General features: G+C 48.0%; 59 protein-coding genes, 5 tRNA genes, 1 pseudogene, 1 riboswitch and 1 other annotated feature (1 of these 67 cut by a window edge). Of the genes and pseudogenes, 30 read left to right on the top strand and 35 right to left on the bottom strand.

Translation table 11 applies throughout. From position 1 onward, the window contains the following. The 7 genes and pseudogenes from C3D30_RS11535 to wzzB form a co-directional block, all read left to right on the top strand. The coding region (locus C3D30_RS11535; protein WP_105286896.1) for a glycosyltransferase family 4 protein at window positions 1–914 on the top strand (914 nt) is incomplete at its 5' end. A gap of 251 nt (window positions 915–1,165) precedes the next feature. Continuing rightward, complete coding sequence (locus tag C3D30_RS11540) at window positions 1,166–1,726, top strand: acyltransferase (RefSeq protein WP_000009082.1); 561 nt, start codon at window positions 1,166–1,168, stop codon at window positions 1,724–1,726. A 270-nt stretch (window positions 1,727–1,996) separates the two neighbouring features. Beyond that, window positions 1,997–3,103, top strand: a pseudogene (locus C3D30_RS11545) (ISAs1 family transposase). Window positions 3,104–3,180: 77 nt separating this feature from the next. Next, window positions 3,181–4,800 (top strand): LTA synthase family protein, encoded by a 1,620-nt coding sequence (locus C3D30_RS11550; RefSeq protein WP_238145709.1) that lies wholly within the window; start codon window positions 3,181–3,183, stop codon window positions 4,798–4,800. 134 nt (window positions 4,801–4,934) lie between these two features. Beyond that, entirely contained in the window at window positions 4,935–6,341 is a 1,407-nt protein-coding gene (gene gnd, locus C3D30_RS11555) for an NADP-dependent phosphogluconate dehydrogenase (RefSeq protein WP_000043468.1), read from the top strand. A 245-nt stretch (window positions 6,342–6,586) separates the two neighbouring features. Beyond that, a complete protein-coding gene (gene ugd, locus C3D30_RS11560) occupies window positions 6,587–7,753 on the top strand; it encodes a UDP-glucose 6-dehydrogenase (RefSeq protein ID WP_000704899.1) in 1,167 nt (388 codons plus the stop codon). Window positions 7,754–7,898: 145 nt separating this feature from the next. Then, complete coding sequence (wzzB, locus tag C3D30_RS11565) at window positions 7,899–8,876, top strand: LPS O-antigen chain length determinant protein WzzB (protein ID WP_105286973.1); 978 nt, start codon at window positions 7,899–7,901, stop codon at window positions 8,874–8,876. A 96-nt stretch (window positions 8,877–8,972) separates the two neighbouring features. On the opposite strand, the gene hisIE is transcribed toward wzzB, so the two are convergent. The 9 genes from hisIE to hisL all read right to left on the bottom strand — a co-directional run bounded on the left by hisIE (window position 8,973) and on the right by hisL (window position 16,202). Continuing rightward, a complete protein-coding gene (gene hisIE, locus C3D30_RS11570) occupies window positions 8,973–9,584 on the bottom strand; it encodes a bifunctional phosphoribosyl-AMP cyclohydrolase/phosphoribosyl-ATP diphosphatase HisIE (RefSeq protein WP_000954893.1) in 612 nt (203 codons plus the stop codon). Next, complete coding sequence (gene hisF / locus C3D30_RS11575) at window positions 9,578–10,354, bottom strand: imidazole glycerol phosphate synthase subunit HisF (protein ID WP_016158497.1); 777 nt, start codon at window positions 10,352–10,354, stop codon at window positions 9,578–9,580. The genes hisIE and hisF overlap by 7 nt, the downstream gene beginning before the upstream one ends. Continuing rightward, window positions 10,336–11,073: a 1-(5-phosphoribosyl)-5-[(5-phosphoribosylamino)methylideneamino]imidazole-4-carboxamide isomerase gene (hisA, locus tag C3D30_RS11580; RefSeq protein WP_105286898.1), complete on the bottom strand. Its 738-nt coding sequence runs from the start codon at window positions 11,071–11,073 to the stop codon at window positions 10,336–10,338. The genes hisF and hisA overlap by 19 nt, the downstream gene beginning before the upstream one ends. Then, complete coding sequence (gene hisH / locus C3D30_RS11585; RefSeq protein WP_001103560.1) at window positions 11,073–11,663, bottom strand: imidazole glycerol phosphate synthase subunit HisH; 591 nt, start codon at window positions 11,661–11,663, stop codon at window positions 11,073–11,075. Before hisH ends, hisA begins: the two co-directional genes overlap by 1 nt. Then, window positions 11,663–12,730, bottom strand: a complete 1,068-nt coding sequence (hisB, locus tag C3D30_RS11590) for a bifunctional histidinol-phosphatase/imidazoleglycerol-phosphate dehydratase HisB (protein ID WP_000080096.1) — start codon at window positions 12,728–12,730, stop codon at window positions 11,663–11,665. The genes hisH and hisB overlap by 1 nt, the downstream gene beginning before the upstream one ends. Further along, window positions 12,730–13,800 (bottom strand): histidinol-phosphate transaminase, encoded by a 1,071-nt coding sequence (gene hisC / locus C3D30_RS11595; protein WP_105286899.1) that lies wholly within the window; start codon window positions 13,798–13,800, stop codon window positions 12,730–12,732. Before hisC ends, hisB begins: the two co-directional genes overlap by 1 nt. After that, entirely contained in the window at window positions 13,797–15,101 is a 1,305-nt protein-coding gene (hisD, locus tag C3D30_RS11600) for a histidinol dehydrogenase (RefSeq protein ID WP_105286900.1), read from the bottom strand. Before hisD ends, hisC begins: the two co-directional genes overlap by 4 nt. 5 nt (window positions 15,102–15,106) lie before the next feature. Next, window positions 15,107–16,006 (bottom strand): ATP phosphoribosyltransferase, encoded by a 900-nt coding sequence (gene hisG / locus C3D30_RS11605; RefSeq protein WP_000131781.1) that lies wholly within the window; start codon window positions 16,004–16,006, stop codon window positions 15,107–15,109. A 46-nt stretch (window positions 16,007–16,052) separates the two neighbouring features. Further along, window positions 16,053–16,176, bottom strand: a sequence feature (His leader region). Beyond that, the gene (hisL, locus tag C3D30_RS11615; RefSeq protein ID WP_001364200.1) at window positions 16,152–16,202 is read right to left on the bottom strand and encodes a his operon leader peptide; all 51 of its coding nucleotides are present in this window, start codon (window positions 16,200–16,202) and stop codon (window positions 16,152–16,154) included. (Overlaps the previous feature by 25 nt.) Window positions 16,203–16,487: 285 nt before the next feature. On the opposite strand from hisL, the gene yefM reads away from it, so the two are divergent. The 6 genes from yefM (at window position 16,488) to plaP (ending at window position 20,497) form a co-directional block, all read left to right on the top strand. Beyond that, window positions 16,488–16,739: a YoeB-YefM toxin-antitoxin system antitoxin YefM gene (gene yefM, locus C3D30_RS11620; protein ID WP_001259255.1), complete on the top strand. Its 252-nt coding sequence runs from the start codon at window positions 16,488–16,490 to the stop codon at window positions 16,737–16,739. After that, entirely contained in the window at window positions 16,736–16,990 is a 255-nt protein-coding gene (gene yoeB / locus C3D30_RS11625) for a type II toxin-antitoxin system mRNA interferase toxin YoeB (protein WP_105286901.1), read from the top strand. Before yefM ends, yoeB begins: the two co-directional genes overlap by 4 nt. 82 nt (window positions 16,991–17,072) lie before the next feature. After that, window positions 17,073–17,897: an SDR family oxidoreductase gene (locus C3D30_RS11630; protein ID WP_105286902.1), complete on the top strand. Its 825-nt coding sequence runs from the start codon at window positions 17,073–17,075 to the stop codon at window positions 17,895–17,897. A 45-nt stretch (window positions 17,898–17,942) separates the two neighbouring features. Continuing rightward, a complete protein-coding gene (locus C3D30_RS11635; protein WP_105285094.1) occupies window positions 17,943–18,872 on the top strand; it encodes a LysR substrate-binding domain-containing protein in 930 nt (309 codons plus the stop codon). Between the two features lie 214 nt (window positions 18,873–19,086). Then, on the top strand, window positions 19,087–19,149 hold the full coding sequence (gene yoeI / locus C3D30_RS11640; RefSeq protein ID WP_010723108.1) for a membrane protein YoeI: 63 nt from the start codon (window positions 19,087–19,089) through the stop codon (window positions 19,147–19,149). Then, complete coding sequence (gene plaP, locus C3D30_RS11645; RefSeq protein WP_000019197.1) at window positions 19,139–20,497, top strand: putrescine/proton symporter PlaP; 1,359 nt, start codon at window positions 19,139–19,141, stop codon at window positions 20,495–20,497. Before yoeI ends, plaP begins: the two co-directional genes overlap by 11 nt. 73 nt (window positions 20,498–20,570) lie before the next feature. Here the strand turns inward: plaP and sbcB are convergent, their stop codons facing one another. Beyond that, window positions 20,571–21,998, bottom strand: a complete 1,428-nt coding sequence (gene sbcB, locus C3D30_RS11650) for an exodeoxyribonuclease I (protein ID WP_105286903.1) — start codon at window positions 21,996–21,998, stop codon at window positions 20,571–20,573. 209 nt (window positions 21,999–22,207) lie between these two features. Here sbcB and dacD point away from each other — a divergent pair, with 209 nt between their 5' ends. From dacD to C3D30_RS11670, 4 genes are all read left to right on the top strand, one after another. After that, window positions 22,208–23,374, top strand: a complete 1,167-nt coding sequence (dacD, locus tag C3D30_RS11655; protein ID WP_010348818.1) for a serine-type D-Ala-D-Ala carboxypeptidase DacD — start codon at window positions 22,208–22,210, stop codon at window positions 23,372–23,374. Between the two features lie 119 nt (window positions 23,375–23,493). Beyond that, window positions 23,494–23,967, top strand: coding sequence for a DNA gyrase inhibitor SbmC (gene sbmC / locus C3D30_RS11660; protein WP_001105400.1), 474 nt, complete (start codon window positions 23,494–23,496; stop codon window positions 23,965–23,967). A 207-nt stretch (window positions 23,968–24,174) separates the two neighbouring features. Next, entirely contained in the window at window positions 24,175–25,233 is a 1,059-nt protein-coding gene (locus C3D30_RS11665; RefSeq protein ID WP_001200846.1) for an FUSC family protein, read from the top strand. Window positions 25,234–25,404: 171 nt separating this feature from the next. Then, window positions 25,405–25,734, top strand: a complete 330-nt coding sequence (locus C3D30_RS11670; protein ID WP_000450409.1) for a DUF496 family protein — start codon at window positions 25,405–25,407, stop codon at window positions 25,732–25,734. Between the two features lie 101 nt (window positions 25,735–25,835). Here the strand turns inward: C3D30_RS11670 and pduV are convergent, their stop codons facing one another. From pduV to pduA, 19 genes are read right to left on the bottom strand one after another with little or no spacing between them, the layout of a single operon-like run. Next, entirely contained in the window at window positions 25,836–26,279 is a 444-nt protein-coding gene (gene pduV / locus C3D30_RS11675; RefSeq protein WP_105286904.1) for a EutP/PduV family microcompartment system protein, read from the bottom strand. 4 nt (window positions 26,280–26,283) lie between these two features. Beyond that, complete coding sequence (gene pduU / locus C3D30_RS11680; protein WP_000209216.1) at window positions 26,284–26,634, bottom strand: propanediol utilization microcompartment protein PduU; 351 nt, start codon at window positions 26,632–26,634, stop codon at window positions 26,284–26,286. Continuing rightward, entirely contained in the window at window positions 26,634–27,188 is a 555-nt protein-coding gene (gene pduT, locus C3D30_RS11685) for a propanediol utilization microcompartment protein PduT (RefSeq protein WP_105286905.1), read from the bottom strand. The genes pduU and pduT overlap by 1 nt, the downstream gene beginning before the upstream one ends. Window positions 27,189–27,190: 2 nt before the next feature. Continuing rightward, window positions 27,191–28,534 carry a 4Fe-4S dicluster domain-containing protein gene (locus tag C3D30_RS11690; protein ID WP_021550975.1) on the bottom strand — a complete coding sequence of 448 codons (1,344 nt, stop codon included), beginning with the start codon at window positions 28,532–28,534 and terminating at the stop codon, window positions 27,191–27,193. Beyond that, window positions 28,531–29,643 carry a 1-propanol dehydrogenase PduQ gene (locus C3D30_RS11695; RefSeq protein WP_105286906.1) on the bottom strand — a complete coding sequence of 371 codons (1,113 nt, stop codon included), beginning with the start codon at window positions 29,641–29,643 and terminating at the stop codon, window positions 28,531–28,533. The genes C3D30_RS11690 and C3D30_RS11695 overlap by 4 nt, the downstream gene beginning before the upstream one ends. Before the next feature lie 10 nt (window positions 29,644–29,653). Beyond that, window positions 29,654–31,039: a CoA-acylating propionaldehyde dehydrogenase PduP gene (pduP, locus tag C3D30_RS11700; protein ID WP_105286907.1), complete on the bottom strand. Its 1,386-nt coding sequence runs from the start codon at window positions 31,037–31,039 to the stop codon at window positions 29,654–29,656. Further along, window positions 31,036–32,043, bottom strand: a complete 1,008-nt coding sequence (gene pduO, locus C3D30_RS11705; protein ID WP_105286908.1) for a two-domain cob(I)yrinic acid a,c-diamide adenosyltransferase PduO — start codon at window positions 32,041–32,043, stop codon at window positions 31,036–31,038. The genes pduP and pduO overlap by 4 nt, the downstream gene beginning before the upstream one ends. An 11-nt stretch (window positions 32,044–32,054) precedes the next feature. Next, window positions 32,055–32,330 (bottom strand): EutN/CcmL family microcompartment protein, encoded by a 276-nt coding sequence (locus C3D30_RS11710; RefSeq protein WP_000549832.1) that lies wholly within the window; start codon window positions 32,328–32,330, stop codon window positions 32,055–32,057. Window positions 32,331–32,333: 3 nt separating this feature from the next. Then, entirely contained in the window at window positions 32,334–32,825 is a 492-nt protein-coding gene (gene pduM, locus C3D30_RS11715; protein WP_001017045.1) for a microcompartment protein PduM, read from the bottom strand. Beyond that, entirely contained in the window at window positions 32,822–33,454 is a 633-nt protein-coding gene (locus C3D30_RS11720; RefSeq protein ID WP_000361048.1) for a phosphate propanoyltransferase, read from the bottom strand. Before C3D30_RS11720 ends, pduM begins: the two co-directional genes overlap by 4 nt. 2 nt (window positions 33,455–33,456) lie before the next feature. Beyond that, a complete protein-coding gene (locus tag C3D30_RS11725) occupies window positions 33,457–33,906 on the bottom strand; it encodes a BMC domain-containing protein (RefSeq protein ID WP_123058223.1) in 450 nt (149 codons plus the stop codon). Next, window positions 33,903–34,178, bottom strand: a complete 276-nt coding sequence (gene pduJ / locus C3D30_RS11730; protein WP_001057752.1) for a propanediol utilization microcompartment protein PduJ — start codon at window positions 34,176–34,178, stop codon at window positions 33,903–33,905. The genes C3D30_RS11725 and pduJ overlap by 4 nt, the downstream gene beginning before the upstream one ends. Before the next feature lie 19 nt (window positions 34,179–34,197). Continuing rightward, window positions 34,198–34,548 (bottom strand): glycerol dehydratase reactivase beta/small subunit family protein, encoded by a 351-nt coding sequence (locus C3D30_RS11735; RefSeq protein ID WP_000444011.1) that lies wholly within the window; start codon window positions 34,546–34,548, stop codon window positions 34,198–34,200. Beyond that, window positions 34,538–36,370, bottom strand: coding sequence for a diol dehydratase reactivase subunit alpha (locus tag C3D30_RS11740; protein WP_105286909.1), 1,833 nt, complete (start codon window positions 36,368–36,370; stop codon window positions 34,538–34,540). Before C3D30_RS11740 ends, C3D30_RS11735 begins: the two co-directional genes overlap by 11 nt. 9 nt (window positions 36,371–36,379) lie before the next feature. Continuing rightward, entirely contained in the window at window positions 36,380–36,898 is a 519-nt protein-coding gene (pduE, locus tag C3D30_RS11745) for a propanediol dehydratase small subunit PduE (RefSeq protein WP_001090589.1), read from the bottom strand. Between the two features lie 14 nt (window positions 36,899–36,912). Continuing rightward, the gene (locus tag C3D30_RS11750; RefSeq protein ID WP_000405042.1) at window positions 36,913–37,569 is read right to left on the bottom strand and encodes a propanediol/glycerol family dehydratase medium subunit; all 657 of its coding nucleotides are present in this window, start codon (window positions 37,567–37,569) and stop codon (window positions 36,913–36,915) included. Between the two features lie 9 nt (window positions 37,570–37,578). Beyond that, complete coding sequence (gene pduC, locus C3D30_RS11755; protein ID WP_001256908.1) at window positions 37,579–39,243, bottom strand: propanediol dehydratase large subunit PduC; 1,665 nt, start codon at window positions 39,241–39,243, stop codon at window positions 37,579–37,581. Window positions 39,244–39,261: 18 nt separating this feature from the next. Next, on the bottom strand, window positions 39,262–40,074 hold the full coding sequence (gene pduB, locus C3D30_RS11760; RefSeq protein ID WP_000097476.1) for a propanediol utilization microcompartment protein PduB: 813 nt from the start codon (window positions 40,072–40,074) through the stop codon (window positions 39,262–39,264). Further along, the gene (gene pduA / locus C3D30_RS11765; RefSeq protein ID WP_001183614.1) at window positions 40,071–40,355 is read right to left on the bottom strand and encodes a propanediol utilization microcompartment protein PduA; all 285 of its coding nucleotides are present in this window, start codon (window positions 40,353–40,355) and stop codon (window positions 40,071–40,073) included. The genes pduB and pduA overlap by 4 nt, the downstream gene beginning before the upstream one ends. A 510-nt stretch (window positions 40,356–40,865) precedes the next feature. Here pduA and pduF point away from each other — a divergent pair. From pduF to ldtA, 7 genes are all read left to right on the top strand, one after another. Then, a complete protein-coding gene (gene pduF / locus C3D30_RS11770; RefSeq protein WP_105286910.1) occupies window positions 40,866–41,675 on the top strand; it encodes a propanediol diffusion facilitator PduF in 810 nt (269 codons plus the stop codon). 202 nt (window positions 41,676–41,877) lie between these two features. Further along, a complete protein-coding gene (gene pocR / locus C3D30_RS11775; protein ID WP_000622041.1) occupies window positions 41,878–42,792 on the top strand; it encodes a transcriptional regulator PocR in 915 nt (304 codons plus the stop codon). An 88-nt stretch (window positions 42,793–42,880) separates the two neighbouring features. Then, window positions 42,881–43,055, top strand: a riboswitch (cobalamin riboswitch). Between the two features lie 218 nt (window positions 43,056–43,273). Then, window positions 43,274–43,708 (top strand): cobalamin biosynthesis protein, encoded by a 435-nt coding sequence (locus tag C3D30_RS11780; RefSeq protein WP_105286911.1) that lies wholly within the window; start codon window positions 43,274–43,276, stop codon window positions 43,706–43,708. Between the two features lie 134 nt (window positions 43,709–43,842). Further along, window positions 43,843–44,388, top strand: a complete 546-nt coding sequence (gene cobU / locus C3D30_RS11785) for a bifunctional adenosylcobinamide kinase/adenosylcobinamide-phosphate guanylyltransferase (protein ID WP_105286912.1) — start codon at window positions 43,843–43,845, stop codon at window positions 44,386–44,388. After that, the gene (gene cobS / locus C3D30_RS11790) at window positions 44,385–45,128 is read left to right on the top strand and encodes an adenosylcobinamide-GDP ribazoletransferase (RefSeq protein WP_010348811.1); all 744 of its coding nucleotides are present in this window, start codon (window positions 44,385–44,387) and stop codon (window positions 45,126–45,128) included. The genes cobU and cobS overlap by 4 nt, the downstream gene beginning before the upstream one ends. Before the next feature lie 11 nt (window positions 45,129–45,139). Then, entirely contained in the window at window positions 45,140–46,219 is a 1,080-nt protein-coding gene (gene cobT, locus C3D30_RS11795) for a nicotinate-nucleotide--dimethylbenzimidazole phosphoribosyltransferase (protein ID WP_105286913.1), read from the top strand. A 61-nt stretch (window positions 46,220–46,280) separates the two neighbouring features. Further along, a complete protein-coding gene (gene ldtA, locus C3D30_RS11800; protein WP_123058525.1) occupies window positions 46,281–47,216 on the top strand; it encodes a L,D-transpeptidase in 936 nt (311 codons plus the stop codon). A gap of 55 nt (window positions 47,217–47,271) precedes the next feature. Here the strand turns inward: ldtA and C3D30_RS11805 are convergent. Further along, a tRNA-Asn gene (locus C3D30_RS11805) sits at window positions 47,272–47,347 on the bottom strand. A gap of 326 nt (window positions 47,348–47,673) precedes the next feature. Here C3D30_RS11805 and nac point away from each other — a divergent pair. Both nac and cbl read left to right on the top strand, forming a co-directional pair. After that, window positions 47,674–48,591, top strand: a complete 918-nt coding sequence (gene nac / locus C3D30_RS11810) for a nitrogen assimilation transcriptional regulator NAC (RefSeq protein WP_016231794.1) — start codon at window positions 47,674–47,676, stop codon at window positions 48,589–48,591. 100 nt (window positions 48,592–48,691) lie between these two features. Next, window positions 48,692–49,642, top strand: coding sequence for an HTH-type transcriptional regulator Cbl (gene cbl, locus C3D30_RS11815; RefSeq protein ID WP_105285081.1), 951 nt, complete (start codon window positions 48,692–48,694; stop codon window positions 49,640–49,642). Between the two features lie 36 nt (window positions 49,643–49,678). Here the strand turns inward: cbl and C3D30_RS11820 are convergent. Further along, a tRNA-Asn gene (locus C3D30_RS11820) sits at window positions 49,679–49,754 on the bottom strand. Between the two features lie 160 nt (window positions 49,755–49,914). Between C3D30_RS11820 and yeeO the strand changes: the two genes are divergently transcribed. Together yeeO and C3D30_RS11830 are read left to right on the top strand one after the other, a co-directional pair. Next, window positions 49,915–51,402 (top strand): toxic metabolite efflux MATE transporter YeeO, encoded by a 1,488-nt coding sequence (yeeO, locus tag C3D30_RS11825; protein WP_077630371.1) that lies wholly within the window; start codon window positions 49,915–49,917, stop codon window positions 51,400–51,402. A 100-nt stretch (window positions 51,403–51,502) separates the two neighbouring features. Then, window positions 51,503–51,578 (top strand) — tRNA-Asn (locus C3D30_RS11830). A gap of 84 nt (window positions 51,579–51,662) precedes the next feature. On the opposite strand, the gene amn is transcribed toward C3D30_RS11830, so the two are convergent. The 3 genes from amn to C3D30_RS11845 all read right to left on the bottom strand — a co-directional run bounded on the left by amn (window position 51,663) and on the right by C3D30_RS11845 (window position 54,968). Continuing rightward, the gene (gene amn, locus C3D30_RS11835; RefSeq protein WP_001060211.1) at window positions 51,663–53,117 is read right to left on the bottom strand and encodes an AMP nucleosidase; all 1,455 of its coding nucleotides are present in this window, start codon (window positions 53,115–53,117) and stop codon (window positions 51,663–51,665) included. A 102-nt stretch (window positions 53,118–53,219) separates the two neighbouring features. Further along, complete coding sequence (shiA, locus tag C3D30_RS11840; RefSeq protein WP_105286915.1) at window positions 53,220–54,536, bottom strand: shikimate transporter; 1,317 nt, start codon at window positions 54,534–54,536, stop codon at window positions 53,220–53,222. Window positions 54,537–54,878: 342 nt separating this feature from the next. Then, window positions 54,879–54,968 (bottom strand) — tRNA-Ser (locus C3D30_RS11845). A gap of 93 nt (window positions 54,969–55,061) precedes the next feature. Here C3D30_RS11845 and mtfA point away from each other — a divergent pair. Together mtfA and C3D30_RS11855 are read left to right on the top strand one after the other, a co-directional pair. Further along, window positions 55,062–55,859, top strand: a complete 798-nt coding sequence (gene mtfA / locus C3D30_RS11850; protein WP_016231792.1) for a DgsA anti-repressor MtfA — start codon at window positions 55,062–55,064, stop codon at window positions 55,857–55,859. Window positions 55,860–55,959: 100 nt separating this feature from the next. Further along, window positions 55,960–56,035 (top strand) — tRNA-Asn (locus C3D30_RS11855). A 95-nt stretch (window positions 56,036–56,130) separates the two neighbouring features. Here the strand turns inward: C3D30_RS11855 and C3D30_RS11860 are convergent. Next, a protein-coding gene (locus C3D30_RS11860) for a glycosyltransferase family 9 protein (RefSeq protein WP_105286916.1) crosses the window boundary here: on the bottom strand, window positions 56,131–57,151 show its 3' portion. Its footprint extends 38 nt past the window's final position; 1,021 of the gene's 1,059 nt are visible here — the last part of the coding sequence; its start codon lies beyond the right edge, outside the window; the stop codon is at window positions 56,131–56,133.

Genomic DNA, 57,151 nt, shown 5'->3' on the forward strand with positions numbered 1-57,151 from the left:
TATTAAAGCTAATAAAAATATATAAGAAAATAAAACCTCATTTTATTTTTCATTACACAATTAAACTAAATATCTATGGATCTATAGCTGCTGGTATTACGAATTGTAAATCTATAGCGGTAACTACAGGATTAGGGTTTGTATTTAATAAAGAAACACTTCTGACTAAATTCATAACTCAATTGTATGCTTTTTCTTTTCGCTTTGCAAAAGAGGTTTGGTTTCTGAATGAGGATGATAGAAATGTATTTCTGAGAAAAAGAATAATCAATGAGAGTAAATCATTTATTCTGGCAAGTGAAGGCGTTGATACCAGTTATTTCACCCCCAGCCAGGTTTCGTGCAAGACTAAATATAATGATAATATTACATTTCTTCTTATAGCTCGGATGCTATGGGAAAAGGGAATTGGTGTATATATTGATGCTGCTAATATTCTGAAGTCTGAGTTTCCTGGCATTAGATTCCAGCTGCTGGGTGCTTGCGATAGTCAAAACCCCGGAGCGATTACAAGACAGGAAATTGAAAATTGGCAAATTAAAGGTATTATCGAGTATTTAGGTGTTGAAAGTGATGTTAGACCGCACATAATTAGCGCAGATTGTATTGTTTTGCCTTCATTCTATAGAGAGGGGGTACCTCGTGTGTTGATGGAAGCTTCATCAATGTGTAAGCCAATAATTACCACAAACAATGTAGGTTGCAAGGATGTTGTAGTCGATGGTGAAACGGGATACCTTTGCAATGTACGTGATTATATTGGGTTAGCTAATGTAATGCGTAAACTTATTGAACTCACTCCACAAGAAAGAGAAACTATGGGAAAAAAAGGGCGGGACTATATCATTAAAAATTTTGATGAAAGGAAAATAATAAAAATATACCATGATACATTAACAAAATATATGTCTTAAAGTGTGTTGAAAGTTTTATTTAAAAAATCCACTAGATAGAAATGTATCCTTGATCTGTTGGATATATGTTAAATTTTTTGCTTAAAAAATTTACCTCATGTCATGTGTATCTATAGCTTAAAAAGATGTGCTTTGGGTTAAAGTGAAATTTTTATGATATCATGGTTTTTTGAACTCGCAGTGGAAATTCAACTCAGTAGTTGAGACTAAAAAATATTTTGATTATGATTTTAATATAAAAGAGGATAAAAATGTCATTCTTATCAGATTCAGAACTCAGAAAAATAGGTTTTAAAAAACTTGGAAAAAATGTCAAAATAAGTGAAAAAGCATCAATTTATAACCCTGAAAAAATTGAGATTGGGGATAATTCTCGAATAGATGATTTTTGTCTGTTGTCTGGAAAAATATCTATAGGAAATAATGTTCATATTGCCGCATACTGTAATGTTGCAGGGGGAATAGAAGGCATTACATTTGATGACTTCTCTGGACTGGCATATGGTTGCCATGTCTTTTCTCAATCTGATGATTATACTGGACGTACTCTGACCAACCCAACGATTCCTAAAAAATATAAAAAAGAAATAATTAAGCAAGTTGTAATTGGCAAACATGTGATTGTTGGTACAAATTCATTAATTTTTCCCGGCGTAACAATTGAAGAAGGATGCTCAATCGGAGCTATGACAATGGTTACAAAGTCTACAAAAGCTTGGGGGTGTTATTTCGGGATTCCTGCAAAGAGAATAAAGGAAAGAAAAAAAGATCTGCTGGAGCTTGAACAACTCTTTCATAAAGAAAATAAATGAAAGCAAGTTAGTAGCTCTGTACAATATTTTAGATTTTTCTGTTTAGTTATTGGTTCCGAGAAGAGTTACGTAATGCTGTTTCTTGTATGTACTAGGGAGCCAGGAAAGATCATCAGGCGTACACTTGTTGCACTAAATAATTTGCATTTTATGTTCAATAATTGAAATATTCCTTATTACCTAAAACTGTTTTTCATAGCTTATATATGATCATATACTCCTTTCATAAATAAGGAGAACAAAATGGAACTTAAAACATTGATGTAACATATTTCTATTATCCCCGATTACAGACAATCTTGGAAAGTAGAACATAAATTGTCAGATATTCTACTGTTGACTATTTGTGCCGTCATTTCTGGTGCAGAAGGCGGGAAGATATAGAGGATTTTGGTAAAAGACATCTCGATTTTTTGAAGCAATATGGTAATTTTGAAAGTGGTATTCCTGTTCACGATACCATTGCCAGAGTTGTATCCTGTATCAGTCCTGCAAAATTTCACGAGTGCTTTATTAACTGGATGCGTGACTGCCATTCCTCAAATGATAAAGACGTCATTGCAATTGATGGAAAAACGCTCCGGCACTCTTATGATAAGAGTCGTCGCAAGGGAGCGATTCATGCCATTAGTGCGTTCTCAACAATGCACAGTCTCGTCATCGGACAGATCAAGACGGATGAGAAATCTAATGAGATCACAGCTATCCCTGAACTTATTAACATGTTGAATATTAAAGGAATAGTTATCACAACTGATGCGATGGGGTGCCAGAAAGATATTGCAGAGAAGATACAAAAACAGGGAGGTGATTATTTATTCGCTGTAAAAGGAAATAAGGGGCGGTTTCATCAATCCTTTGAGGAAAAATTCCCGCTGAAAGAATTAAATAATCCAGAGCATGACAGTTACGCAATTAGTGAAAAGAGTCAAGGCAGAGAGGAAATCCGTCTGCATATTGTTTGCGATGTCCCTGATGAACTTATTGATTTAACGTTTTAATGGAAGGGACTGAAAAATGATGAGTGTAGTCTCCTTTCGGTCAATAATAGCAGAACAAAAGAATGAGCCAGAAATGACGGTCAGATATTATATCAGTTCTGCTGATTTAACAGCAGAGAAGTTTGCGACAGCGATTCGAAATCACTGGCACGTAGAGAATAAGCTGCACTGGCGTCTGGACGTGGTAATGAATGAAGACGACTGCAAAATAAGAAGGGGAAATGCAGCTGAATTATTTTCGGGGATAAGGCATATCGCCATTAATATTTTGACGAAAGATAAAGTATTCAAGGCAGGGTTAAGACGTAAGATGAGAAAAACAGCTATGGACAGAGACTACCTCGCGTCAGTCTTTGCGGGGAGCCGGTTTTCGTAATCTTGCGCTGGTGATACAATGCTGATTAAATAACATTAAAAATTTCAAATAATATGGTTTAACCCAACATGAACTTTATGAGTATTATTAGAATAATTTTACCTTTCTGTATTTTTTTGAGTGTTTTACTTTACTCTGGAAGGGCGGATTGTGCTTTTTTATTTACTATTGAATACACATTTACAAGTGTGGCAATCTTTCTGATAAAGAGAAAGTTTGTAAGTAATGTTTTATGGGGAATTTATCTTTGCATTTTAGGTGTGCAGGCAGCGTCGCTATTTAGTTCAGGACAATATTTGATGCCTCTTGCCTTGTCGAATGCTGCAGAAATTGAATCCCTTGGCATTGGCGAGGTAATTAAAGTTTTTTTTGTTTTTATTTTATTTGTTATAGTTTCATTCATTACAATGCCTTCAGGTGCTCTAATCGAGCGTATTAAATATTATAAATTTAACCTTCTCTGTATAGTATTATTGCTTGTGTGTTCTTTCATAAGTGCGGGACCAGTATATGCTTTTTATGAAACGGCAAAATTGTTCTATTTACAGCAAACCTTTAAGCCTAGTAAGAAGATCGGAGATGCGGGGAAATATTTTTTAAAAACAAGTGTTTTTATTAACCCTATAAAAAATAACTACAGTTTCAAAGGTCGTAACGTTATTGTAATATTTACTGAGGGATTTTCATCTGAAATTATGGGCAACGCCAAACCAGGAGCATTTTCAGTTACACCTAATTTAAATAAGTTATCTACTGAAGCACTAAGTTTTAAAAATTATTATAACCATACAGCTGCAACATTTCGAGGATTGAGAGGTCAGTTAACTTCGGGTTATCAATTTCGGGATGGTTTAACTGACGCTGGTACAGGTATTGCACAATTATCTAACACAGAAATTAATAATATTTACCTTCACCGTCAAACATCTTTACCGGATATATTAAAAGAGTATGGCTATAAAAGTTATTTTATAGCTTCCACCGAAAAAAATAGCCCACTCAATACAATGTTGAAGACACTCAATTTTGATAAAGTTCTTGGTATGGGTGATTTTATTGGTTACCAACGAGACAGAATGACGGATAAGCAAACATTTAATGCACTGCAATATTTTTTACGTTCTCAGGAAAATAAAAAAGAACACTTCTTTATTGGTGTCTATCCATCTGGTACTCATCATGGTCAAGATAGTCCAAATGAAAAATATTTTGATGGTAACAACCCGCTCTACAATAAATTCTATAACTATGATTTTCAGTTAGGGAAATTTGTTGACTTCTTTCGGCGTAGTTCATTTTATAATAATACATTATTAATAATAACGTCAGATCATTCAACATTTCCTTCGACAGAATATAAAAAAGCATTTAATAGCGATTCTCGTTACTTTGTAGGCGAAATACCATTTCTGGTTATTGGAGGAGATATCACTCCTGAAATTTTGGATGCAGACGGTAAAAATTCATTAAGCTTTGCGCCAACAATATTGCACATGTTAGGGATTCAGTATTCAATGAACTATTTTTTGGGATGTTCTCTTTTTGATAAGGAATGCACATCGCCGTTTTCACATCTTTCTGCTATTGGTAGTGACTATTTCATTACAAGCAAAGAAAATCATGTTGAACTAATACCAAATAATAGTGATAGTGAATTAATAAAACTTGCTGAACGTTTTTATAATATCAGTGGATAAGTAGATAATTGGGTAAGAAACAATCGATCCCTTAATTATGAAAAATATGACTGTAAAATAAGATATAAATTAAGCTATTATTTATCTTAAATAAGCCGCAACCCCGCGGTGACCACCCCTGACAGGAGTAAACAATGTCAAAGCAACAGATTGGCGTCGTCGGTATGGCAGTGATGGGGCGCAACCTTGCGCTCAACATCGAAAGCCGTGGTTATACCGTCTCTATTTTCAACCGTTCCCGTGAAAAGACGGAAGAAGTTATTGCTGAAAATCCAGGCAAAAAACTGGTTCCTTACTATACGGTGAAAGAGTTTGTTGAATCTCTTGAAACGCCTCGTCGCATCCTGTTAATGGTGAAAGCAGGTGCAGGCACGGATGCTGCTATTGATTCCTTGAAACCATACCTCGATAAAGGCGACATCATCATTGATGGTGGTAATACTTTCTTCCAGGACACCATTCGTCGCAACCGTGAGCTTTCCGCAGAAGGTTTTAATTTCATCGGTACTGGTGTTTCCGGTGGTGAAGAGGGCGCGCTGAAAGGGCCTTCCATCATGCCTGGTGGTCAGAAAGAAGCCTATGAACTGGTTGCGCCAATCCTCACCAAAATTGCTGCCGTAGCTGAAGATGGTGAACCGTGTGTTACCTATATTGGTGCCGACGGTGCAGGTCACTACGTAAAAATGGTTCACAACGGTATTGAATACGGCGATATGCAGCTGATTGCGGAAGCCTATTCTCTGCTTAAAGGTGGCCTGAATCTCTCCAATGAAGAGCTGGCTCAGACTTTCACCGAGTGGAATAACGGTGAGCTGAGCAGCTATCTGATCGACATCACTAAAGATATCTTCACCAAAAAAGATGAAGACGGTAACTACCTGGTCGATGTGATTCTGGATGAGGCAGCTAACAAAGGTACTGGTAAGTGGACCAGCCAGAGTGCGCTGGATCTCGGTGAGCCTCTGTCACTGATCACTGAATCAGTGTTTGCACGTTACATCTCTTCTCTCAAAGAGCAGCGTGTTGCGGCGTCTAAAGTACTGTCCGGTCCGCAAGCACAACCTGCAGGCGACAAAGCTGAATTCATTGAGAAAGTTCGTCGTGCGCTTTATCTGGGTAAGATTGTTTCTTACGCTCAGGGCTTCTCACAGCTACGTGCCGCATCTGAAGAGTACAACTGGGATCTGAACTATGGTGAAATCGCGAAGATCTTCCGTGCTGGCTGTATCATCCGCGCTCAGTTCCTGCAGAAAATCACTGATGCTTACGCTGAAAATCCGAAGATCGCTAACTTGTTGTTAGCGCCGTACTTCAAGCAAATCGCCGACGATTACCAGCAAGCTCTGCGTGATGTTGTAGCTTATGCGGTGCAAAACGGTATTCCGGTTCCAACCTTTGCCGCTGCGGTTGCTTATTATGATAGCTATCGTGCTGCGGTACTGCCTGCGAATCTGATCCAGGCACAGCGTGACTATTTCGGTGCGCATACTTATAAACGCATTGATAAAGAAGGTGTATTCCACACCGAATGGTTGGATTAATCTGATTTAATCAGTAATAAACTAAGGCCCGGCATTTATCGCTGGGCTTTTTTTTGCCATAAATCTTATAGACTAAATTTCATTGCTTAATATTAACTTAATAAATATTAGCTATTCTTATAAAGAAAATCTGAATTGTTTTTCGTTGCGTTGACCACTCATCACCGTAGCGTTAAAACTTTTAACTCTTATCAGGATGCTAAAAACATCATGATTCATAGTTAAGTTAATTCTGAGAGCATGAAATGAAAATCACCATTTCCGGTACCGGCTATGTAGGCCTTTCAAATGGGCTTTTAATCGCACAAAATCATGAAGTTGTCGCATTAGATATTTTACCGTCACGAGTCGCAATGCTGAATGATAGGATATCTCCTATTGTTGACAAAGAGATTCAGCAGTATTTGCAATCAGATAAAATATGCTTTAATGCCACTTTAGATAAAAATGAAGCTTACCGGAATACAGATTATGTGATTATCGCAACTCCGACTGACTATGATCCTAAAACTAATTATTTCAATACATCCAGCGTAGAATCAGTAATTAAAGATGTAACAGAGATAAATCCCCAGGCGGTAATGGTTATCAAATCCACGGTTCCGGTAGGTTTTACCGCCGCTATGCATAAGAAATACCACACCGAAAATATTATTTTCTCCCCCGAATTCCTTCGCGAAGGTAAAGCCCTTTACGATAATCTTCATCCTTCTCGTATCGTGATCGGCGAACGTTCTGAACGTGCAGAGCGTTTTGCCGCGTTATTACAGGAAGGGGCAATCAAACAAAATATTCCAACCCTGTTTACTGATTCAACAGAAGCTGAAGCAATTAAACTTTTTGCTAATACCTATCTCGCGATGCGTGTGGCGTACTTTAACGAACTGGATAGCTATGCAGAAAGTTTAGGATTGAACACCCGTCAAATTATTGAAGGCGTTTGTCTTGATCCACGCATCGGCAACCACTACAACAATCCATCATTTGGTTACGGTGGCTACTGTCTACCGAAAGATACTAAGCAGCTGTTGGCAAACTATCAGTCTGTTCCCAATAATATTATCTCTGCCATCGTTGAGGCTAATCGTACCCGGAAAGACTTCATCGCCGATGCTATCTTGTCGCGCAAACCTAAAGTAGTTGGAATATATCGTCTGATAATGAAGAGTGGTTCGGATAACTTCCGCGCTTCGTCCATTCAGGGGATTATGAAACGGATCAAAGCTAAGGGTGTTGAAGTTATCATTTATGAACCAGTGATGAAGGAAGAATCGTTCTTCAACTCGCGACTGGAACGTGACCTCACAACGTTTAAGCAACAGGCTGATGTCATCATTTCTAATCGTATGTCTGAAGAGCTTAAGGATGTAGCAAATAAGGTCTACACCCGTGATCTTTTCGGTAGTGACTAACCTATTGTTACCATGATGGTTTTCTGTACGCACGCCATTTAATGCTCGTGGAGTAATTCAGTATTTTTATTGTTACTCCTATGGCATTCATACAGATTATCGCTAAACTATGGCGACCTGAAATTTTCCGTCTGTTAGGGTAATGATGAGAGTTGAAAATAATAATATTCCTGGGCATAACCATGACCCGGAACAGATTGATTTAATTGATTTACTGATGCAGTTGTGGCGTGGGAAGGTGACAATCTTCATCACTGTTATTGTGGCAATCGCTCTGGCTATCGGATATCTGGCGGTCGCGAAAGAGAAATGGACGTCGACAGCCATTGTTACTCAGCCAGATGTGGGGCAAATTGCTGGCTATAACAATGCCATGAATGTTATCTATGGTCCGGCAGCACCGAAAGTGTCGGATTTACAGGAGGCGTTAATTGGTCGCTTCAGTTCTGCCTTCTCTGCATTAGCCGAAACGCTGGATAATCAGGAAGAACCAGAAAAACTGACCATTGAACCTTCTGTTAAAAATCAGCCGTTGCCATTAGCTGTTTCTTATGTCGGGCAAACTGCGGCTGACGCACAGAAGAAGCTGGCTGAATATATTCAACAGGTTGATGACCAGGTGAATAAAGAGCTGGAAAAGGACCTGAAAGATAATATTGCTTTGGGTATGAAAACCCTGAAAGACTCTTTGAAAACGCAGGAAGTGGTGGCACAGGAGCAAAAAGATCTGCGTATCCGCCAGATTCAGGAAGCGTTGCAATATGCGAATCAGGCGCAGTTGGCAAAGCCACATATTCAACAGACCGAAGACGTAACGCAGGATACGTTGTTCCTTCTGGGGAGTGATGCACTGGAATCGATGATCAAGCATGAAGCGACCCGTCCGCTGGTTTTCTCTCCTGGCTACTACCAGACTCGTCAAAACCTTTTGGATATCGAAAGCCTGAAGGTTGATGATCTTGATATAAATGCCTACCGTTACGTTATGAAACCCACACTGCCAATTCGTCGCGATAGCCCGAAAAAGGCCATCACACTGATTCTGGCTGTGCTGCTGGGCGGTATGGTTGGCGCGGGGATTGTGCTGGGGCGTAATGCGCTGCGCAATTACAACGCGAAATAATCTTTTTAGCTTTAATGAAAACGGGCAGGGTGGTGACACCGTGCCCGTTTTTTGTTGCTGGATGCGACAAAAACATCACATCCAGTCAGCCCCAATTCACTGATGCCGCTTGCGTAAGTTCTCAATCACCGTCGTTAAATCCAGATCCTGATCCTGCAACAATACCAGCAGGTGATACATCAAATCAGATGCTTCGTTGGTCAGTTCAAAGCGGTCATGTACCGTCGCGGCCAGTGCGGTTTCCACGCCTTCTTCACCAACTTTTTGTGCGATACGCTTGGTGCCGCTGGCATACAGTTTGGCGGTGTAGGAGGTTTCCGGATCGGCAGATTTGCGCTCGGCGAGCAGTTGTTCCAGTTGATACAGGAACAGCCACTGGTGAGCGGTATCGCCGAAGCAACTACTTGTGCCTTTATGGCAGGTTGGGCCGATGGGATTCGCCAGCACCAGTAGTGTGTCGTTGTCGCAGTCCGGCGCAATGCTCACTACGTTGAGGAAATTGCCCGACGTTTCGCCTTTGGTCCACAGTCGCTGTTTAGTGCGCGAGAAGAAAGTGACCTTGCCGCTTTCGATGGTTTTATCCAGAGCTTCCGGGTTCATGTAGCCCAGCATTAACACTTCGCCGGATACCGCGTGTTGCACAATCACCGGCATTAGTCCGTCGGTTTTTTCCCAGTCTAGTTCGCGGCGTTGTTGTTCTGTTAACATATCCTGATCTCCACGCCCTGTGTTGCCAGGTACGCTTTTAATTCACCAATATTGATTATTTGTTTGTGGAATACGGACGCTGCCAGCGCGCCGTCAACGTCGGCATCGCGGAAGGCTTCGAGGAAGTGTTCCATAGTGCCCGCGCCACCGGAGGCAATCAGCGGGACGTGGCAAACTTCACGCACTTTTTTCAGTTGTTCGAGGTCGTAACCGTTACGCACGCCGTCCTGATTCATCATATTAAGAACGATTTCTCCGGCACCGCGTTTTTGTACTTCCTGTACCCAGTCGAGCGTTTCCCATTGAGTGACGCGGGTGCGGTTTTCATCGCCGGTATATTGATTAACGTGATACTTGCCGGTTTCTGCGTCGTACCAGGTATCAATGCCTACCACAATACACTGCACGCCAAAACGATCTGCCAGACGGGTGATCAATGTCGGATCTGCCAGCGCAGGGGAGTTGATGGATATTTTATCCGCACCAAAAGAAAGAATTTTGGCAGCGTCATCCAGGGACTTAATCCCGCCAGCTACGCAGAAGGGAATATCGATCACTTCCGCCACGCGAGATACCCAGCTTTTATCTACCACACGCCCATCGCTGGAAGCGGTGATATCGTAGAACACCAGCTCGTCAGCGCCTTCTTCGGCGTAGCGTTTTGCCAGCGGCACAATATCGCCAATGATTTCATGGTTGCGAAACTGTACGCCTTTCACCACCTGACCATCACGAACGTCGAGACATGGAATTATGCGTTTTGCCAACATGCGATGGCCTCCTTCACGGTGAATTTACCTTCCAGTAATGCCCGACCAACTATTACGCCGCGCACACCAGTACCACGCAGGGCAGCGACATCATCAATGTCGCCAATGCCGCCGGAGGACTGAAACGCCACCTGCGGATATCTGGCGCACACTTCTTCATATAAAGAGACGTTAGAACCTGCCAGCGTGCCGTCGCGCGAGATATCGGTACACAGCACATGTTTCAGGCCGACTGGCAGATAGGTTTCCACCAGTTGTTCCAGTGAAACGCCCGAGTTTTCTTGCCAGCCGCTCACTGCCACCTGTTTGTTGCCTTGCTCGTCAATGCGTACATCCAGCGCCAGCACCAGCGCATCGGCACCGAAGCGTTCAAACCAGCCTTTCACCATGTCGGGTGATTTCACTGCGGTGGAGCCGACTACGACGCGCGCAACGCCTGCTTCCAGTAATGCTGCCACGTCTTCTTCGCTACGCACGCCGCCGCCAACCTGCACAGGAACGTTAACGCCTGCGACCAGCGTTTTAATCAGGGGGATTTGGCGTTTAGCCGGATCTTTTGCCCCGGTCAGATCCACCAGGTGCAGCACTTCGGCACCCTGTGCGGCGTAATCCTGTAAGCGCAGCAGCGGGTCGTTACCGTAATCACGCTGTTTGCCGTAATCGCCCTGATGGAGACGCACCACGGTGCCGTCGATTAAATCTAATGCCGGAATAATCATTACATCTCCAGGAAGTTTTTCAGCAACTTAGCGCCAGCGGCACCAGAACGCTCCGGGTGGAACTGCACGCCGTAGAAGTTATCTTTTTGCACCGCAGCGGTGAACGGTTCGCCGTAGTTGCACTGGGCGATGGTCCACGGATTGACCGGCATTGCGTAGCTGTGAACAAAGTAAAAGTACGCGCCGTCTTCAATTCCCTGAAAAAGACGGTTGCCCGCCTGCGGGTAAACGCGATTCCAGCCCATATGCGGCAGCGGCAGACCAAAGTCGGTCATTTTCGGTACATCTTCGTCGATGATGCCCAGCAAATCGACGCCGTTGCTCTCTTCGCTGCGTCGTCCCAGTAGTTGCATCCCTAAGCAGATGCCCAGCACCGGTTGGGTACAGGCCTTGATGAGATCAAACAGTTCGCGCTCACGTACCTGATCCATCGCCGCTTGCGCAGTGCCAACGCCGGGTAAAAAAAGTTTATCGGCCAGCAACACCACATCCGGGTCACGGCTGACTTTCGGTTCATAGCCGTGACGCGCGATGGCTGACTTCACGGAGTTCAGATTGGCGCAGCCAGTATCAAGGATCACCACGTTCATTACAGCACTCCTTTCGACGAGGGCAGGGTGTCGCCTTCCACGCGGATGGCCTGGCGCAGGGTGCGACCGAAGGCTTTGAACAGGCTCTCTACACGGTGGTGATCGTTTTTACCTTTGGTTTTCAGGTGCAGCGTCACGCCCATGGTGTATGAGAGCGAACGGAAGAAGTGTTCGATCATTTCAGTGCTGAGATCGCCCACGCGCTGGTAGGTAAACTCGGCTTTATATTCCAGATGCGGGCGACCTGAGATATCCAGCGCGCAGCGCGCAAGGCATTCATCCATCGGCAGGACAAAACCAAAGCGGCAAATACCGCGTTTGTCACCAAGGGCAATTTTTAACGCTTCGCCCAGCGCCAGACCGGTATCTTCGACGGTGTGGTGATCGTCGATATAGAGGTCGCCTTTAACGTTGATTTCCATACGGAAGCCGCCGTGGGTGGCAATCTGATCCAGCATGTGATCAAAGAAGCCAACGCCGGTGTTAATCTTGCTGCCGCCTTCGCGATCCAGCCATACCTGAACGTCAATCTGCGTCTCTTTGGTGTTGCGTACCACGTGAGCGTAACGATCACGTCTGGTGAGTTGTTCGCCAATCATCGGCCAGTTCAGGGTTTCGCGATCGTAGCGTAAGCCATTAATACCCATGTTTTCTGCGAGTTGAATATCGGTCGCGCGATCGCCAATCACATAACTGTTGGCACGATCCATTGCTTGTTCAGCCAGGTAACGCTCCACCAGTTTTACTTTCGGTTTGCGGCAGTCGCACTCATCTGCGGGCAGGTGCGGGCAAATCAGCACTTCATCAAACTGTACGCCTTGCGAGGTGAAGATCTGCATCATCAGGTTGTGCGGACCATCGAAATCTGCCTGCGGGAAACTTTGCGTCCCCAGACCATCCTGATTAGTGATCATCACCAGCTTGTAGCCCGCTTTTTGCAGCTTCAGCAGTTCCGGGATCACGCCTGGTTCAAAGGCGAGTTTGTCAAAACGATCCACCTGAAAATCACTCGGCGGCTCGCTAATCAGGGTTCCATCGCGATCGATAAAAAGATACTTCTGACTCATCAAACTTGCTCCGCACGTAAGGCGTCAATGACGCGCTGGCTTTCTTCACGGGTTCCGACGGTAATTCGCAGGCAGCCGCTTAAAGAGGGTTGTTTATTCTGATCACGTAAGATAATGCCCTGATCCCACAAAGATTTAAACACCGCACTGGAGGCTTTAAAGCGCGCCAGAATGTAGTTGGTTTCGGAGTCAAAAACCTGCTCCACGCAGGGAATTTCTTTCAGTGCGGCAATCAGGTAGTCACGTTCTGCGATGATTTGCTCCACTCGTTCGCGCATGGCGACGATTCCCTGCGGGCTTAACGCCTGTGCGGCAATGTCGGCAACCGGCGTCGAGAGCGGGTAGGGGGCGATCACTTTCATTAACAGGTTGATGACTTCTTCATTTGCCAGCGTAAACCCGCAACGAAGCCCCGCCAGAGCGAAAGCTTTCGAAAGGGTACGCAAAATAGCCAGATGTGGATATTCCGCCAGCCAGCCCGCCAGCGATGCCTGCGGACAAAATTCAATATAGGCTTCATCAGCAACCACAATTGCCTTACCGCGAGTTAACTCCAGCAACGTGCGAAAATCCTGCGGGTTGATCAGTTGCCCGGTTGGGTTGTTGGGGCTGCAAACGTAGACCACTTTTACGCCGTCCAGCTTATCGGAAATCCCCTGCAAGTCCAGTTGCCAGTTTTCCAGCGTCGGCACCGTGCGGCACTCGACGCCAATGGTTTCGGCGCTGACGCTGTACATGCCGTACGTTGGCGGGCAGTAGAGGATGGCGTCTTTGCCCGGTTCGCAAAAAGCGCGAATCAGCAGTTCAATACCTTCGTCCGCGCCACGGCTCACCAGCACCTGTTCCGGTTTCACGCCTGCATACTGTGCATAATTTTCAATGACCGCTTTCGGCTGACATTCCGGGTAACGGTTGAGCGTTTGCTGAGTAAGCTGAAACTCCACGGCTGTGGGATATTCGTTGGCGTTCAGCCAGACATCGCCGTTACCGCCCAGACGACGCGCCGACTGATACGGCGTCAGGTTGCGGACGTTTTCACGCGCTAAATCGGTAATAGTCACGGTGCTCATGCTTGCTCCTTAAGGGCGTTAACACGCAAAGTAACGGCATTTTTGTGGGCGGTCAGGCGCTCGGCGGCGGCCAGCGTTTCAATGGTCGAAGCTAGCGCGGAAAACCCTTCTTTTGACAGTTCTTGCACGGTCATGCGCTTCTGGAAATCCGCCAGGCCGAGACTGGAACAGGTGGCGGTGTAACCGTAAGTCGGCAGCACGTGATTGGTGCCGGAGGCGTAGTCGCCCGCCGATTCCGGTGACCAGTCACCAAGAAATACCGAACCGGCACTGGTGATGCCATCGACCAGTTCACGGGCGTTGCGGGTCTGAATGATCAGGTGCTCCGGGCCGTACTGGTTGGAGATCTCTACGCACTGCGCTAAATCGTTGGTCACGATCAGGCGACTGGCGCTCAGTGCCTGGCGGGCGGTTTCGGCACGCGGCAGTTCTGCCAACTGGCGTTCGACGGCTTCGGCAACGCGACGCGCCATATCAACATCGGGCGTCAGTAAAATCACCTGCGAGTCCGGGCCGTGTTCTGCCTGGGAGAGCAAATCAGAGGCGACAAAATCCGGTGTTGCGCCGCTGTCAGCAATCACCAGCACTTCCGACGGGCCTGCGGGCATATCGATCGCCGCACCGTCCAGACGCTGGCTCACCTGGCGTTTTGCTTCTGTCACAAAGGAGTTACCAGGCCCGAAAATTTTGTCCACTTTCGGTACAGATTCCGTACCGAACGCCAGCGCGGCAATGGCCTGAGCGCCGCCGACGTTAAACACGTCCTGCACGCCACACAGTTGCGCCGCGTAAAGGATCTCATCGGCAATCGGCGGCGGTGAGCACAGCACAACTTTATTACAGCCTGCAATACGCGCCGGAGTCGCCAGCATTAATACGGTTGAGAAGAGCGGGGCGGAGCCGCCAGGAATATACAAACCAACCGAAGCCACCGGGCGCGTGACCTGCTGGCAACGCACGCCTGGTTGAGTTTCGACATCTACCGGAGGCAGTTTTTGCGCAGTGTGGAAGGTTTCAATATTCTTTACTGCCACCGCCATTGCCTGTTTCAGCTCGTCGCTCAGGCGTTCGCAGGCGTCGGCAATTTCCTTAGCAGTTACTTTCAGTGCGGTAACCGTGGTTTTATCAAACTTCGCGCTGTATTCCCGCAGGGCATCATCGCCGCGTGCTTTCACGTTATCTAAAATTTCACGGACGGTACGGGTGATGCTTTCAGAGGCGGAGATCGCCGGGCGCATTAAGAGCTGGCGTTGTTGTTCCGCAGTACAGCTATTCCAGTCAATGATTGTGTTAAAGCTCATGGCTATTACTCCATCATCTTCTCAATTGGCAGAACCAGAATCGAGCTGGCGCCCAGCTCCTTCAATTTTTCCATGGTTTCCCAGAACAGGGTTTCGCTGCTGACCATGTGCATCGCTACGCGCTGTTGGTCACCCGCCAGCGGCAGAATAGTCGGGCGTTCTGCACCTGGCAGCAGGGCGATGACATCATCCAGACGTTCGGTCGGTGCGTGCATCATGATGTATTTTGATTCGCGCGCCTGGATCACTCCCTGAATACGGGTCAGCAGTTTGTCGATCAGTTGCTGTTTGGATTCTTCCATTTCGCCATCGCGCTGGATCAGGCAGGCTTTCGAGCGGTAGATAACTTCGACTTCGCGCAGGCCGTTAGCTTCCAGCGTGGCACCGGTGGAAACCAGATCGCAAATCGCATCCGCCAGTCCGGCGCGCGGGGCGACTTCGACAGAACCGTTCAGTAAGCAGGATTTAAAAGAGATACCTTTCTGGTCGAGATAACGTTTGAGCAGGTGAGGATAAGAGGTGGCAATACGTTTACCGTTTAAGGAGAGCGGGCCGTCCCAGGCTTCATCAACTGGCGTTGCCAGCGAAAGGCGGCAGCCGCCGAAATCGAGACGACGCAGGGTAAAGTAGCGCGGATCTTCACCCTGGGCGCGGCGGTTAAGCAGCTCTTCTTCCAGCACGTTTTCGCCAATAATCCCGAGGTCAACTACGCCGTCCATCACCAGACCTGGAATGTCGTCGTCACGCACCCGCAGAATATCAATCGGCATGTTTTCAGCCATTGCGATAAGGCGCTGGGTGTGAAGATTAATTTTAATGCCACAGCGCGCCAGCAATTCGCGTGAATCATCACTTAAACGCCCTGATTTCTGCATAGCTATGCGTAAACGAGTGTTGTCTGTCATTTTCTTCTTCCTCTTTAAACCTGTCTGAATCGTTATCAACCGCGCAATAAAAAAGCCCCCGGAAGATGATCTTCCGGGGGCTTTCTCATGCGTTCATGCACCACTGGAAGATCTGAATGTCTTCCAGCACACATCGCCTGAAAGACTAGTCAGGATGATGGTGATGATGGTGGTGTTTAAATTGAACGCGTGTCATAAAATTCTCTGTGAATGTTTATTCAACTGATGCCTTTTAACCTAAACCACTTTCACGTTAGAAAGCAAGGGCTTTTTTATATATTTTGTGACGATAGATTTGTTTAATGAATGAGCGGGGAAAGGAGGGGGCTAAGAGGGCTGTCCTCTAACCCGGCGACACCAAAAATAGCGAAGCCTGGGATTTTTCTTTTCACTGACCAATGCCTTGATCTACAGACTAATTAATAAATAGTTAATTGCCACTCATCATTGTACAACGACCTGTACAAAAGAGGAGGTTGATATGCGTACAATTAGCTACAGCGAAGCGCGTCAGAATTTGTCGGCAACAATGATGAAAGCTGTTGAAGATCATGCCCCAATCCTTATTACTCGTCAGAATGGCGAGGCTTGTGTTCTGATGTCACTCGAAGAATATAACTCCCTGGAAGAGACAGCTTATCTACTGCGCTCCCCCGCTAACGCCCGGAGATTGATGGACTCAATCGATAGCCTGAAATCAGGCAAAGGAACGGAAAAGGACATTATTGAGTGAAACTCATCTGGTCTGTGGAATCATGGGATGATTATCTGTACTGGCAGGAAACAGATAAGCGAATTGTTAAAAAGATCACTGAACTTATCAAAGATACCCGCAGAACGCCATTTGAAGGAAAGGGGAAGCCAGAACCCCTGAAACATAATTTGTCAGACTTCTGGTCCCGACGCATTACAGAGGAGCATCGTCTGGTATACGCGGTTACTGACGATTCACTGCTCATTGCAGCCTGTCGTTATCATTATTGAAGAGATTCATTCATAGAATGAATTGTCAGTTTTGATACGCTGGCGTAGCCTTATAGATCTAAGGTGTATCAGGAGAAAACGGATGAAAAAGGTCGCAATTGTCGGGTTAGGGTGGTTAGGTATGCCGCTGGCGATGTCACTTTCAGCGCGCGGCTGGCAGGTCACCGGGAGTAAAACCACACAAGATGGCGTCGAAGCGGCCCGAATGAGCGGGATTGATAGCTATCTGCTTCGCATGGAGCCTGAGTTAGTTTGTGATTCTGACGATCTGGATGCCCTGATGGATGCCGATGCGCTGGTCATTACGCTTCCTGCACGTCGCAGTGGCCCCGGCGATGAGTTCTATTTACAAGCTGTGCAAGAGCTGGTGGATAGCGCACTGGCTCATCGTATTCCCCGCATTATTTTTACCAGCTCAACGTCTGTCTATGGCGATGCACAAGGCACTGTGAAAGAAACTACCCCGCGTAATCCGGTGACCAATAGTGGACGAGTATTAGAAGAACTCGAAGACTGGCTGCACAATTTACCCGGTACTTCGGTCGATATTCTGCGTCTTGCGGGTCTGGTCGGACCAGGGCGCCATCCCGGATGCTTCTTTGCCGGAAAAACCGCGCCTGACGGTGAGCACGGTGTTAATTTAGTCCACCAGGAAGATGTTATTGGCGCTATCACCCTGTTGTTACAGGCACCTAAAGGCGGACACATCTATAATATATGTGCGCCAGCTCACCCTGCGCGCAATGTTTTCTATCCACAGATGGCTCGTTTACTGGGGCTGGAACCCCCGCAGTTCAGAAATAGTCTGGACAGCGGTAAGGGTAAAATTATTGATGGCAGTCGGATTTGCAATGAACTGGGATTTGAATACCAGTATCCCGATCCGCTGGTAATGCCGCTGGAGTAAACGATCACGCCAGCAGGACGCCGCATACACTGCAAGGGGGCGTGTATGAAACCACTGCTGGATGTGTTGATGATCCTTGATGCCTTAGAAAAGGAAGGCAGTTTTGCGGCGGCGTCGGCCAAACTCTATAAGACGCCGTCCGCTCTGAGTTATACCGTTCACAAGCTGGAAAGCGACCTTAATATTCAATTACTCGATCGTAGCGGACACCGCGCTAAATTCACCCGTACCGGAAAAATGCTATTAGAGAAAGGGCGAGAAATACTCCACACTGTTCATGAACTGGAAAAACAGGCGATCAAACTTCATGAAGGCTGGGAAAACGAGCTGGTGATTGGAGTAGACGACACTTTCCCTTTTTCTCTGCTTGCGCCGCTCATTGAAATCTTTTATCAACATCACAGCGTGACGCGCCTGAAGTTTATCAATGGCGTGCTCGGTGGTTCCTGGGAGGCGCTGACCCAGGGGAGGGCGGATATTATTGTCGGCGCGATGCATGAACCACCGTCTTCCAGTGAGTTTGGCTTTTCTCGTCTGGGTGATCTGGAGCAAGTTTTCGCTGTGGCACCGCATCATCCTTTAGCACTGGAAGAAGAACCGTTAAACCGACGAATTATTAAACGATACCGGGCAATAGTGGTAGGCGACACGGCACAGGCAGCCGCGTCCACAGCCTCGCAAATACTCGACGAACAAGAAGCCATAACCGTATTCGATTTTAAAACCAAGCTGGAGCTACAAATCAGCGGTCTTGGTTGTGGCTATTTACCCCGCTATCTGGCGCAACGTTTTCTCGATAGTGGCGCGTTAATTGAAAAGAAAGTGGTCGCCCAGACTCTTTTTGAACCGGTCTGGATTGGCTGGAACGAACAGACCGCAGGGCTTGCCAGCGCATGGTGGCGGGATGAGATTTTAGCAAATAGTGCGATTGCTGGAGTTTATGCAAAATCTGATGACGGAAAATCAGCCATTTAAATAAAAAATTTTATGACAAGCCTCTCATTCTCTTGTCATTTACCCCCCATTTAGGCACAATGCGCCGCTGTCAAAAAATGACTAAAAACCGACGTTTTATCCGCGTCGGTTATTTTTTGCTTCAAACCAATCATTCATACCAAGAGGCCGGGCTTCGTACCGGATAGATATTTACTAAAAATCGACAGTTGTTGTCGCTGAGGAATCCAAAAAAATGGGGCAATTTTTTGCTTACGCGACGGTTATCACCGTAAAGGAGAATGACCATGTCGCATAACGTTACTCCAAACACCTCTCGCGTGGAATTGCGTAAAACGCTTACGTTAGTTCCGGTTGTAATGATGGGTCTTGCCTATATGCAGCCGATGACGCTGTTTGATACTTTTGGTATCGTTTCAGGCCTCACGGATGGTCATGTGCCGACAGCCTATGCGTTCGCATTAATTGCGATCCTGTTTACGGCTCTGAGCTACGGGAAGCTGGTTCGCCGCTATCCTTCTGCTGGCTCTGCATACACTTACGCCCAGAAATCCATTAGCCCGACCGTTGGCTTTATGGTGGGTTGGTCTTCTCTGCTCGACTATTTGTTCGCGCCGATGATCAACATTCTGTTGGCGAAAATCTATTTTGAAGCCCTGGTGCCTTCCATCCCATCGTGGATGTTTGTGGTGGCGCTGGTGGCCTTTATGACCGCCTTTAACCTGCGTAGTCTGAAATCCGTAGCGAACTTCAACACGGTAATCGTAGTGTTGCAGGTTGTGCTGATCGCGGTGATTCTGGGCATGGTAGTTTACGGCGTATTTGAAGGTGAAGGCGCTGGTACGCTGGCGAGCACCCGTCCGTTCTGGTCTGGCGATGCGCATGTTATCCCAATGATTACCGGTGCGACGATCCTGTGCTTCTCCTTTACAGGTTTTGACGGCATCAGCAATCTGTCGGAAGAAACCAAAGATGCAGAGCGCGTGATCCCGCGAGCGATTTTCCTGACCGCGCTGATCGGCGGCATGATCTTCATCTTTGCAACTTACTTCCTGCAGCTGTACTTCCCGGATATCTCTCGCTTTAAAGATCCGGATGCGTCACAGCCTGAAATCATGCTGTACGTTGCGGGTAAAGCGTTCCAGGTTGGCGCGCTGATCTTCTCCACCATTACCGTACTGGCGTCCGGTATGGCGGCGCACGCAGGCGTAGCGCGTCTGATGTACGTAATGGGTCGTGACGGCGTGTTCCCGAAAAGCTTCTTCGGTTATGTACACCCGAAATGGCGTACCCCGGCGATGAACATTATCCTGGTTGGCGCGATTGCTCTGCTGGCAATCAACTTTGACCTGGTAATGGCAACGGCGCTGATTAACTTTGGTGCGCTGGTAGCATTTACCTTCGTTAACCTGTCGGTCATTTCGCAGTTCTGGATCCGTGAGAAGCGTAACAAAACGCTGAAAGATCACTTCCAGTATCTGTTCCTGCCGATGTGTGGTGCTCTGACTGTAGGTGCGCTGTGGGTTAACCTGGAAGAAAGCTCAATGGTTCTGGGGCTGATCTGGGCGGCAATCGGTCTGATTTACCTGGCTTGCGTGACGAAGAGCTTCCGCAACCCGGTTCCGCAGTACGAAGACGTTGCATAATCTTACAAGCCGGATGACATAATCATCCGGTTAGTTACAAAAAACCGGAGTTTATCGCTCCGGTTTTTTCTTTTCAGACGATCTCTTCCGCGTACTGCCAAAGCGCCTTTAACAGCGACACTTTCTCTTTATCATCGGCATATTGTTGTGCCAGCATTTGCAATTCATCAGCATAATCTTGCAAAAACTCTGGCGTGAAGACCTGGCGACGGTGCTCCAGCCAGCGTTGCTGTTCGGCGTAGTCCAGCGTTCCTGGGAAGTTACGCGCACGATAATTGAACAACAGTTTCTCAATGCGTTTATCGACAAAGGTGATATCCAGTGCTGGTAAATTACGCGGCTTGGTTTCCAGTACAATTTTCATTGCTGCACGATCGGCGTCGCTGAAAAAGCCGTTATAAAGCTGGGCATCCACGTTATCTGAAGGCGTAAATGGTTCGGCTTCAGCAAAGATCGCCACCACTTTTTCACGCACTTGCGGATTTTCACGCAGAATTTTCAGGTTATCGAGACAATGCTGGCGATTAATGCCCAGCCGATCGGCATCTTCCGGGCGAAGCGTATTCGCCTGTGCTAATACCGGACATTTATTAATATGCACCAGCTTAACCGGAACGGCGGCGTTATCGCCCAGATCGGCTTTCGCGGTATACAGGCGCTCGCGCAGCGTGTCGCTATCCAGTTCCAGTAATGGCGAAATATCTCCTGCTAAATCCACCATAATCACGGCATTACGATTTTCAGGATGCCATGCCAGCGGCGCAACCCAACTGGTATTGCCGCGCCATGCACCAAACATACCGGAAACGTGTACCAGTGGTTTCATCTGTGGCACATCAATCAACGCCATCAATTTGTGCTTGTTGCGATGGCTGTAGAGATAATCAAACAGGCGTGGCTGACGCGTTTTCACCAGTTTCGCCATCGCAATAGTGGCGTACACATCGGCCATCGCATCGTGGGCGTTGCTATGTTCAATACCATTCGCTTTGGTTAAATGTTCAAGGCGAAAACTCGGTAGACCGTCATCATTTTCAGGCCAGTTAATCCCCTCAGGACGCAGGGCATAACAGGCACGCATGACGTCCAGCAGATCCCAGCGAGAGTTATCATGCTGCCAACTCCAGGCGTAGGGATCGTAGAAATTACGATAAAAAACGTTGCGTGTGACTTCGTCATCGAAACGTACATTGTTGTAGCCCAGAATACAGGTCTTCGGGACGGTAAAAAGCGAATGAATGCGAGCGGCAAACGCGGCTTCGTTTTCTCCTTTCGCCCGCGCTTCCTGCGGGGTAATACCAGTGATTAATACTGCTCCTGGCTGGGGTAAATAATCATCCGCAGGCTTGCAATAAAAAACCTCTGGTTCGCTGATGATATTGAATTCGCTATCGGTGCGAATGGCAGCGAACTGCGCAGGGCGATCTAACGCAGGGTGCGTGCCAAAGGTTTCATAATCGTGAAACAAAAAGGTAGATTGTTGCTTACCGTCATTCATCATTAGGTTAAATCCGTTATTTCTGCTGTGTGTCAGAGTATCAAATATCACCGTGCTAATCAGCTTTAGAGCGACAATTTGGCAGAGAGTGGCAACTGATAATGTCAGATTAAAAATGAGATAACTGTCACATTTTCTTGCACTTTATTCCAGCCAGTTCATCAGGATTTCCGTAAAAAGAACTGCTATTTGAAACTCCTGAGGATTTGCTGTTGAAACGCCGTCTTATTATTGCTGCTTCTTTGTTCGTTTTTAATTTATCGTCTGGTTTTGCGGCGGAAAATATTCCCTTTTCACCCCAGCCTCCAGAGATTCATGCAGGGTCATGGGTCTTGATGGATTACACAACCGGTCAGATCCTCACGGCGGGTAATGAGCATCAACAACGCAATCCTGCCAGCCTGACTAAGCTGATGACTGGCTATGTTGTTGATCGTGCAATCGATAGCCATCGCATTACGCCAGACGATATTGTCACTGTAGGACGCGATGCGTGGGCGAAAGATAATCCGGTATTTGTCGGGTCTTCACTGATGTTTTTGAAAGAGGGCGATCGCGTATCGGTACGTGATTTAAGCCGTGGTTTAATTGTGGACTCCGGAAATGACGCTTGTGTTGCACTGGCTGATTATATTGCCGGTGGGCAACGGCAGTTTGTCGATATGATGAACAATTATGCTGAGAAGTTGCATCTTCAGGATACGCATTTTGAAACAGTGCATGGTCTGGATGCACCCGGTCAGCACAGTTCGGCCTATGATTTAGCCGTGCTTTCTCGCGCTATCATCCACGGCGAGCCTGAGTTTTATCATATGTACAGCGAAAAAAGCCTCACCTGGAACGGTATCACCCAGCAAAACCGTAACGGATTATTGTGGGATAAAACCATGAATGTTGACGGCCTGAAAACCGGACATACTTCCGGTGCCGGGTTTAATCTCATTGCTTCGGCGGTGGATGGTCAGCGTCGTCTCATTGCGGTGGTGATGGGGGCTGACAGTGCAAAAGGTCGCGAAGAAGAAGCAAGGAAGCTGCTGCGTTGGGGGCAACAGAACTTTACTACGGTGCAAATTTTGCACAGGGGGAAAAAGGTTGGCACAGAACGAATCTGGTATGGCGATAAAGAAAACATCGCTCTGGGAACGGAACAAGAGTTCTGGATGGTGCTGCCAAAAGCGGAGATTCCTAATATCAAAGCAAAATATACCCTTGATGGTAAAGAACTGACCGCGCCAATTAGCGCCCATAAGCGGGTAGGGGAAATTGAACTTTATGACCGCGATAAACAGGTGGCGCACTGGCCGTTGGTCACCCTGGAATCTGTCGGGAAAGGCGGTGTGTTTTCCCGGCTGAGTGATTATTTCGAGCATAAAGCCTGACCTTTCTTACGCCGCAGACTGGCAGGAGTGCGAGTCTGCTCGCATAATCAACACTCATTCCTTGTGGTTTTTATATTACAAAGCATACTGTATATAAAACCAGTATAAGTGGAGGCGTCATGAACTACGAGATTAAGCAGGAAGATAAACGTACCGTTGCAGGTTTCCATCTCGTTGGCCCGTGGGAACAAACAGTAAAGCAAGGTTTTGAGCAGTTGATGATGTGGGTTGATAACAAAAATATTGTTCCGAAGGAGTGGGTGGCGGTCTATTACGATAATCCAGATGAAACACCTGCCGAAAAGTTACGTTGTGACACCGTAGTTTCGGTGGCAGATAATTTCACACTTCCCGAAAACAGTGAGGGCGTCATCCTGACAGAAATTTCGGGTGGTCAGTATGCGGTGGCGGTAGCTCGCGTAGTGGGTGATGATTTTGCGAAACCCTGGTATCAGTTCTTTAACAGCCTCTTGCAGGACAGTGCTTACGAAATGTTACCAAAGCCCTGCTTTGAGGTTTATCTGAACAATGGCGCGCAAGATGGTTATTGGGATATCGAAATGTATGTCGCGGTGCAGCCAAAACGGCGCTGATAAATGACGTCGGGTCAGAGGTTAACCTGATTGCCACGCTGTTTTTCGTTATGTAAAAGAGTAAGATCCGTCTTCAGTTTTCTGACAACCAAACCGGGAACGTCCGCTATTCCCGGTTTGCCGGACAGAGTTGTTACATGGCGTTATTGCACCTGGTTTGTCAGATTGCATTATGATCGTTTTTTCCCTCTTTCACGGAGTGCCCGCGTGCGTGCCGATAAGTCCTTAAGCCCGTTCGAAATTCAAGTCTACCGTCATTACCGCATTGTTCATGGTACTCGGGTTGCGCTGGCGTTCTTGCTCACCTTTCTCATCATTCGCCTGTTTACTATCCCGGAAAGCACCTGGCCGTTGGTCACTATGGTAGTGATCATGGGACCAATTTCTTTCTGGGGTAACGTCGTCCCTCGTGCGTTTGAACGTATTGGCGGTACGGTGTTTGGCTCAATTTTAGGTCTTATTGCTCTGCGACTGGAGTTAATCTCTTTACCGCTGATGTTAGTCTGGTGCGCGGCTGCCATGTTTCTTTGTGGCTGGCTGGCACTCGGCAAGAAACCGTATCAAGGCTTATTGATTGGTGTGACGCTGGCAATTGTTGTTGGTTCCCCAACAGGTGAAATTGATACGGCGTTATGGCGAAGTGGCGATGTGATCCTCGGCTCTTTACTGGCAATGCTGTTTACCGGTATCTGGCCGCAACGGGCGTTCATCCACTGGCGCATTCAACTGGCGAAAAGTCTGACCGAGTATAATCGGGTCTATCAATCTGCATTCTCACCGAACTTACTTGAACGCCCACGTCTGGAAAGCCATCTGCAAAAACTCCTGACCGATGCCGTGAAAATGCGTGGGCTGATTGCGCCTGCCAGCAAAGAAACCCGTATTCCAAAATCGATATATGAAGGTATCCAGACTATTAACCGTAATCTGGTTTGTATGCTGGAGCTGCAAATCAATGCTTACTGGGCCACGCGCCCCAGCCATTTCGTGTTATTGAACGCGCAAAAACTGCGTGATACACAGCATATGATGCAGCAAATAGTGCTGAGCCTTGTTCATGCGCTGTACGAAGGTAATCCTCAGCCGGTTTTTGCCAATACGGAAAAATTGAACGATGCTGTGGAAGAGTTGCGCCAGTTGCTCGATAACCACCATGAGCTGAAGGTCGTGGAAACACCGATTTATGGCTATGTGTGGCTGAACATGGAAACGGCACATCAACTTGAGTTGCTATCGAATCTGATTTGTCGGGCCTTGCGCAAATAATTCCTGAACTTCAGAATCATCTTGCAGCTGCTTCGATTCAGCAAGGATAAAGGGTATGATAATGAAAAGGGATAAAAGCATTGTCATCTGCGGCAGCTATGAGTAATGTTGGCCCTAACGAATAGCGGTTGCTTAAACGAATCCGACTCTCACATTATCAGGGGTATAAAAATGGAAACTACCAAGCCTTCATTCCAGGACGTACTGGAATTTGTTCGTCTGTTCCGCCGTAAGAACAAACTGCAACGTGAAATCCAGGACGTTGAGAAAAAGATCCGTGACAACCAGAAGCGTGTCCTGCTGCTGGACAACCTGAGCGATTACATTAAGCCTGGTATGAGCGTAGAAGCAATCCAGGGCATCATCGCCAGCATGAAAGGTGACTATGAAGATCGCGTTGACGATTACATCATCAAAAATGCAGAGCTTTCCAAAGAACGCCGCGATATCTCTAAAAAGCTGAAAGCTATGGGTGAAATGAAAAACGGCGAAGCAAAGTAATTTCAGCTTTATTTGATGAGGGTTGCCCGGCAACCCTCATTATTCATTGACTCTTTTCTGTGTATCAAAAGTCATCATTCCCATCTGATAACATATCGAAATTAGCGACAGCCTTCTTCTGTATGCAGCAAGGCAAAAAGTTCTGCAACACCGATGTTATTAACCGCACTGGTCACTAACACGTTGCGCGCTCCAGCTTCCCGTAACCAACATTTCACCAAAGATAGTTGTGCCACGCTGGCTAAATCCGCTTTGGTTACTATCCCAATGACCGGGCGATTCATTGACATGGTAAAACCTGGCGAAAAAGGTGACCACGGTGCGTCCGCATTTAGCACCAGCGCGATAATGTCCGCTTCGCAGGTGCTGACCAGCAGTGCGCTGTAAAGGCTGCGGTTTTCGAGGTATTCACCTGGTGTGTCAATAGTGGCCGGTGACCAGACGATTGCCTGCGTTTTCTGATACTGAAGATCTTCTCCGCGCAGACATTGCGTGAGTGACGTTTTTCCGCACTGACTGGGACCGATAAGCATCATACGTTGCATTACGTCAGGTCCGTGTAATGGGGCAGGCGGTAAAGTGCATCATTTCACCCAGCGTGCGGGTAACCTGATTAAGTGCATATTCGATAGCTGAAACATCGCCAGTCAGTACTACGGCACCAGTGAAACGATCAAGAAAACCAATTTCTACTGCTCCTGACTTTGTAGCGATATCGCACGCGATAATAGACGCTTCGCTGGGGGTAATCGTCAGAATGCCAATGGCGGAAACGGTATCTGGTAAACCTAATTTCTTAAACAGATCCTTCCCTGGATTAGCAATGACATGTGCCAGCGTGACCTGCTTACCAGGGACATATTCCTGAATCATCCGTTCAGTCGTGTGCAGAGTTGTCATTATCCCTCCACCATCTGACGCCACATGGCTTCATGCGGACGGGCAATCACCGAGCGATAGACCAGCAACCCTTTTTCACCTGCGCGCTCGCTGGCGACAGAGACCGCGTTATTAACATCTGAAATATCGCCAGCAACCACCATGTAGCATTTACCCCCAATGCCAAAAGCCATATGCACGCGAACGAGAGTGACATTCGCAGCTTTAACAGCGCAATCGGCAGCATCAATGCAGGCTGCCACACTCCAGGTTTCGACCACACCGACAGCCTGACGCTGTTCAACATGGTTCAGTCCGCTGATTGCGGGAAGTATACTGGGATGAATATTAGGGAGGATCAGACTGTCGACCAGCATTTCACCTGCAAGGGAAGCGCCGCTGTTGATAGCCTGTTGCACCGCACCGACATCGCCACCGAGCATCAGCAGAAATTTTCCGGGGCATAGCGTTTTGCCGACCAGTAACTCAACATTGGCGCTTTTCAGCATGGCATCGCCGGTTTCCATCCCTTTCGCGATACTGCTAAGTTCTAAAATACCTACCGCTTTCGACATGGTTAACCTCTCACAACCGTAATAGCGTTTTCTGTGACATCACTGATCGTGCCATCAATACTGGCATGAATGGGGGCACCTAATGTGCCGTGTGGAATTTGGCCTACACATTGCCCACGAACGACGCGATCGCCTTTTTGTACACACGCAATTGCGCTGGCACCGATATGCTGGCGTAACAATAGTGTCACTTTTTCAGGCTGAGGCACCTGTTCAGACAATGGCGCATCCTGATACCACGGGGTTAATCCCAGTCTGGTTACCAGCCGTTTTACTGGGATCAGCCGATAATTTGCCATGACATCCTCAGGATTTAAGGCGCCTTCGTAGCGGAGATTTTTGGCGCGTAATTCCTGCTTAAGCAGGCGGTTTATGCGCATCGGCGAAATACCTACCGGACAGGCGACGCTGGCACAGACGTTGCATTCCGAACAGGTGAGAGCTGTCAGTAACAGTTGCGGCGTAGCGAGCTGTTGATAGTTAACCGCACGTACTAACAAATGTGGCGACAGTTCGTGACCAATTAAATGACGTGGGCAGAGATCGGTACATAAGCGGCATTGCTCACAAACGGTTTTCGCGACGGCAAGTACGCTACGGTCATCCTGCATTCGACGTTGGATGAGTGAATGAGAATTGGGTAAAACCAGCAAGCCGCCAGTGGTTTTGCTGACTGGCGTGTCGAGCGATGTGATCAAACTACCCATCATCGGACCGCCATTGATAAAACCAGGATTATCCACTGTTGCGCCGCCTGCCAGCGCCAGTACTTCGCGTAAAGACATCCCGATGGGAACGGTCACTGTTATTGGTTTAGCCACTGCACCATTAACAGTAAGCGTGCGTCGCGTCACCGGATACTGTTGTTCAACGGCTCTGGCAATATTCAGTACGGTTTGCACATTATTGACCACCACACCGACGCTAACGGGTAACGCAGCGGGAGGAACGCGGCGACCTGTTGCCATCCAGATGGTCAGCACTTCGTCTCCTGCGGGGTAAACGTCGGGCAAAATATGCAGGCGGATATCCGTCGGAAGCAATGATGTGAGTGCGTTTATTGCTGGTTGATACTTCTCTTTCAGCGCGATAATTCCGCTACTGGCTCCGGTGGCTTTCATCGCATAGTGAACACCGCGAAGCAGGCGGCTGGCTTGCTGTGCCATTAACTGTTGATCTACTTTCAACATTGGTTCGCATTCCGCCGCATTCACCAGGAAAGTGTCAACCTGCGCCTGCAGCTTAATATGTGTTGGAAAGCCTGCGCCACCAGCACCCACGACGCCTGCTGCCTGTACTCGCTCGCGGATCGTCTGTTCGTCAAAGGACATTAACTCGCCGTTCATAACAACTCCTCAAGCAGTTCTGCTATAACGATGGCATCAGCCGCTCGTGGATTGGTACGCAGTGTGGCATCCGCCAGCGTAGCCCGAACCATATCTGGAATACGTGATGACCATTCTGCTTTTTTTTCTTTCAGTGCCTTGGCGAGAGTCGGCATTGAACAGGCTTTTTTTAGCTGTTCAATATGTTGAATAAGTGCATTCAGGCTGGCAGTGTCATTGGCATTGTCCGGGCATAAATGACACGTTTTCGCCAGCCGGGCATAGCGTTTGGCAGCACGCGGATCGCCAGCATTAAAACGAATAACCGTCGTGAGCAGGAGTGCATTCGCCAGGCCGTGTGGCAGATGAAACTGCCCGCCGAGTTGATGGGCAATTGCATGATTTAACCCCAGTCCGGCCTGGCTAAAGGCCATTCCTGCAAGCGTCGAGGCATTGTGCATTTTGCCGCGAGTGGCAAGACAATCGCCTTTATTCACTGCCGTGGGCAGGTATTGAAAAACAATTTGCACTGCTTTTTCGGCCAGTGCATCCGTGAAGTCACTGGCACGGGGAGAAACATAAGCTTCAAGGGCATGGGTTAAAACATCCATTCCGGTATTGGCAGTTATCGCGGCTGGCACACTGACGACCAGCGAGGGATCGAGGACCGCTATATCCGGATAAAGCGCATTATCGAAAAGAGGATATTTAATCCCTTTATCGGGATCGCTGATGACACAGGCGCTGGTCACTTCCGAACCGGTGCCGCTGGTGGTGGGAATAGCAACGCAGGTTTCAATCTCAATAGCACACTGGCGACTAAACCAGACAATCGCTTTTGCGGCGTCCAGTGCAGAGCCGCCGCCAAAACCGATAACTACATCCGGGCGTAAAGTCTGCATTTGTGCAATGCCTTTTACCACGGTCTGGATCGTTGGATCGGGCGTTATTTCGCTAAAAATACTGATGCGGTTGCTATCAGGCAGCGACTGACGCAACGTGTCAATCAATGGCGAACTTGCCAGGAAGGCATCGCAAATAATCCAGATGTGCTTATTGGTGAAACGGCTAAGGACTTTGAGACTTCCCAAACCACTGTATAAACGCGTCTGCAGTGAAAAAGTATTCATTTCCGTTTCTCTAGCGAATGGAAAAGCCACTGGTTAACACGCAGCGTCGTGAGCGGGCAAAAGTCCGTGCTGACGTTGTCCCTTCTCCGGTCGGTGTAGCAATGGTGAAGGTCGTAAAGCCTTCGCCGCCAACGCCAATACCAGCCCAGGAGGGACCGTTTTTGACAAAGATTGAGGTTTGCATAACGCGCGCAGCAAGGTTGAGTCGTGAGACGTTCTGCGAGTGCATAATTGCCGTGTGGTGCAAACCGTCTTCGACTTTCAGCGCCAGGGTGAGGGCGCTGTCAAAATCGTTGACTTTCACAATGGGTAGCATCGGCATCAGTTGTTCACAGGTAACCCAGTTATCATCGGCGTCAACAACGGCAATCAGTAATCGTGGCGTTTTCTGCGGTAGAGGAATTCCAGCCGCTTCCAGAAGATGGCATGGACTTTTGCCAACCAGTTTTTTATTGGCGACGCCGTCGGGCAGACAAACGGCGCGCAATTTTTCAGTTTGCTCCTGGTTAAGAAGAAGGGCGCCAAAACTTTGCATCTGTTGAATTAAATACTCTGCCACTGACGCCACGACAATCAGGCTTTTTTCAGCGATACACGGCAGGTTGTAATCAAAAGACGCGCCGTTGATGATGTCTTCGGCGGCTTTCACAATATCCGCCGTTTCATCGACAATACACGGCGGGTTACCCGCACCGGCACCAATCACTTTCTTGCCACTTTTCATCCCCATTGCGACGATACCCGGACCGCCGGTAATCGCCAGAACGCTGATTTTAGGGTGCGCCATCATCTGTTCGGTGGCTGCAAAGGTCGGTTCAGATACGGTAACGATCAGGTTATGAATGCCACTACAGCGAAACGCGATGTCTTCGATTATGGCAATGAGTTTCAGCGATACGTTTTTGGCTCCCGGATGAGGACTGAAGTAGACGCTATTGCCTGCTGCCAACATGCTGATGCTGTTATTAATGACGGTTTCCGTGGGATTGGTACTCGGCGTGACCGAGCCAATAACACCAAATGGAGAGTATTCAAATAAAACCATGCCTCCATCACCGGTTAGTGCAGTGGTGGTTAAATCTTCAATTCCTGGCGTGTTACCAAGTGCCGCTTTGTTTTTCAGATACTTATCTTCTTTATTTCCCATTCCCGTTTCGCTGGCGCTTTCTTCTGCCAGTTCGGTAAGGCGGGGCGTTAATTCTTCGCGAATGGCGCTGATAATGGCGCTGCGGGTTTTAAGCGGACACTGTTGAAAGCGCAAAAAGGCCAGGTGTGCCGCGCAGACGGCCTCATCGACAGTCTGGAAAATCCCATTTCTTTGCATTTGCGACGCACTGGGCATCAGTTGTTCGCGCAGGATATTGCGGATAATCGCTTCTAATTCAGTGGGATTCATAGGTTTGCTCCTGCGTTAATTGCTGCCATTGCGGTTTGGGCAATATCCATGTCTTGTTCAACGCTACCACCGCTGATGCCAAGCCCCCCGAGCAATATTCCGTCACGCCAGAGGGGAAAACCGCCACCAAAAGTGACGACTTTGCCTTGCATATGGCTTTCGAGTCCGTAAAGCGGCGCTCCGGGTTGTACGGCGTCAGCAAGTTTGTGTGTTGCCGTTTTCATCGCCACGGCGGTCCAGGCTTTTTTCGGTGCCAGTTCACTGCTGACCAGCAGGGCATCGGGCATCCGCCAGGTAACACTTTCTGTCCCGTTGGCATCAACAATGCTGATGACAACGGGAATATGTAGTTCATCCGCGCGTATTGCCGCACTACGAATGAGCTGGTGAAGATCCTGACAAGTGAGCGACATCGTGCGTTCCTTTAATGCTGGAGTGTGGTTGGCTTCGTGATAACGTTTTGTGATTTCCTGAATCATCAGGTTTTGATGAGCAACGTTGTCTTCCACGCGGGCGAGGGCATACAGGCAATCGGAAAGTCGGTTGATATAGTGCAACAAAACATGGCGGACGGTGGTTTCCGTTGTCAGTTCAACCAGACGTCTTTCAGCCCGCCGGGTCACCGTGCGGGCGACATGCATACGGCTCGCGGCTTCACAACGACCAGGCAAAATGAAGCTGTGAACTGGAGGGACAGCGTTCATTGCGCTATCGATCGCTTTTTCCAGCGTGGCAATTTCTTCTGTACCGATGTAACGCTGCTGCGCTGACGGCTGTTCGCTTTCACTGGCGAGTTCGGCGCTAAACCAAAATATTTGTTGCTGAATGGCTTCCAGTAAGATGCGATGGCTTTCGATGGAGGTGGCGCAATAACACAGACTGAGCGTCGCGTTCAGTTCATCCAGCGTGCCATAGGCTTCGACACGTCGATGAGTTTTACTGACACGCTGTCCGGTAAATAGAGATGTACTTCCTGAATCACCTGTTCGGGTATAAATCGCCATCGTTAAAGTCCTTAGCGTGAAAGCGTATCGACAATGCCGACCACTGCCAGATCAATGGCTTCGTTGGGGCCGGAAAAAACATGTCTGGCGCTGGAGCCGCTGCTGAGGAGTACCAGTTCACCAACGCCTGCGCCGACTGAATCAACGGCAACTTCGTCGCCGGTTAACGGTGTGAGAGGCAATTCGCCGTCAGCACTGACCCGGCGAACCAACAGCAGTTTTTTCCCGATAAGAGAAGGTGATTTTTGCGTGGATACCACCGTGCCGGTGACTCGAGCCAGATGCATGAGTTACTCCTGCCTGATTAACTGAATGTTTCGGGTAATTGCCGCGTCACGCGCAAGTGCGGTCACACAACATTTCCGCTGTAGTACCAGTATCCCCGCGCATAACGGTGCTACGTCGGCATAACTTAAAAGTCGACCACGATGAAGGTGGATTGGTTTTCCTTGTTCGTCGCACCAGGTTAGCGGTAGACGGGCGAGAGTTTTCAACTTGATGGCGTTCAGGAAATGATGCTGCAACGATAATTGAATGTGCATTCCCCATGCTAACGCCTCGTGAAGGTGGATTACTGCCTCGTCTGACGTATTGTTCTCCGCAAGCTGTCGCAACAACGGCAGATCGACATATCGAATTTGTAACGATGCATACTGATGAACTATCTTGTGAACGCTGGCTTCTCGCAGTTGCGAAACGGTGAGCGTGAGTGTCTTTTCCGCACGTTGTTTCAGGCGAAAAATCACTTCGTCAACAATGCGTTGCATCAGCACATGATTCATGGCAGCGACACCAGCATGGCAAAAACGTCAGGATTATCAGCGCCTGCAGCGTTGGCTTCGTCGGTATCAATATGCATTTCAAGACGCATATCCGGTGAGACGCGAACAGCGACGTTATCAAATATCAGTCGTCGCTCATCACCTTCAATGGCGACCGCCACTTTATCGCCTTGCGTAACGCCATAAATCAGGGCATCGAGCGGAGACATATGAATATGCCGTTGCGCGACAATAACGCCAGAAGCGATTTCCAGCTCTGCAAACGGACTTATCAGACGAATCCCCGGTGTGCCGTTGAGATCGCCTGACATGCGTAGCGGAGCGGTGATCCCCAACGTTCTGGCATCAGTCCGGGAAATTTCCACCTGGCTTGCATTGCGTAGTGGTCCCAACAAGCGAACGTTGTGCAATTTGCCTTTTGGTCCCACCAGCGTAACAACTTGTTCAGCAGCGAACTGACCTGGTTGCAATAACGGCTTTTTCTCGCTGATCGGTTGTTCAGGAAAAAGGCGTACATAATCCGCAGTTGAAAGGTGAATATGACGACTGGAGACGCCCAGAGGGATAGGGCGTTCGCGCATCTCATCCAGAACCTGGCTCACTGTTTCTTGCAAGGTTTGTTTGTCCATTGTTACTCCTCTCGCTTATCGGAGTGGAGGCAAAGTGAACGTGGCTCACCTTTTTGCCGTTGACACGCCGGATCAAGACACAAATTACAACTGATACTTTCTGAGGTGACTGTTGCTGCTGGTGTTTCGCTTGCTTCAACCCTTACATTCAGTGCTTCTGTTGTGCGGGACAGTATTCCCTCGCCTGGACGGGCAATCACTTTGTGCGCGACAAGGCCATTTCTCTGCCCTGCGAAACTGGCACCCGTCTCGATCGCAGCATTAACCGAGGCGACGTCACCGGTGATTTTGATAACCGTCCAGCCTGAGCCATTGGTCTTCTCAAGGCCAACCAGCGTGATGGACGCGGCTTTTGCCATAACATCCGCGCAACTGATGGCGAGTGCCAGACCACTGACTTCAAGTAATCCCAGTGATTGCTTCACGCTGTGCTCCTTAGCGAATGGGGTTATGCAGATTTTGGTAAAATGGCCTCAACATCGCTGTGCGGCCGAGGGATGACATGGCAGGACTTCACTTCGCCAACGGCGCTTGCGGCGGCGCTCCCCGCGTCAACGGCGGCTTTTACTGCGCCAACATCGCCGCGCACCATCACTGTGATCAGACCTGAACCAATCTTTTCATAGCCGACCAGTTGTACGTTGGCGGATTTAACCATGGCGTCTGCGGCTTCAATCGCGCCGACTAACCCTTTTGTTTCAACCAGTCCCAGTGCGTTATTCATACGGTGTTTCTCCTGTGGATTATGAGTGGTATTCCTTGAAGGGAATCCCTTTGACCAGCCGGGCTGCGTTATTGCCGGTGCTGCGCCGGGTATGGTTATCTTGTTGATGCATCAGCGTAAACAGTGGCGCTGATGCCGGTAAGTTTTTGTAATGCACAATCAGTTTTTCCCGGTCACAGGCTATGCCAACCAACAGGGGAGACTGGCGAGCAGCCTGCCAGGCGCTATCGATGATTTCACCTGATGGAATGTGTTGAATGCGAAAGGGAATACCTTCCTCTTCAATGCCAAGAAGCACCTCATTCCATGTACTGATACAGTCACCGATTACTATGACGACAATGGCTGGTGCACGTTCTTTACTTTCCATGAACCGACTCCTTGTGCCAGGAGATGAGTAGCCCGGTAGCTACCGCATTGCGCGGCCCCTCGCTACCACGGATATTCCCCCGCCCGGCGACCAGTCGATAATGTGCCAACGCATCGGTGACTAACTGCGGGACTTCGAAATCCAGTGAAGAGCCGCCCACCAGTACGACGAACGGAATGTCGCGAATATTTCCACCAGGACTTACCTGACGTAGTGCGCGCAGGGCATTTGTTACGAAGACCCGCTCTTTTGCACTGCGACGAATGGTTCGCACTTTTTCCAGCGTTATATCACCGGGAATGGGCACCAGTTCGTCTGGTTTCACCACACAAACACGGGCAAATACCTGGGGGGATAGTGGGGTAGGGAAGAACTGAACGTTGCCGTCTTCGTGGCGTAAGTGGAACAGACTTTCAACTTTTGCTAGTGGGTGTTTTTTGATCTCTTCTGCCAGATAGCGATCATTTAAGCCCAGTTCCCTGGCAATAATCATCGTCACCATGTCGCCCGCTCCCGCAAGGTGAGTGGCAATCATTTCCCCTTTTTGATTGATGATGGAGGCATCGGTAGAACCTGCGCCTAAGTCCAGAATGGCTAAGGGACGCATGGTTCCTGGGGTAGTTAAGGCTCCCTGAATGGCTGCCTCTGCTTCTGCGCCTCCGACCTGAACATCAACGTGCAGTTTTTGCTTAATTTCACTGGCAATCATCGCCATTTGCAGACGGTCGGATTTCACCATAGAGGCGATACCCACTGCCTGTTCCAGTGAAAATTCGCCTGCCAGACCACCGGTTACGCTGACGGGAACTGATGTATCTATCGCCAATAAATCCTGAATAAAAATTTCGTTGCTGGGTTTATTGGTCAGCTCCGCCATGGTCTGGCGAACATGTTCCAGCATTCCGCCGATGTTGGTGCCCGGTTCGCCCGTCACATTTTCCAGTTTTGGGCATTCACCGACCGCTTTCATAATGGCATCGGCCCCGGCAGCAACATCAACCCGAATTGTGCGCCCGGCAGAAAGCAATTCGATATTTCCGGCGGGTATCGAACGGGCTTTAACGTCGCCAGAAGGTGTTTTCACGACCACTGCTGAACGGTTGCCGATTAGCGCCCGTGCGACTGGAACAATATTTTTAGTCTCTTCAGCATTGAGGGCGAAAACGGTGGCAATCCCATATGGGTTAGACAGGGTTTCGATAACTTTCCCGGGAACGGCGACTTCAATAGCAGCTAACATGCCGAGCGGAATACGATCGATGTAGAGGACTTCATCAACAATGGGTAAAGGGATTTCCAGTCGGTTACTGACCAGTACGCCATCGTCGCGTTGCAGAATAACGCCAGTCAGCTGATATCCGGCACGCACGGAGGCGTTTATCATCTTCGCGATATCGGCAAAATCAAATGCCGATGACACCACCAGAATGTAAGGTGTGTCCGCCGGGCGTGTTAATAACTCTTGCGGAGTGATTGTGAGCCCTACACCCAGCCCCACTCCGCCTGGAGTTTTCGGGTTGTGACCGATCATGGTTGATTCAGTGATAATGGTTTCCGTAATGGTTTCCATCGCCACATCGCCAATGACCGGGGTTGCTTCGTTGATACGAATAAGCGAAATATCGCTGACATTGATGCCGACTTTTCTCGTTGCCTGGGCGAGCGCCTCCTGAATGCCATGTACGTTACGCAACGTACCTTTGATTCCGGTGGTTTCTGCCAGGGCGCTGCTCACGAACGACATTTCGCCAGACGCATTGAGCGTTGCCAGCGCAACCTCTGTGGATGAGTTGCCGATATCAATGCCTGCTATATATCGCATAGTTCGTCCTTAATCGTTGCCTTTCAGTTTTTTACGCTCGACATAGAGTTCCGCAGCTTCACGGACAAATGCGGCACAGATTTTGGCCTGATAACGACGTTCAAGATCGTCGGCAATGGCAATAAGCTCTTGCTTAGTCGAACGATAAGGGCGTAACGCATTGTAGATTTCGAGGATGCGATCATCCGGCACAGAGGTAAGCTCGGCGGCGCGTTCAAAATTCATTGCCAGGCGATCGCGTCCAGCATCTCTGGCAATCGCGGCCTGAATACGTAACGTTTCCGGGGTTATGCGCATGTCCTGGGCGGTGACTTTATCGCTGAGTACATTTTCCAGAGTGAAATCGTCGAGCGTTTTATTAGTCGCCGTTTTGACCCATTCTGGATGTTTATTTGCCAGCGGGTAATCACTCACTTTGGCGTTCAGTGTTGATGAGTGGGATGGCGCAGAGACAGGGGCTGTATCCTGGAGACTGTTCATTCGGTTCAACACGTCCCTGACCATCGACTCAATTGCATCGGTATTCATGAAGGTTTCCTTTGTTAAAACGTCACGCGCAGTTCTTGCGGTTTTTTGCCAGTGACCACGTACTTAGTCTCTTTAATATGCAAAATGGCAGATTTGGCCTGGTATTTCGGTCGTGCCATTTGATCATTGAGGGTCGGAACAGGTTGTGGAGACTCGCGCTTCGCATAACGCGCGGCGTTTTTGCCAATCTGGCGATACGTTTCCAGCGTCAACAAAGGTGCTTGTGGGAAAAGTTCCAGGTTAGACAAAGGAGGAAGACCTTGCTGGTGGATAACCGTGGTGCCTTTCGACTGAATACCAATAGCAATGCCGGAACCGCTAAGACGATCGCCTTCAACCGCCACGAAGGCGACATCAGACGATTTAAAGCAGCGAATCACACGGGCTTTAATACCTTCTTCTTCGATACCGGCAATCACCTCGCGCAATATGTTTTTATGCGGAATGCCGATAATATTGACGGTCTGCGCCAGACCAAACGCCGGACCTACAGCGATAATGACTTCATCTTGCTGAGTGCCTTGTTGGGCTTCGCCAATTTCGGTCAGAAAACTTTCGTTATCCGGCGCGGAAGAGACCGGTGCGCGAAATGAAACGGACTTATCGCTGGTTTGCATTTCTGCCAGCACGTCTTCGATTATCTGACGTAGTAATTTTTCGTTAATTTCCATTTCTCACCCTTAGTCAATTTCGTTGGGATCAAGTGCACCGGGAATATTTTTGATCTCTTCCCAGCGTTCCCCTTGCAGGCGATAACCCGTAGCCGGTCCGGCGTAATCATTGACGTCATTGACCGCAGAGAGCACTTGTCCGTCATCGACGATAATGGCTGAGGTATGGAGATAGTCGCCGGTCAGTTTCGCTTTTTGCATGTTGAGCATGTCCTGGGCGACATCGGTGAAACCGCCTTGTGCCAGGGCTTTCACCACTTCCAGGCTGTTACGGTTTTTATTGATAATTTCCTGGGCGAACTTGATGTCTTCCACGATGTTGCGCTCTGGCATATCTATCGAACCGTGGGCATAGGTTGCCGCTTCGACCTCTTCATCGGTGATAGGCGGTAATCCCATACCGGCAAAGACAGCCTGTAAAGCACGTGCGGCTTTATTGCGGATAGCGATAACATCTTCTTCGCGCACCGGTCGCAGGCCACCATCAACCTTCAGGTCACGTTGAATGACGTTGTAATCATCGAAGTCTTCGGCATCTTCGTTTGAACCGGCAAACATGTTGTCGTAGTTCGGCACAGCGGAAAAACCGGAAGAGATAAAGTCGGTGCCCGGCAGAAACTGCATCAGAAAACGTGCGGTACGGCGCATATCTGAGTGGGTAAAGGTCTGGTCATTACTGGAGGCGCATTCCAGATCCAGCGATGAACAAATTAAGTTTTCCGCCAGTACTGCGCGGATGCCTGACGGCACTGCCGATGGAACGCCGATGCAGCTTACGGAACCATTCTGTAGACCCTGAACGCCAGCAGCTTTGGTGATGTAAATGCAACGAGCCTCGAGATAAAGCATTGATTTGCCTTCAGCGTAGCCCATCTGCACTTCAGAGCCGGAGCCGGAAGTAAAGCGCATTTTTAAGCCGCGAGAAGCATAAGATGACGCGAGAAATCCTTTTGACCACGGTGTATCGTCGCCGTCGGTGAAAACGGGTTCCGTGCCGTAGACAGAAATCGTTTCGGCGTAGCAGGTATGGCCTAACATACCGAGTTTCAGTTCGGTGGCTTCCTCCAGTGAACACTGGGTCAACACGCCCGGGCGTCCCACCTGTGAACCGACCAGCAGAGCGATGGCGTTGAACGGTGCATAGCGAGCAACGGCAACGGTGGTTTCCTGTTCGTCAAATCCGCGCCATGCGCCTTCAGCCGCATCGGCAGCAATTTGTACCGGATTATCTTTGATGTTGGTGACGTGAGCCTGTTGCGATGGTGTTCGACGAGCGCGCATTTTCTGCATCGCCATCATCATCTCTACCACGTTCATCTGTGAAACCACTTCGACGATTTTGGCGGGCGTCATCGCGGTGGTCAGGGGAACAATATCGCTACGTTTGACATTTGGATCGCACAACATATTGGCAAGTTTGACCGAATCCATCGCGATGACTTCTTCAGCGCGCGCGAGATTGATACCGTAGCGAGCGATAAAGTGGTCGATCAGGTCAAACTGGCTGGCGGGTTTTCCATCCAGTTCGGTAACGACGCCGTTAACAATTTTGATTGACGGTTTAGGATCGTTCGGGCTTTCCATCGCAATGAAGCCTTCTTCAATCCACTCTTTAACGAAACCGTCCTGGTTGACCGGGCGTTTTGCCAGTGCTTCAAATCTTTTCGATCTCATGAATCTGCCTCAGGGAATTCAGATGTAGGAAGGGCGATCGTTTTTCGGTGTATCGCCGAGAGTCGAAAGTACGGTTTTACCGATTTCGCGTGCGGAGATGACCGCCTGGCGGACTGCGCCGGAGTCACCCGAGATAATCAGAATGACTTCATTGCTGTAGCTGGTGCCATGAGCAGGGGAGCTGTATGCCACGACATCCACATTGGCGGACTTCAGCGCGGTGTCGGCCATCAGAACACCCACAGCAGCCGGAGCGCCGACAATAACGCCACAAGCCCGTCCCAATGGAGCGCCAAAGGCTTTTTCCAGTGCATAGCTGGCGCGGGCGGTGTATTGCAGTTCAAGATGCCCGGCTTCGTTGGCGTAGACGTCGCCAAAAGTCCGGTCAAGCTCTTTCAGCGCAACTTCAATACCGCGTTTCACGTCGGAAACATCATTGCCACCTAAGAGGATTAATGAGCCGTGTCCGGCACCGCCTTTGGTATCGCGAGGAAGTTCAATGCTAATAACTTCGGTGTTGGTGGCTTTTACTGCTTCATCAGCGGCCATAATGTGTGGCCCTGCACCAATACGTGCGCCCAGAATGCCAATGGAGCGATAGCGTTTTTCAAGTTTCATCGCGTCCAATAGGGCGCTATCAACGTTCGCAATGACCAGGCCTACCGTGTCGCCAATAGCGGTGCCAACAAATTCCGTTAATGTGCAGCTTTTTTCTGCCATAGCCGTCTCTCGTGTTTGATGATTGGTTTCCGGGAGAACCTCATGCTCCGGTGTCGCTACGCGTGCGATGACCTGCGCCATGATCTGTTCGACCAGTTCATTGCTGCTCATGGGTTAATTCCCTTTGGTAAGATTTTCTCGACATCGGTATGTGGGCGGGGGATAACGTGTACGGCTTTCACTTCGCCGACATTACGCGCAGCGGCGGCACCTGCATCTGTTGCCGCTTTAACCGCCCCGACATCACCACGAACGATGACGGTCACCAGCCCGGAACCAATTTTTTCGTAGCCGACCAGCAATACATTTGCCGACTTCACCATGGCGTCTGCGGCCTCTATGGCGGCAGTTAATCCTTTGGTTTCTACCATTCCTAACGCTTCTTGTTGCATAAAGACCTCGCCTGGATTTTTTGACGATATGACTATAAAAAAAAGCGAGGAAAAAGAATGGCTGACTTAATCGCTAATGAGAAAAATTAATAGAGGGCAAATGTTATAAAATTGCTTTCAGAGAATATATGTTATTCATTTATTGGTTGTTTTTGGCGTGGTTTGATGTGAATTAATTGCATTGAGACGGTGGCTTTAATTTGAAATAATATTTCGTCGAGTTTGGTTTGCTGAAATTAACTGTGATATTTGTTTAAATTTTATTATGCAGGCATGACAATTTTTTATTGTGTCAGTTTGGCGATATTCATAACTCCAATAGTGATGATTGCTGTGGTGAATGCTATGGCGATGACAATAATTTGCTATAGCAACACGATTTTTCCATGAATCTGGTATGCATGTTGGCAATATTTTTTTCAGCGCAATTTTTATAGTTGCGTTCGATATACACAACAATCAGCGCATTGTTGGCTGATAAAGAAAAAACTCTGTGAAAAAGGTGTCACTATGAATGATTCACTCAAGGCGCAATGCGTTGCCGAGTTTTTGGGCACCGGACTGTTCCTCTTTTTTGGCATTGGTTGTTTGTGCGCCCTAAAACTTGCCGGTGCAAGTCTGGGACTGTGGGAAATTTGTATTATTTGGGGGTTAGGTATTTCACTTGCTGTTTACCTTACGGCAGGCATTTCCGGTGCTCATCTTAACCCGGCGGTTACTATTGCTCTGTGGTTGTTTGCCGCTTTTCCTGGTCGTAAAGTGCTGCCATTTTGTGTGGCACAATTAGCGGGAGCCTTTGGTGGTGCGGTTCTGGCATATTTTTTATACAGCAATTTGTTTGCCGATTTTGAATCTGCTCACAATATGGTTCGTGGTAGTGCAGAAAGTTTACAACTCGCCAGTATCTTCAGTACTTACCCGGCAGCGGCGATAAATGTATGGCAGGCTGCATTGGTTGAAGTGGTCATAACGTCCATGTTAATGGGGGTGATTATGGCGTTGACCGATGACGGTAATGGCGTACCCAAAGGACCGCTTGCGCCTTTACTTATTGGTATTCTGGTTGCAGTTATTGGTGCTTCTACCGGACCATTAACCGGTTTTGCCATGAATCCAGCGCGTGATTTTGGGCCAAAAATTTTCACCTGGCTTGCTGGTTGGGGGGAAATTGCAATGACTGGCGGACGCAATATTCCTTATTTTATTGTACCCATTATTGCTCCGGTCATTGGAGCCTGTGTGGGGGCGGCGATTTATCGCTTTCTTATTGCACAAAATTTACCTGTCAATAGTGTTACGCCTAAAGATGTCAGCGAATAGTGAAATAACCTGGCGGTTATAAACGTTTATTTTTTTAGTGTTTGTGATCTGCTTTCCGAACTTATTAAAAAGTCTCCCGCTTCATGGAGGCTTTTGTTATTGTCCGTTGTGCTTCTCGTCAGTAAATCATTAAGGATGATGTGAAGATTAAATGTAAAACAATTGTTTTGCTATAACAATAAATTAACTGGGAGGTTTTATCATGATTTCTGCGGCGACACTTAATTCAGAACTCATTAATAAAATCGCACAGGATTTTGCGCAGGCGACTAGTCTTGCGGTTGTCGTGGTCAATATCCACGGTGATGAAATCTCCGAGCTGTTTAACTTCACCCCATTTTGTCAGATGATGCGCCAACACCCTCAGCTTAGCACTCGCTGTCGCATGAGCGATCGTTGTGGTGGTCTGGAAGCCTCTAAATCCGATCAGCCTTGTATTTATCGCTGTCATGCAGGGTTAACCGATTTCTCTATTCCTCTGGTGATTGCCGGGCATTTAGTCGGCTTTGTGTTGTGTGGACAAGTTCGCCTGCGTAATGATGATGTTGACTTGATCGATATTCTGAATGTCGATGATTGTTGGCAAGCCGACCCAGAATTACTTAATGAGTTTCGCAAAGTTCCTGAAATGGATTACTCGCGGGTTATGGCCTCTGCTGATTTGTTGAAGTTGATTGTGGAAAATTGCCTCAAAAAGCAACTCAATTTTGTCGTTATTAAAGAGAATAAACCTCATTCGGGGTCAGTTCGTCAGACCCGTGCGCCTAATCCCCATGATAATAAAATGAAAAAAGCATTGCGCTATATCGATGCGCATTTATCAGACGATTTGCGTCTGGAAGATGTTGCCTCGCATGTTTATCTAAGCCCTTATTACTTCAGTAAGTTGTTTAAGAAATATCATGGGATTGGTTTTAATGCGTGGGTAAACCAACAACGAATGGCCAGCGCCCGTGAGCTGCTGTGCCATAGTGACTGGAGTATCGCCAGTATCGCGCGTAATTTAGGCTTCTCACAAACCAGCTATTTCTGCAAAGTTTTTCGCCAGACGTATCAGGTGACTCCGCAGGTATATCGTCAGCAAATTAGTGAAAATGTAGCAGCGGAAACAGCATAAATTTAATGTGGAAAATGAGGGATGATTAAATAGACTCTGGCAATATTAATTAACGTTATTTGCGTGTTATGGGATAAGTGAGATCAGCTCATAACATACGCTGACAGGTTCGGCACATTTGTGCCTGGGAAGAGGGTGAAAATCCCTCGCAGCCCCCGCTGCTGTAATGCTGACAACCCCGAAAATACCACTGATCGCGAGATTGGGAAGGCCGGGGAAGGATGATGCGAAGCCAGAAGACCAGCCTGTCAGTCAATACCAACAACTTCGGTGGGAAGTGGGTTGTCCGGAAGCGCCCGGTTGAGTACTGGCGCGTCTTTATACCCCTACCACCCTGAGAGGATCAGGGTATGGCGGCATCATTTAGTTCATTCATTGTAGTGCCGACAGGCACCTGGGCTGCTCTCAATGCGCGGCAATCGTTTTTCATGGTATATCAGCCTGACCGTCATTACAGGAAACGAAGCGGAGGACGGGGGATATGAAAACGATAAAACCCGAATCGATAGCCCTTTTTTGCCTCTACTCTGGCGATATTAATCTGGCGAAATATCTGGCCGAAATGGTGCCAATGATCTGTTTTGTGGGTGAGGACTGGCAGCAAGGGTTCTTACCTTTTAAAGGTGGAGCAGTTCAATCGTTATCAGACGCGTATACAGATTATTCAGTGCTGTTATTGATTGCTGAAAACGGGGCATCCATACCAGAAAGCTTCTCTCATCCTGATGGCGCGACGGTAATTTTAATCACACAGCATAATGCCCGTTTGCTGGCTGGTCCGGCTGGTGGGGCAGTAGCATTAATCCATTATCTGAATGAAATGTGTCAACACAGAGAAAATGTTGCCAATGAGGCATTCTGTCAGACGTTTACACAGGGAAAGCGGACTATTTCACAACACCGCCTTCATTCGTAATGGATTGAGAACGCTGGATTTTTATTTTCATTACGCGCAGTATTAATTGCGGAAATGTTATTACGATCAGCAACGATGGCGCAACCATGGTTCTGGTCAATGAATACCATCATACAATTGAGCCAGGAGTCCGTATGATGATTTTGGTGACGGGTGGTGCACGGAGTGGGAAGAGTCGGCACGCCGAGAGGCTTATCGGGGATACACCACAGGTTCTGTATATCGCCACTTCGCAAATCCTTGATGATGAGATGGCAGCACGGATTGAGCATCATCGGCAGGGGCGTCCGGTGCACTGGCGCACGGTGGAACGCTGGCAACAGCTTGATGAGTTAATTAATGCCGACATTAATCCGCAGAATGCAGTGTTGCTGGAATGCATTACGACAATGGTGACTAATCTGTTGTTTGATTATGGCGGCAATAAAGACCCTGAAGAATGGGATTATGTGGCGATGGAGCAAGCGATAAATGGCGAGATTCAGTCGCTGATTGCTGCCTGTCAACGTTGCCCTGCAAAGGTCGTATTAGTGACCAATGAAGTGGGAATGGGTATTGTGCCGGAGAATCGTCTGGCGCGACATTTTCGTGATATTGCCGGGCGAGTGAATCAGCAACTGGCCGCTGCGGCAGATGAAGTATGGCTGGTGGTTTCGGGTATTGGAGTAAAAATCAAATGAGTAAATTATTTTGGGCGATGCTCTCTTTCATTACGCGTCTGCCTGTACCGCGTCGTTGGTCCCAGGGACTGGATTTCGAACATTATTCTCGCGGTATCATTACTTTTCCCTTAATTGGTTTATTGCTTGGCGCGATTAGTGGGCTGGTATTCATGGTGTTGCAGGCATGGTGTGGCGTACCGCTGGCGGCACTGTTTAGCGTGCTGGTTCTGGCGCTGATGACCGGAGGATTCCATCTGGATGGTCTTGCAGATACCTGTGATGGTGTATTTTCTGCACGTAGCCGAGATCGTATGTTGGAAATCATGCGTGATAGCCGTTTAGGCACCCACGGCGGTCTGGCATTGATTTTTGTTGTGCTGGGAAAGATTTTGATTTTGAGCGAGCTGGCTCTGCGTGGTGAGCCTATCCTGGCATCGCTGGCAGCAGCATGTGCTGTCAGCCGTGGGACTGCCGCATTATTGATGTATCGTCATCGTTATGCCCGGGAAGAAGGGCTTGGCAATGTGTTCATTGGCAAAATTGATGGGCGACAAACCTGTGTAACCCTCGGCTTAGCCGTGATTTTTGCTGCTGTATTACTGCCAGGTATGCATGGTGTGGCTGCTATGGTGGTGACGATGGTGGCAATTTTCGTCCTCGGTCAGCTTCTCAAACGTACTCTGGGCGGGCAAACCGGCGATACGCTGGGAGCTGCCATAGAGCTTGGTGAGCTGGTCTTTCTGCTGGCGCTGCTATAAAGAGAAGCAACATGCAAACACTTGCCGATTTACTGAATACGATCCCGGCCATCGATCATGCTGCTATGTCACTCGCACAACGGCATATTGACGGGTTACTCAAACCCGTTGGTAGTCTGGGAAGGCTGGAGGCGCTTGCCGTACAACTGGCAGGAATGCCGGGGTTGAATGGTGTTCCTCATGTGGGTAAAAAAGCGGTAGTTGTTATGTGCGCCGATCACGGCGTCTGGGATGAAGGTGTCACTATTTCCCCGAAAGCGGTGACAGCCATTCAGGCCGAAAATATGCTACGCGGAACAACCGGCGTGTGTGTTCTGGCAGCACATGCGGGGGCTAAAGTTCATGTAATTGATGTAGGGATAGATACTGCGGAGCCAATACCCGGACTTATCAATATGCGTGTCGCTCGAGGTAGCGGCAATATAGCTTCAGGTTCTGCAATGAGCCGCTGTCAGGCTGAAGAGTTGCTTCTGGAAGTCATTCGTTATACGCGTGAACTGGCGAAAAATGGCGTCACGCTGTTTGGCGTGGGTGAGCTGGGAATGGCAAACACGACGCCGGCTGCGGCGATAGTCAGCACAATTGCGGGACGCGATCCCGAAGAGGTGGTTGGTATTGGCGCAAACCTGCCGACAGATAAACTGGCAAACAAAGTTGATGTTGTTCGTCGGGCAATTATGTTGAATCAACCGAATCCGCTGGATGGTGTTGATGTACTGGCAAAAGTCGGTGGATTTGATCTGGTCGGAATGGCTGGCGTGATCTCAGGAGCCGCTTCCTGCGGTTTACCCGTGTTGCTGGATGGCTTTCTTTCTTATGCCGCCGCGCTTGCTGCGTGTCAGATGTCGCCTGCAATCAAACCGTATCTTATTCCTTCCCATTTGTCGGCAGAAAAAGGGGCGCGTATTGCGTTGTCGCATTTGGAGCTGGAGCCTTATCTCAATATGGAAATGCGTTTAGGTGAGGGGAGTGGCGCAGCTCTGGCGATGCCCATCATCGAAGCTGCTTGCGCGATATACAACAACATGGGCGAACTTGCTGCCAGTAATATTATTCTACCGGGGAATACAACTTCAGAATTGAACAGTTAAAAACGAAAAGTCTGATAAAAGCTATACTTATCGGATGGCTTTCGCGACTTAGGAAAGGGATATGATGCGTCGTGTAAATATTCTTTGTTCATTTGCTCTGCTTTTTGCCAGCCATAATAGCCTGGCGGTAACTTATCCATTACCCCCAGAGGGGAGTCGTTTAGTGGGGCAGCCACTTACAGTAACGGTTCCCGATCACAATTCCCAGCCGCTGGAAACTTTTGCCGCGCAGTACGGACAAGGGCTGAGCAATATGCTGGAAGCGAATCCGGGGGCTGATGTTTTCTTGCCGAAGTCTGGTTCGCAGCTCACCATTCCGCAGCAACTGATTTTGCCCGCCACTGTGCGAAAAGGGATTGTGGTTAACGTCGCCGAGATGCGTCTGTATTACTACCCACCAGACAGTAATACTGTGGAAGTGTTTCCTATTGGTATTGGTCAGGCTGGACGAGAAACCCCGCGTAATTGGGTGACAGCCGTTGAGCGTAAACAAGAAGCACCAACCTGGACGCCAACCCCTAACACTCGTCGTGAATATGCAAAGCGTGGGGAGAGTCTGCCTGCATTTGTCCCAGCCGGACCCGATAATCCTATGGGGCTGTACGCTATTTATATCGGCAGGTTATATGCCATTCACGGTACTAATGCCAATTTTGGGATTGGCCTACGGGTAAGCCAGGGCTGTATTCGTCTGCGCAATGACGATATCAAATATCTGTTTGATAATGTTCCGGTAGGGACGCGCGTGCAAATTATTGATCAGCCAGTGAAATACACAACGGAGCCGGATGGTTCAAAGTGGCTGGAAGTTCATGAGCCGCTGTCGCGCAATCGTGCAGAATATGAGTCCGACCGAAAAGTGCCATTGCCGGTGACGCCTTCCTTGCGGGCGTTTATCAACGGACAAGAGGTCGATGTGAATCGCGCGAATGCTGCGTTGCAACGTCGATCGGGAATGCCAGTGCAAATTAGCTCTGGTTCAAAGCAGATGTTTTAAAATAGCTGTTGTATAAAAAGCAAAAAGCCTGCTCGAAAGCAGGCTTTTTTGAATTTGGCTCCTCTGACTGGACTCGAACCAGTGACATACGGATTAACAGTCCGCCGTTCTACCGACTGAACTACAGAGGAATCGTGAGAACGGGGCGCATATTAATGGCAGTATCTGGCGATGTCAAAGGGGGAAATGCATTTTTTTGTTCGTTTGCTGCCAATTTCAACAAAACGATGAACTTTCAATCTTTTTAATCATGTTCCATCGTGGTGCATGACATCCTTTCATGGGGCAGGAAATGCTTCTCCTGGCTTAAAGAGCCAATGACGAAACAATCATAATCTCTTATTTGACGGGCGATTAGCTTTCGTATCAACGCCAAAACGAAACTGGCAAGTATCTTGCAATCTGGTTGTTAGTAATGTCGGCACTCGGGCTGACGCTTAAAAAAACCGGAGGCACCATGAACTTTAGACGCCTGAAATACTTCGTCAAAATTGTAGATATTGGTAGCCTGACTCAGGCTGCTGAAGTATTGCATATAGCACAGCCTGCGCTCAGTCAGCAGGTTGCCACGCTGGAAGGTGAGCTAAATCAGCAACTGTTGATTCGCACAAAACGTGGCGTTACGCCGACAGACGCCGGCAAAATTCTCTATACCCATGCGCGGGCAATTTTACGTCAGTGTGAACAGGCCCAACTGGCGGTGCATAATGTAGGTCAGACATTGTCAGGTCAAGTCTCGATTGGCTTTGCGCCTGGAACCGCCGCGTCATCTATCACCATGCCTTTATTACAGGCGGTACGCGCTGAATTTCCAGAGGTCGTTATCTATCTCCATGAAAATAGCGGTGCTGTGCTTAACGAAAAACTTATAAACAACCAGCTTGATATGGCGGTGATTTATGAGCATTCCCCTGTGTCTGGCGTATCCAGTCAGGCTTTGTTAAAAGAAGATCTGTTTCTTGTCGGAACTCAGGATTGCCCAGGGCAAAGCGTTGATGTTAATGCGATAGCGCAAATGAACCTCTTCCTTCCCAGCGATTACAGTGTAGTAAGACTTCGTGTTGATGAAGCTTTTTCCCTACGCCGGCTTACAGCGAAAGTCATCGGTGAAATTGAGTCTATCGCCACGCTTACCGCTGCAATTGCGAGTGGTATGGGCGTTGCAGTATTACCTGAATCGGCCGCACGTTCGTTATGTGCCGCAGTTAACGGTTGGATGTCACGTATTACCACACCTTCAATGAGTCTCTCGTTGTCATTAAACTTACCCGCCAGATCAGGTTTATCGCCACAGGCGCAGGCAGTGAAAGAGCTGTTATTGTCAGTGATTAGTTCTCCAGCCATGGAAAAAAGACAATGGCAATTGGTGAGCTAAACGTTATACCTGGATGGAATAAGATGCGGGTTTTTATTATTTGTTATGCCGGGCATTAGACTCTAACAATAATGGATGTCTTATATGCCCGGAGTTTACCGTGAATTTCCAACAACTAAAGATAGTCCGCGAAGCTGCCCGTCAGGATTACAATCTGACAGAGGTCGCGAATATGCTCTTTACCTCACAGTCAGGTGTCAGCCGTCATATTCGAGAGCTGGAGGATGAACTTGGTATCGAAATATTCGTTCGTCGTGGCAAGCGGCTGCTTGGTATGACTGAACCGGGTAAAGCATTACTGGTCATTGCAGAACGTATTCTGAATGAAGCCAGTAATGTTCGTCGGCTTGCAGACCTGTTTACCAACGACACATCTGGCGTACTCACTATTGCAACGACGCACACTCAGGCTCGTTACAGCTTGCCTGGGGTCATTAAAGCCTTCCGCGAACTATTCCCCGAAGTGCGACTCGAGCTTATCCAGGGGACGCCGCAGGAAATTGCTAGCCTGCTACAAAACGGCGGAGCTGATATTGGTATAGCCAGTGAGCGTTTGAGCAATGATCCCCAACTCGTCGCTTTCCCCTGGTTTCGTTGGCATCATAGTTTGCTCGTTCCTGTCGATCATCCTTTAACACAAATTACGCCATTGACGCTGGAATCAATAGCGAAGTGGCCGTTGATCACTTACCGACAGGGAATTACAGGCCGCTCGCGTATTGATGATGCATTTGTCCGCAAAGGTTTACTGGCAGATATTGTATTGAGTGCTCAGGATTCTGATGTCATCAAAACCTATGTCGCCCTCGGTTTGGGGATAGGATTAGTTGCCGAACAATCCAGCGGTGAGCAAGAGGAAGAGAATTTAATTCGTCTGGATACTCGCCATCTTTTCGATGCCAGTACCGTCTGGTTGGGTCTGAAGCGAGGACAACTGCAGCGTAACTACGTCTGGCGCTTTCTGGAACTGTGCAATGCTGGATTGTCGGTTGAGGATATTAAGCGGCAGGTGATGGAAAATAGTGAAGAGGAAATTGATTATCAGATATAGCAAAAAGCCCGCTATCAAAGCGGGCTTTTCAGAATCTGGCTCCTCTGACTGGACTCGAACCAGTGACATACGGATTAACAGTCCGCCGTTCTACCGACTGAACTACAGAGGAATCGCTGTTGAGGCACATCTTAACGGCGAAAAATCTTTTGTCAAACCCGTTTTTTAAATTCCTCAACCGTTTGCCGTTTCTATCAACAGTTTGTTGCATTTGCAGACAATTTGTCGGCGAAAATCTTTGCAGCTTTTCTGATTCTCCCTCATTATTTGAAATGTGGTTTCACTTTCTGCAATTAAGGTCGGCTTTGAATATCCCCTCAGCTTTACGCCAGGTTGTTCGCCACACTCGCTGGCACTCAAAACGTAAGAGTTACAAAGTGTTGTTCTGGCGCGAAATAACTCCGCTTGCTGTTCCTATCTTTATGGAGAATGCCTGTGTCCTGTTGATGGGCGTGCTGAGCACTTTTCTGGTCAGTTGGCTGGGAAAAGATGCGATGGCGGGCGTTGGGTTGGCGGACAGCTTCAATATGGTCATTATGGCCTTTTTCGCTGCTATCGATCTTGGTACTACTGTCGTTGTGGCATTTAGTCTCGGTAAACGTGATCGACGGCGAGCCAGAGTAGCAACACGGCAATCACTGGTGATCATGACGTTATTTGCCGTGCTGTTGGCAATTCTCATTCATCATTTTGGTGAGCAAATTATCGATTTTGTTGCAGGTGATGCCACGACAGAGGTTAAAGCACTGGCGTTGACTTATCTGGAACTGACGGTGCTCAGTTATCCAGCCGCTGCCATCACCTTGATTGGCAGTGGGGCACTTCGTGGTGCCGGGAATACGAAAATACCGTTACTTATAAACGGTAGCATGAATATTTTTAATATTATTATTAGCGGTATATTGATTTACGGGCTTTTCTCCTGGCAGGGGTTGGGGTTTGTTGGGGCTGGGCTGGGATTAACTATTTCCCGTTATATTGGCGCAATTGCAATTTTGTGGGTACTGGCGATTGGCTTTAATCCTGCGCTACGAATCTCGTTAAAGAGCTATTTTAAGCCATTGAATTTCAGCATTATCTGGGAAGTTATGGGAATTGGTATTCCAGCGAGTGTTGAATCAGTATTATTTACCAGTGGCCGGTTATTAACACAAATGTTTGTTGCCGGTATGGGAACCAGCGTTATTGCCGGGAATTTTATCGCTTTTTCGATTGCGGCTCTTATCAATTTACCTGGGAGTGCGCTCGGTTCTGCTTCTACGATAATTACTGGTCGAAGGCTGGGAGTAGGGCAGATAGCGCAAGCAGAAATACAGTTGAGGCATGTTTTCTGGTTGTCCACCCTTGGGTTAACAGCGATAGCCTGGTTAACGGCTCCTTTTGCGGGGGTTATGGCGTCGTTTTATACCCAGGATCCCCAGGTTAAACACGTGGTTGTGATTCTTATTTGGCTAAACGCGTTGTTTATGCCTATTTGGTCCGCCTCATGGGTATTACCTGCGGGTTTTAAAGGTGCTCGTGATGCCCGCTATGCCATGTGGGTTTCTATGTTGAGCATGTGGGGATGCCGAGTGGTAGTAGGTTATGCGCTGGGAATTATGCTTGGCTGGGGCGTGGTTGGCGTTTGGATGGGGATGTTTGCCGATTGGGCCGTGCGTGCTGTGTTGTTTTACTGGCGGATGGTGACCGGGCGCTGGCTATGGAAATATCCTCGCACTGAACATGAAAAGTGTGAAAAAAAGCCAGCCGTGTCGGAATAAACGACAAAACGCAGAATATTTCAGCAAACGATTTCAAAATTAAAAAACAGGCTTTGACAATGCGGATAGGCATCGTTAATATTCGCCCCGTTCTCACGATTCCTCTGTAGTTCAGTCGGTAGAACGGCGGACTGTTAATCCGTATGTCACTGGTTCGAGTCCAGTCAGAGGAGCCAAATTTTGAAAAGCCCGCTTTGATAGCGGGCTTTTTGCTTTTAAAATCCTTCACATCTTTTCCTGACGCAAAGGATCTGAACTCATTATCGGAACGGCGGCTCATTAAAGGTTCGTAGTTTACGGGAATGCAGTCGATCGCCTTCAGCGCGCAGTAAATCAATTGCCCGGATGCCAATCTGCAAGTGTTCGGAAATTGCACCTTCATAAAAACGGTTAGCCTGGCCGGGAAGTTTAATCTCACCATGCAATGGTTTATCTGAAACACACAGTAGCGTCCCGTATGGCACGCGGAAACGGTATCCTTGTGCTGCAATGGTTGCACTTTCCATGTCAATCGCTACGGCCCGACTTAAGTTAAAACGAAGCGCAGAAGCCGAGTAACGCAATTCCCAGTTCCTGTCATCAGTAGTTACTACAGTGCCAGTACGTAGCCGCTGTTTAACTTCCTCACCCGGCCTGCCACTGACCAATTTGGTGGCGTCATAAAGCGCGCGTTGCACTTCAGCAATGCTGGGAATAGGGATATCGGGCGGCAAAACTGCATCAAGAACGTGGTCATCACGTAAATAAGCATGTGCAAGTACATAATCACCAATGGACTGGCTTTCACGTAATCCACCGCAGTGACCAATCATCAGCCAGACATCCGGGCGTAGCACCGCCAGATGATCGCAGATGGTTTTAGCATTTGACGGACCCACGCCAATATTCACCAGAGTAATACCCTGACCATCGGCAGTGATTAAATGCCATGCTGGCATCTGGTGTTTTTTCCATGCGAGGTCAGAAATCGCCTCTTCAGGGGCTTCTGTTTCGGCGGTGATCCATATCCCTCCAGCACAGGAAAGAGCAATGTAGGGACTATCAGGATCGAGGATCTGGCTGCACCCCCAACGAACGAATTCATCCACATAACGTGTGTAGTTGGTAAACAAAACGAATGGCTGAAAATGTTCGACGGGCGTGCCGGTATAATGGCGTAACCGCGCGAGGGAAAAATCTACCCGGCGCGCATCAAAATGCGATAGCGGAGAAAATTCCGTTGGATGATAAATGCCGTCTGCAGTTTCATCGCCAATTTGCGCCAGTTCTGTTGTCGGGAAGTAACGTGTTAACCCGGCGCTCATCGATCGATCAAGTGTCAGTTCAGAGCCATCAATGACATAGGGATAGGGGATTTCATGCTGCGAGGGTTGCACGGAGATGTGCGCACCATAATCTTGATACAGCAACGTTAGTTGTTCATTGAGATACGAACGAAAGAGAGCAGGGCGGGTAATAGTGGTGGTATAGCTGCCAGCGTGAGTAAAACGTCCAAATGCGCGTGTTTTGGGAGGGTTTGTGGCGCAGCCGTCCCAGGTCACGGTCAGTGATGGATAGACAAAAAGACCTTGCTTGCGGGCGTTTTCATCAGGCAATTCACCACTTTTAATATATTTTCCAATGGCATTGCGTAAAGCGACTACAGATTGCTCATACAGCGCGTCAAGTTTATCCAGTGCCTGAGCTGGGGTCAGACCGGAGCCCTTATTATTCATGTGTGTCTCCTGTTCCATACAATTACCGCACTATCCGATAGTATGTCACAGGAATGTGAAACAAAAGTGTAAGGCGAAGATCGAATGATCTTCGCCAGACCATCAGATGCGTTGATTGTCTTTCATCAACAAAGCGGTCATTGCGGAAATCAGGCATCCAGCCAGCAAATAAATTGCGACGCTATGCCAGTCCCCGGAAAAATAAGTAATGAGGGCGGCGGCAATAAAAGGGGTAAACCCACCACCAACCACACTGGCAACTTGATATCCGACCCCAGCGCCGCTGTAGCGATAACTGGCACCAAACATTTCTGTGAACATCGGTTGTTGCACACAAACCACCATGTCATGCGCAATATTCGCCAGCATAATGGAGAAGAAGACTATCCAGAAAATGGATTGAGCCTCGAGCGCCATGAAGAAAGGAAACGCGCTTAAGGTTCCGATAACTGCGCCAGTGATATAAACCCTGCGGCGACCAAAACGATCGGCAAGCCAGGCAAAACAGGGAATTGTCAGGCAGCTTAACCCTCCCACAAGCAAACCAATATTCAGGAATAATTCGCGTGGCAGCCCCATATTCTGGGTTGAGTAGTTAAGCGCAAAGGCGGTAACGATATACATCGTCAGCAACTCGCACAGTCGCAGCGCAATAATCTTCAGAAAAGCCCCTGGATGTCGTAACAGTGCCTGGATAACAGGGATGCGCTTTTTCACTGCCGCTTGATTGTGTTGCTGTTGCTCAAATTCAGCGGATTCCTCCATGCCATTACGCACCCACAATGCCCCCAGCACCAGTACGGTGCTAAACAGGAAAGGAATGCGCCAGCCCCAGCTCAAAAACTGCTCGTCAGTCGTCATCATACTAATCAGAGAAACCAGTCCAGTTGAAAGCAGTAACCCTACACCGTAGCCAACTTGTACACCGCTACTGTAAAAGGCTTTTTTATTTTTCGGCGCGCTTTCAACGGACAGCAATGCTGCGCCTCCCCATTCGCCGCCGACGGCAAATCCCTGAATAGCACGCAGCGTCACCAGTAAAATCGGTGCCCACCAGCCAATAGTCGAGAATGAAGGAAGAATACCAATCAATGCTGTTGCGATCCCCATCATCCAGACAGTCAGCATCAACATGCGTTTACGCCCCAGGCGGTCGCCAAAATGACCGAAAATGACACCTCCAAGCGGACGGAAAAGGAATCCGACACCAAAAGTGGCAAACGCTGCGAGAGTTCCCATTGCCGGACTCACTTGCGGGAAAAACTCTCGATTAAATACCAGTGCGGCAGTAATGCCATAGAGTAAAAAATCGTACCAGTCGACGACGGCACCGGCAAAACTGCCTAGCGCAGCTCGTCGGGCGCGACTTAACGAAAGCGTTCCTTCATCGGGACGCGTGGAGATGAGCGTGGAGTCCATAGTGTTCCTGTCTGTACTGTCTTTTTATAATTAGTATGGAAAAAGGTAACTCACATTGCCGTCGATCTATAAACGAACCTTATGAGACTACCGCGACAGAGAGCATCTGCAAATATTTTTATACCCGAAAATGAGCATGGAGGACGGATAGGGGCTACTGTAATGTGCTGGAAACGAAGAAAATTGTGGATTCAGGTGCGTATTAGAAATCAAAAGACAGAAAAATGTGATCGCTAAGGTAGCACTGGCTACTTGCTGGCGTTATTTTCGCAGATGAATTTTTCGAATTTTCTCAATGAGATTTGTGTCACTGACACGGGATGGGCTAATTGTTTGAATGATTGGCGGAGAGAGGGGGATTTGAACCCCCGGTAGAGTTGCCCCTACTCCGGTTTTCGAGACCGGTCCGTTCAGCCGCTCCGGCATCTCTCCGTTCAGATTGTTGCAATGATGCCAGGAAATTTGGCATTTTAACAGTCCCTGTCCGTGCAATTTTGTTCAAGTGACGAGTTTGCGAGCAAAACGATGATTAAGTGGCCCTGGAAAGTACAAGAAACCGTTCATGATGATGCAATTCCGTGGAAGGAAGCTTTGTCGATACCTCTTTTGACAAGTTTGACTGAGCAGGAGCAAAACAAATTAGTCACTCTTGCTGGACGTTTTTTGCAACAAAAACGGTTGGTTCCTTTACAAGGGGTTGAACTTGACGCTTTGAAAAGCGGTCGTATCGCCTTGCTGTTTTGTTTACCTGTTATGGAGCTGGGGCTGGAATGGCTGGATGGTTTCCATGAAGTGTTAATTTACCCAGCGCCATTTGTGGTAGATGATGAATGGGAAGACGATATAGGACTGGTACATAATCAACGCATCGTTCAGTCAGGTCAAAGCTGGCAGCAAGGCCCCATCGTACTGAATTGGCTCGATATACAGGATTCTTTCGATGCCTCTGGGTTTAATCTGATTATCCACGAAGTTGCACATAAACTGGACACCCGGAACGGCGATCGCGCCAGTGGTGTCCCCTTTATTCCTTTACGTGAAGTCGCGGGCTGGGAACACGATCTTCACGCGGCGATGAATAACATTCAGGACGAAATTGAATTAGTGGGCGAAAATGCCTCCAGCATTGATGCTTATGCCGCCAGTGACCCTGCAGAATGTTTTGCCGTGCTTTCCGAATACTTTTTTAGCGCCCCGGAGCTTTTTGCTCCTCGCTTCCCCTCGCTGTGGCAACGTTTCTGCCAATTTTATCAGCAGGAACCGCTGCAAAGACTGCGAAATGCGAATGAACGAGGCACATATTCAGCACCAGATGCTCATTAAATATCAATTTTGTTGCTTAATTAACCGATTGAAATAACGTGTGAATTTTAGTGTTGACACTCGCAGTGCCACTCAGTAATATTCGCCTCGTTCTCACGATTCCTCTGTAGTTCAGTCGGTAGAACGGCGGACTGTTAATCCGTATGTCACTGGTTCGAGTCCAGTCAGAGGAGCCAAATTTTGAAAAGCCTGCTTTCGAGCAGGCTTTTTGCTTTTCAATGTTAGCCATAACCGGGCTCGTATCTAACCTCCCTTAAATCTGATAACTACATCAGGGCTGAATTTTTGCGATAATTCTTTTTATCGTATTTCTGAACTCATTCAGATTGATGTGATCAATATTTTTCCCTACCACAATCGTCTCTGAAATATCTGCCATAGCAGGCCAGCGTGTTTTATAATCGGCATATACTGCGATGACAGGAATATTATAAGCACTTGTCATATGTAAAATAGAAGTATCAGGTGTTATTGCGAGAAAAGCATCTTTTATGACAGCGGCAGAACGTGGTATTGAAGGTGACAATGATAAATGATAGACATTGTCAAAACACTGCGTTAGTTCTATTGCTTTTTCAGTACCATTCGGGCCATGAACAATGACAATTGGCATATTTATTTCATTTTTAATTATAGCTATTAGTTTTTGAGCTATTGAGCCTGAAAAAGTTCTCTCCTGAATACTACCATCAAGATTAAGAGCAATATATGCACCCAATGAGGTAAGCTCATAACGTACCTCGTTTATTACCTCTTTGTTGATCGGCAGTTCAAATAAGGGACGGACAGGCGGAAAACCAGCTTCTCGCATCATGAATGCCCATGTCATTGGTACTGGCGCCCGAAGAGACTGGTCCATTTTCGACGCCGATTTACATAAGGAGGAATAACATTTCATTGTTAAACCCACAACTTGTAAATTGGTTTTGGCTTTTAAATGACTTATGAACAACATTGTCTTCAGGTTTTTCTTGCGCATAGCTTCAATGCAGAGATCCGGTGTACCGTATTGCTCTCTTATACTTTGCGCCAGAATTTTTATTTCGCTAAAGCTGGCATGATCCTGCATTGTCATACTGACTAATGTTAATTTAGTCTCCTTAAGACAAAGCGAATCAAAAACGGCTTTATTAATTGTAGATGTGACAATTAATAAATGTTTTATTTTATGTGATTCCAGCGATCTAATTATGGGGTAAATAGCCATTGCATCACCAATTTGGTCGGGGATGTGAATGACCACAAATTCAGTATTTGCAATATTGATATTTTTACATGAATAATCATAATAA

It is taken from the genome of Escherichia sp. MOD1-EC5433 (assembly GCF_002966005.1).
Taxonomy (GTDB): domain Bacteria; phylum Pseudomonadota; class Gammaproteobacteria; order Enterobacterales; family Enterobacteriaceae; genus Escherichia; species Escherichia ruysiae.

Bases quoted from the DNA above. Each gene is read 5' to 3' on its own strand.
- C3D30_RS11540 (WP_000009082.1), top strand. From the start codon at position 1,166: ATGTCATTCTTATCAGATTCAGAACTCAGAAAAATAGGTTTTAAAAAA.
- C3D30_RS11550 (WP_238145709.1), top strand. From the start codon at position 3,181: ATGAGTATTATTAGAATAATTTTACCTTTCTGTATTTTTTTGAGTGTT.
- gnd (WP_000043468.1), top strand. From the start codon at position 4,935: ATGTCAAAGCAACAGATTGGCGTCGTCGGTATGGCAGTGATGGGGCGC.
- ugd (WP_000704899.1), top strand. From the start codon at position 6,587: ATGAAAATCACCATTTCCGGTACCGGCTATGTAGGCCTTTCAAATGGG.
- wzzB (WP_105286973.1), top strand. From the start codon at position 7,899: ATGAGAGTTGAAAATAATAATATTCCTGGGCATAACCATGACCCGGAA.
- hisIE (WP_000954893.1), bottom strand. From the start codon at position 9,584: ATGTTAACAGAACAACAACGCCGCGAACTAGACTGGGAAAAAACCGAC.
- hisF (WP_016158497.1), bottom strand. From the start codon at position 10,354: ATGTTGGCAAAACGCATAATTCCATGTCTCGACGTTCGTGATGGTCAG.
- hisA (WP_105286898.1), bottom strand. From the start codon at position 11,073: ATGATTATTCCGGCATTAGATTTAATCGACGGCACCGTGGTGCGTCTC.
- hisH (WP_001103560.1), bottom strand. From the start codon at position 11,663: ATGAACGTGGTGATCCTTGATACTGGCTGCGCCAATCTGAACTCCGTG.
- hisB (WP_000080096.1), bottom strand. From the start codon at position 12,730: ATGAGTCAGAAGTATCTTTTTATCGATCGCGATGGAACCCTGATTAGC.
- hisC (WP_105286899.1), bottom strand. From the start codon at position 13,800: ATGAGCACCGTGACTATTACCGATTTAGCGCGTGAAAACGTCCGCAAC.
- hisD (WP_105286900.1), bottom strand. From the start codon at position 15,101: ATGAGCTTTAACACAATCATTGACTGGAATAGCTGTACTGCGGAACAA.
- hisG (WP_000131781.1), bottom strand. From the start codon at position 16,006: ATGACAGACAACACTCGTTTACGCATAGCTATGCAGAAATCAGGGCGT.
- yefM (WP_001259255.1), top strand. From the start codon at position 16,488: ATGCGTACAATTAGCTACAGCGAAGCGCGTCAGAATTTGTCGGCAACA.
- C3D30_RS11630 (WP_105286902.1), top strand. From the start codon at position 17,073: ATGAAAAAGGTCGCAATTGTCGGGTTAGGGTGGTTAGGTATGCCGCTG.
- C3D30_RS11635 (WP_105285094.1), top strand. From the start codon at position 17,943: ATGAAACCACTGCTGGATGTGTTGATGATCCTTGATGCCTTAGAAAAG.
- plaP (WP_000019197.1), top strand. From the start codon at position 19,139: ATGTCGCATAACGTTACTCCAAACACCTCTCGCGTGGAATTGCGTAAA.
- sbcB (WP_105286903.1), bottom strand. From the start codon at position 21,998: ATGATGAATGACGGTAAGCAACAATCTACCTTTTTGTTTCACGATTAT.
- sbmC (WP_001105400.1), top strand. From the start codon at position 23,494: ATGAACTACGAGATTAAGCAGGAAGATAAACGTACCGTTGCAGGTTTC.
- C3D30_RS11670 (WP_000450409.1), top strand. From the start codon at position 25,405: ATGGAAACTACCAAGCCTTCATTCCAGGACGTACTGGAATTTGTTCGT.
- pduV (WP_105286904.1), bottom strand. From the start codon at position 26,279: ATGCAACGTATGATGCTTATCGGTCCCAGTCAGTGCGGAAAAACGTCA.
- pduU (WP_000209216.1), bottom strand. From the start codon at position 26,634: ATGACAACTCTGCACACGACTGAACGGATGATTCAGGAATATGTCCCT.
- pduT (WP_105286905.1), bottom strand. From the start codon at position 27,188: ATGTCGAAAGCGGTAGGTATTTTAGAACTTAGCAGTATCGCGAAAGGG.
- C3D30_RS11690 (WP_021550975.1), bottom strand. From the start codon at position 28,534: ATGAACGGCGAGTTAATGTCCTTTGACGAACAGACGATCCGCGAGCGA.
- C3D30_RS11695 (WP_105286906.1), bottom strand. From the start codon at position 29,643: ATGAATACTTTTTCACTGCAGACGCGTTTATACAGTGGTTTGGGAAGT.
- pduP (WP_105286907.1), bottom strand. From the start codon at position 31,039: ATGAATCCCACTGAATTAGAAGCGATTATCCGCAATATCCTGCGCGAA.
- pduO (WP_105286908.1), bottom strand. From the start codon at position 32,043: ATGGCGATTTATACCCGAACAGGTGATTCAGGAAGTACATCTCTATTT.
- C3D30_RS11710 (WP_000549832.1), bottom strand. From the start codon at position 32,330: ATGCATCTGGCTCGAGTCACCGGCACGGTGGTATCCACGCAAAAATCA.
- pduM (WP_001017045.1), bottom strand. From the start codon at position 32,825: ATGAATCATGTGCTGATGCAACGCATTGTTGACGAAGTGATTTTTCGC.
- C3D30_RS11720 (WP_000361048.1), bottom strand. From the start codon at position 33,454: ATGGACAAACAAACCTTGCAAGAAACAGTGAGCCAGGTTCTGGATGAG.
- pduJ (WP_001057752.1), bottom strand. From the start codon at position 34,178: ATGAATAACGCACTGGGACTGGTTGAAACAAAAGGGTTAGTCGGCGCG.
- C3D30_RS11735 (WP_000444011.1), bottom strand. From the start codon at position 34,548: ATGGAAAGTAAAGAACGTGCACCAGCCATTGTCGTCATAGTAATCGGT.
- C3D30_RS11740 (WP_105286909.1), bottom strand. From the start codon at position 36,370: ATGCGATATATAGCAGGCATTGATATCGGCAACTCATCCACAGAGGTT.
- pduE (WP_001090589.1), bottom strand. From the start codon at position 36,898: ATGAATACCGATGCAATTGAGTCGATGGTCAGGGACGTGTTGAACCGA.
- C3D30_RS11750 (WP_000405042.1), bottom strand. From the start codon at position 37,569: ATGGAAATTAACGAAAAATTACTACGTCAGATAATCGAAGACGTGCTG.
- pduC (WP_001256908.1), bottom strand. From the start codon at position 39,243: ATGAGATCGAAAAGATTTGAAGCACTGGCAAAACGCCCGGTCAACCAG.
- pduB (WP_000097476.1), bottom strand. From the start codon at position 40,074: ATGAGCAGCAATGAACTGGTCGAACAGATCATGGCGCAGGTCATCGCA.
- pduA (WP_001183614.1), bottom strand. From the start codon at position 40,355: ATGCAACAAGAAGCGTTAGGAATGGTAGAAACCAAAGGATTAACTGCC.
- pduF (WP_105286910.1), top strand. From the start codon at position 40,866: ATGAATGATTCACTCAAGGCGCAATGCGTTGCCGAGTTTTTGGGCACC.
- pocR (WP_000622041.1), top strand. From the start codon at position 41,878: ATGATTTCTGCGGCGACACTTAATTCAGAACTCATTAATAAAATCGCA.
- C3D30_RS11780 (WP_105286911.1), top strand. From the start codon at position 43,274: ATGAAAACGATAAAACCCGAATCGATAGCCCTTTTTTGCCTCTACTCT.
- cobU (WP_105286912.1), top strand. From the start codon at position 43,843: ATGATGATTTTGGTGACGGGTGGTGCACGGAGTGGGAAGAGTCGGCAC.
- cobS (WP_010348811.1), top strand. From the start codon at position 44,385: ATGAGTAAATTATTTTGGGCGATGCTCTCTTTCATTACGCGTCTGCCT.
- cobT (WP_105286913.1), top strand. From the start codon at position 45,140: ATGCAAACACTTGCCGATTTACTGAATACGATCCCGGCCATCGATCAT.
- ldtA (WP_123058525.1), top strand. From the start codon at position 46,281: ATGATGCGTCGTGTAAATATTCTTTGTTCATTTGCTCTGCTTTTTGCC.
- nac (WP_016231794.1), top strand. From the start codon at position 47,674: ATGAACTTTAGACGCCTGAAATACTTCGTCAAAATTGTAGATATTGGT.
- yeeO (WP_077630371.1), top strand. From the start codon at position 49,915: ATGTGGTTTCACTTTCTGCAATTAAGGTCGGCTTTGAATATCCCCTCA.
- amn (WP_001060211.1), bottom strand. From the start codon at position 53,117: ATGAATAATAAGGGCTCCGGTCTGACCCCAGCTCAGGCACTGGATAAA.
- shiA (WP_105286915.1), bottom strand. From the start codon at position 54,536: ATGGACTCCACGCTCATCTCCACGCGTCCCGATGAAGGAACGCTTTCG.
- mtfA (WP_016231792.1), top strand. From the start codon at position 55,062: ATGATTAAGTGGCCCTGGAAAGTACAAGAAACCGTTCATGATGATGCA.